Source organism: Herbiconiux sp. VKM Ac-1786, assembly GCF_015350805.1.
Classification (GTDB): Bacteria; Actinomycetota; Actinomycetes; order Actinomycetales; family Microbacteriaceae; genus Herbiconiux.
In genome coordinates this window covers 1,240,207-1,294,196 of sequence record NZ_JADKSG010000002.1, presented here as the reverse complement: position 1 = coordinate 1,294,196, position 53,990 = coordinate 1,240,207, and the positions used below count along the sequence as shown (strand labels likewise).

General features: G+C 72.6%; 60 protein-coding genes (2 of these 60 only partly in view). 21 read left to right on the top strand and 39 right to left on the bottom strand.

The window, feature by feature from the left end; translation table 11 throughout:
- Both ITJ64_RS17130 and ITJ64_RS17125 read right to left on the bottom strand, forming a co-directional pair.
- Positions 1 to 362: the beginning of an alpha/beta hydrolase gene (locus ITJ64_RS17130; protein WP_194681883.1), read on the bottom strand. 619 nt of this gene lie to the left of the window's left edge; 362 of the gene's 981 nt are visible here — the first part of the coding sequence; the start codon lies at positions 360 to 362; its stop codon lies beyond the left edge, outside the window.
- Complete coding sequence (locus tag ITJ64_RS17125; protein ID WP_194681882.1) at positions 355 to 1,842, bottom strand: MFS transporter; 1,488 nt, start codon at positions 1,840 to 1,842, stop codon at positions 355 to 357. The genes ITJ64_RS17130 and ITJ64_RS17125 overlap by 8 nt, the downstream gene beginning before the upstream one ends.
- A gap of 205 nt (positions 1,843 to 2,047) precedes the next feature.
- Here ITJ64_RS17125 and ITJ64_RS17120 point away from each other — a divergent pair, with 205 nt between their 5' ends.
- Positions 2,048 to 2,587: an RNA polymerase sigma factor gene (locus tag ITJ64_RS17120; protein ID WP_194681881.1), complete on the top strand. Its 540-nt coding sequence runs from the start codon at positions 2,048 to 2,050 to the stop codon at positions 2,585 to 2,587.
- A 127-nt stretch (positions 2,588 to 2,714) separates the two neighbouring features.
- Positions 2,715 to 3,629 (top strand): hypothetical protein, encoded by a 915-nt coding sequence (locus ITJ64_RS17115; protein ID WP_194681880.1) that lies wholly within the window; start codon positions 2,715 to 2,717, stop codon positions 3,627 to 3,629.
- A 27-nt stretch (positions 3,630 to 3,656) separates the two neighbouring features.
- Here ITJ64_RS17115 and ITJ64_RS17110 read toward each other — a convergent pair whose 3' ends face one another.
- From ITJ64_RS17110 to ITJ64_RS17100, 3 genes are all read right to left on the bottom strand, one after another.
- A complete protein-coding gene (locus tag ITJ64_RS17110) occupies positions 3,657 to 3,935 on the bottom strand; it encodes a hypothetical protein (RefSeq protein ID WP_194681879.1) in 279 nt (92 codons plus the stop codon).
- Positions 3,936 to 4,001: 66 nt separating this feature from the next.
- The gene (locus tag ITJ64_RS17105; protein WP_194681878.1) at positions 4,002 to 4,163 is read right to left on the bottom strand and encodes a hypothetical protein; all 162 of its coding nucleotides are present in this window, start codon (positions 4,161 to 4,163) and stop codon (positions 4,002 to 4,004) included.
- A 108-nt stretch (positions 4,164 to 4,271) separates the two neighbouring features.
- Complete coding sequence (locus tag ITJ64_RS17100) at positions 4,272 to 5,615, bottom strand: hypothetical protein (protein WP_194681877.1); 1,344 nt, start codon at positions 5,613 to 5,615, stop codon at positions 4,272 to 4,274.
- Positions 5,616 to 5,786: 171 nt separating this feature from the next.
- On the opposite strand from ITJ64_RS17100, the gene ITJ64_RS17095 reads away from it, so the two are divergent.
- The gene (locus ITJ64_RS17095; protein WP_194681876.1) at positions 5,787 to 6,383 is read left to right on the top strand and encodes a type II toxin-antitoxin system PemK/MazF family toxin; all 597 of its coding nucleotides are present in this window, start codon (positions 5,787 to 5,789) and stop codon (positions 6,381 to 6,383) included.
- A gap of 7 nt (positions 6,384 to 6,390) precedes the next feature.
- Here the strand turns inward: ITJ64_RS17095 and ITJ64_RS17090 are convergent, their stop codons facing one another.
- From ITJ64_RS17090 to ITJ64_RS17075, 4 genes are all read right to left on the bottom strand, one after another.
- On the bottom strand, positions 6,391 to 6,990 hold the full coding sequence (locus ITJ64_RS17090; RefSeq protein ID WP_194681875.1) for a cyanamide hydratase: 600 nt from the start codon (positions 6,988 to 6,990) through the stop codon (positions 6,391 to 6,393).
- A gap of 138 nt (positions 6,991 to 7,128) precedes the next feature.
- Positions 7,129 to 7,473, bottom strand: coding sequence for an SHOCT domain-containing protein (locus tag ITJ64_RS17085; RefSeq protein WP_194681874.1), 345 nt, complete (start codon positions 7,471 to 7,473; stop codon positions 7,129 to 7,131).
- Positions 7,474 to 7,603: 130 nt separating this feature from the next.
- Positions 7,604 to 8,296, bottom strand: a complete 693-nt coding sequence (locus ITJ64_RS17080) for a response regulator transcription factor (protein WP_194681873.1) — start codon at positions 8,294 to 8,296, stop codon at positions 7,604 to 7,606.
- Positions 8,293 to 9,522 carry a sensor histidine kinase gene (locus ITJ64_RS17075; protein ID WP_194681872.1) on the bottom strand — a complete coding sequence of 410 codons (1,230 nt, stop codon included), beginning with the start codon at positions 9,520 to 9,522 and terminating at the stop codon, positions 8,293 to 8,295. The genes ITJ64_RS17080 and ITJ64_RS17075 overlap by 4 nt, the downstream gene beginning before the upstream one ends.
- Positions 9,523 to 9,610: 88 nt before the next feature.
- Here ITJ64_RS17075 and ITJ64_RS17070 point away from each other — a divergent pair, with 88 nt between their 5' ends.
- Together ITJ64_RS17070 and ITJ64_RS17065 are read left to right on the top strand one after the other, a co-directional pair.
- Complete coding sequence (locus ITJ64_RS17070; protein ID WP_194681871.1) at positions 9,611 to 10,318, top strand: Pr6Pr family membrane protein; 708 nt, start codon at positions 9,611 to 9,613, stop codon at positions 10,316 to 10,318.
- A gap of 24 nt (positions 10,319 to 10,342) precedes the next feature.
- Positions 10,343 to 10,804: a hypothetical protein gene (locus ITJ64_RS17065; protein ID WP_194681870.1), complete on the top strand. Its 462-nt coding sequence runs from the start codon at positions 10,343 to 10,345 to the stop codon at positions 10,802 to 10,804.
- A 30-nt stretch (positions 10,805 to 10,834) separates the two neighbouring features.
- Here the strand turns inward: ITJ64_RS17065 and ITJ64_RS17060 are convergent, their stop codons facing one another.
- From ITJ64_RS17060 to ITJ64_RS17045, 4 genes are all read right to left on the bottom strand, one after another.
- Positions 10,835 to 11,818, bottom strand: a complete 984-nt coding sequence (locus ITJ64_RS17060; RefSeq protein ID WP_194681869.1) for a D-alanyl-D-alanine carboxypeptidase family protein — start codon at positions 11,816 to 11,818, stop codon at positions 10,835 to 10,837.
- Between the two features lie 46 nt (positions 11,819 to 11,864).
- Positions 11,865 to 12,452 (bottom strand): hypothetical protein, encoded by a 588-nt coding sequence (locus tag ITJ64_RS17055; RefSeq protein ID WP_194681868.1) that lies wholly within the window; start codon positions 12,450 to 12,452, stop codon positions 11,865 to 11,867.
- Between the two features lie 69 nt (positions 12,453 to 12,521).
- Positions 12,522 to 13,433: a hypothetical protein gene (locus ITJ64_RS17050; RefSeq protein ID WP_194681867.1), complete on the bottom strand. Its 912-nt coding sequence runs from the start codon at positions 13,431 to 13,433 to the stop codon at positions 12,522 to 12,524.
- 104 nt (positions 13,434 to 13,537) lie between these two features.
- Positions 13,538 to 15,628, bottom strand: coding sequence for a DUF262 domain-containing protein (locus ITJ64_RS17045; protein WP_194681866.1), 2,091 nt, complete (start codon positions 15,626 to 15,628; stop codon positions 13,538 to 13,540).
- A 117-nt stretch (positions 15,629 to 15,745) separates the two neighbouring features.
- Here ITJ64_RS17045 and ITJ64_RS17040 point away from each other — a divergent pair, with 117 nt between their 5' ends.
- Positions 15,746 to 16,249 carry a TetR/AcrR family transcriptional regulator gene (locus ITJ64_RS17040; protein WP_194681865.1) on the top strand — a complete coding sequence of 168 codons (504 nt, stop codon included), beginning with the start codon at positions 15,746 to 15,748 and terminating at the stop codon, positions 16,247 to 16,249.
- Between the two features lie 27 nt (positions 16,250 to 16,276).
- On the opposite strand, the gene ITJ64_RS17035 is transcribed toward ITJ64_RS17040, so the two are convergent.
- Entirely contained in the window at positions 16,277 to 18,127 is a 1,851-nt protein-coding gene (locus ITJ64_RS17035; RefSeq protein ID WP_194681864.1) for a S9 family peptidase, read from the bottom strand.
- A gap of 188 nt (positions 18,128 to 18,315) precedes the next feature.
- Between ITJ64_RS17035 and ITJ64_RS17030 the strand changes: the two genes are divergently transcribed.
- Entirely contained in the window at positions 18,316 to 19,089 is a 774-nt protein-coding gene (locus ITJ64_RS17030) for a hypothetical protein (RefSeq protein ID WP_173181635.1), read from the top strand.
- 119 nt (positions 19,090 to 19,208) lie between these two features.
- Here ITJ64_RS17030 and ITJ64_RS17025 read toward each other — a convergent pair whose 3' ends face one another.
- The 5 genes from ITJ64_RS17025 to ITJ64_RS17005 form a co-directional block, all read right to left on the bottom strand.
- Positions 19,209 to 20,366 (bottom strand): NYN domain-containing protein, encoded by a 1,158-nt coding sequence (locus ITJ64_RS17025; RefSeq protein ID WP_194681863.1) that lies wholly within the window; start codon positions 20,364 to 20,366, stop codon positions 19,209 to 19,211.
- Positions 20,367 to 20,416: 50 nt separating this feature from the next.
- Complete coding sequence (locus ITJ64_RS17020; protein WP_194681862.1) at positions 20,417 to 21,370, bottom strand: M23 family metallopeptidase; 954 nt, start codon at positions 21,368 to 21,370, stop codon at positions 20,417 to 20,419.
- Between the two features lie 131 nt (positions 21,371 to 21,501).
- Entirely contained in the window at positions 21,502 to 22,692 is a 1,191-nt protein-coding gene (locus ITJ64_RS17015) for a serine hydrolase (RefSeq protein ID WP_194681861.1), read from the bottom strand.
- On the bottom strand, positions 22,689 to 23,132 hold the full coding sequence (locus ITJ64_RS17010; protein ID WP_194681860.1) for a DUF1801 domain-containing protein: 444 nt from the start codon (positions 23,130 to 23,132) through the stop codon (positions 22,689 to 22,691). The genes ITJ64_RS17015 and ITJ64_RS17010 overlap by 4 nt, the downstream gene beginning before the upstream one ends.
- A 49-nt stretch (positions 23,133 to 23,181) precedes the next feature.
- Positions 23,182 to 24,015, bottom strand: a complete 834-nt coding sequence (locus ITJ64_RS17005) for an aquaporin (RefSeq protein WP_194681859.1) — start codon at positions 24,013 to 24,015, stop codon at positions 23,182 to 23,184.
- Between the two features lie 142 nt (positions 24,016 to 24,157).
- On the opposite strand from ITJ64_RS17005, the gene ITJ64_RS17000 reads away from it, so the two are divergent.
- Both ITJ64_RS17000 and ITJ64_RS16995 read left to right on the top strand, forming a co-directional pair.
- Positions 24,158 to 24,688, top strand: coding sequence for a GNAT family N-acetyltransferase (locus ITJ64_RS17000; protein ID WP_194681858.1), 531 nt, complete (start codon positions 24,158 to 24,160; stop codon positions 24,686 to 24,688).
- 99 nt (positions 24,689 to 24,787) lie between these two features.
- Complete coding sequence (locus ITJ64_RS16995) at positions 24,788 to 25,798, top strand: helix-turn-helix transcriptional regulator (protein ID WP_194681857.1); 1,011 nt, start codon at positions 24,788 to 24,790, stop codon at positions 25,796 to 25,798.
- Between the two features lie 40 nt (positions 25,799 to 25,838).
- Here ITJ64_RS16995 and ITJ64_RS16990 read toward each other — a convergent pair whose 3' ends face one another.
- From ITJ64_RS16990 to ITJ64_RS16965, 6 genes are all read right to left on the bottom strand, one after another.
- A complete protein-coding gene (locus ITJ64_RS16990; RefSeq protein WP_194681856.1) occupies positions 25,839 to 26,720 on the bottom strand; it encodes an alpha/beta hydrolase in 882 nt (293 codons plus the stop codon).
- Between the two features lie 123 nt (positions 26,721 to 26,843).
- Positions 26,844 to 27,287, bottom strand: a complete 444-nt coding sequence (locus ITJ64_RS16985) for a PIN domain-containing protein (protein WP_228508721.1) — start codon at positions 27,285 to 27,287, stop codon at positions 26,844 to 26,846.
- Entirely contained in the window at positions 27,284 to 27,493 is a 210-nt protein-coding gene (locus tag ITJ64_RS16980; protein ID WP_194681855.1) for a type II toxin-antitoxin system VapB family antitoxin, read from the bottom strand. The genes ITJ64_RS16985 and ITJ64_RS16980 overlap by 4 nt, the downstream gene beginning before the upstream one ends.
- A 129-nt stretch (positions 27,494 to 27,622) precedes the next feature.
- On the bottom strand, positions 27,623 to 28,600 hold the full coding sequence (locus ITJ64_RS16975; RefSeq protein WP_194681854.1) for an NAD-dependent epimerase/dehydratase family protein: 978 nt from the start codon (positions 28,598 to 28,600) through the stop codon (positions 27,623 to 27,625).
- Positions 28,597 to 31,272 (bottom strand): alpha/beta fold hydrolase, encoded by a 2,676-nt coding sequence (locus ITJ64_RS16970; RefSeq protein ID WP_194681853.1) that lies wholly within the window; start codon positions 31,270 to 31,272, stop codon positions 28,597 to 28,599. Before ITJ64_RS16970 ends, ITJ64_RS16975 begins: the two co-directional genes overlap by 4 nt.
- Positions 31,269 to 32,291: a 3-oxoacyl-ACP synthase III gene (locus ITJ64_RS16965; RefSeq protein WP_194681852.1), complete on the bottom strand. Its 1,023-nt coding sequence runs from the start codon at positions 32,289 to 32,291 to the stop codon at positions 31,269 to 31,271. Before ITJ64_RS16965 ends, ITJ64_RS16970 begins: the two co-directional genes overlap by 4 nt.
- 211 nt (positions 32,292 to 32,502) lie before the next feature.
- On the opposite strand from ITJ64_RS16965, the gene ITJ64_RS16960 reads away from it, so the two are divergent.
- Positions 32,503 to 33,885: a magnesium chelatase gene (locus ITJ64_RS16960; RefSeq protein WP_194682218.1), complete on the top strand. Its 1,383-nt coding sequence runs from the start codon at positions 32,503 to 32,505 to the stop codon at positions 33,883 to 33,885.
- 80 nt (positions 33,886 to 33,965) lie between these two features.
- On the top strand, positions 33,966 to 36,008 hold the full coding sequence (locus ITJ64_RS16955; RefSeq protein ID WP_370545240.1) for a VWA domain-containing protein: 2,043 nt from the start codon (positions 33,966 to 33,968) through the stop codon (positions 36,006 to 36,008).
- Between the two features lie 109 nt (positions 36,009 to 36,117).
- Here ITJ64_RS16955 and ITJ64_RS16950 read toward each other — a convergent pair whose 3' ends face one another.
- From ITJ64_RS16950 to ITJ64_RS16915, 8 genes are all read right to left on the bottom strand, one after another.
- Positions 36,118 to 37,479 (bottom strand): HNH endonuclease signature motif containing protein, encoded by a 1,362-nt coding sequence (locus ITJ64_RS16950; RefSeq protein WP_194681851.1) that lies wholly within the window; start codon positions 37,477 to 37,479, stop codon positions 36,118 to 36,120.
- 70 nt (positions 37,480 to 37,549) lie between these two features.
- Complete coding sequence (locus tag ITJ64_RS16945) at positions 37,550 to 39,274, bottom strand: sodium:proton antiporter (protein ID WP_194681850.1); 1,725 nt, start codon at positions 39,272 to 39,274, stop codon at positions 37,550 to 37,552.
- 20 nt (positions 39,275 to 39,294) lie between these two features.
- The gene (locus ITJ64_RS16940; RefSeq protein ID WP_228509164.1) at positions 39,295 to 40,029 is read right to left on the bottom strand and encodes an SCO1664 family protein; all 735 of its coding nucleotides are present in this window, start codon (positions 40,027 to 40,029) and stop codon (positions 39,295 to 39,297) included.
- A gap of 92 nt (positions 40,030 to 40,121) precedes the next feature.
- The gene (locus tag ITJ64_RS16935; protein ID WP_194681848.1) at positions 40,122 to 40,697 is read right to left on the bottom strand and encodes a DUF3090 domain-containing protein; all 576 of its coding nucleotides are present in this window, start codon (positions 40,695 to 40,697) and stop codon (positions 40,122 to 40,124) included.
- Between the two features lie 86 nt (positions 40,698 to 40,783).
- Complete coding sequence (locus ITJ64_RS16930) at positions 40,784 to 41,500, bottom strand: MSMEG_4193 family putative phosphomutase (protein ID WP_194681847.1); 717 nt, start codon at positions 41,498 to 41,500, stop codon at positions 40,784 to 40,786.
- Positions 41,501 to 41,534: 34 nt separating this feature from the next.
- Positions 41,535 to 42,329, bottom strand: a complete 795-nt coding sequence (locus tag ITJ64_RS16925) for a GNAT family N-acetyltransferase (protein ID WP_194681846.1) — start codon at positions 42,327 to 42,329, stop codon at positions 41,535 to 41,537.
- A gap of 76 nt (positions 42,330 to 42,405) precedes the next feature.
- Entirely contained in the window at positions 42,406 to 43,449 is a 1,044-nt protein-coding gene (locus ITJ64_RS16920) for an NAD(P)-dependent alcohol dehydrogenase (RefSeq protein ID WP_194681845.1), read from the bottom strand.
- Between the two features lie 63 nt (positions 43,450 to 43,512).
- Positions 43,513 to 43,842, bottom strand: a complete 330-nt coding sequence (locus ITJ64_RS16915; protein WP_194681844.1) for a biopolymer transporter Tol — start codon at positions 43,840 to 43,842, stop codon at positions 43,513 to 43,515.
- Between the two features lie 90 nt (positions 43,843 to 43,932).
- Here ITJ64_RS16915 and ITJ64_RS16910 point away from each other — a divergent pair, with 90 nt between their 5' ends.
- The 6 genes from ITJ64_RS16910 to ITJ64_RS16885 all read left to right on the top strand — a co-directional run bounded on the left by ITJ64_RS16910 (position 43,933) and on the right by ITJ64_RS16885 (position 47,840).
- Positions 43,933 to 44,535, top strand: coding sequence for a uracil-DNA glycosylase family protein (locus ITJ64_RS16910; protein ID WP_194681843.1), 603 nt, complete (start codon positions 43,933 to 43,935; stop codon positions 44,533 to 44,535).
- A 57-nt stretch (positions 44,536 to 44,592) separates the two neighbouring features.
- Positions 44,593 to 44,952, top strand: a complete 360-nt coding sequence (locus ITJ64_RS16905) for an STAS/SEC14 domain-containing protein (RefSeq protein ID WP_194681842.1) — start codon at positions 44,593 to 44,595, stop codon at positions 44,950 to 44,952.
- A gap of 85 nt (positions 44,953 to 45,037) precedes the next feature.
- The gene (locus ITJ64_RS16900) at positions 45,038 to 46,636 is read left to right on the top strand and encodes an ABC-F family ATP-binding cassette domain-containing protein (RefSeq protein WP_194681841.1); all 1,599 of its coding nucleotides are present in this window, start codon (positions 45,038 to 45,040) and stop codon (positions 46,634 to 46,636) included.
- 91 nt (positions 46,637 to 46,727) lie between these two features.
- The gene (locus ITJ64_RS16895; RefSeq protein WP_194681840.1) at positions 46,728 to 46,961 is read left to right on the top strand and encodes a hypothetical protein; all 234 of its coding nucleotides are present in this window, start codon (positions 46,728 to 46,730) and stop codon (positions 46,959 to 46,961) included.
- A gap of 47 nt (positions 46,962 to 47,008) precedes the next feature.
- Positions 47,009 to 47,320: a helix-turn-helix domain-containing protein gene (locus tag ITJ64_RS16890; protein WP_194681839.1), complete on the top strand. Its 312-nt coding sequence runs from the start codon at positions 47,009 to 47,011 to the stop codon at positions 47,318 to 47,320.
- 109 nt (positions 47,321 to 47,429) lie between these two features.
- A complete protein-coding gene (locus ITJ64_RS16885) occupies positions 47,430 to 47,840 on the top strand; it encodes a hypothetical protein (protein ID WP_194681838.1) in 411 nt (136 codons plus the stop codon).
- 26 nt (positions 47,841 to 47,866) lie between these two features.
- Here the strand turns inward: ITJ64_RS16885 and ITJ64_RS16880 are convergent, their stop codons facing one another.
- Entirely contained in the window at positions 47,867 to 48,559 is a 693-nt protein-coding gene (locus ITJ64_RS16880) for an SDR family NAD(P)-dependent oxidoreductase (RefSeq protein ID WP_194681837.1), read from the bottom strand.
- Positions 48,560 to 48,660: 101 nt separating this feature from the next.
- On the opposite strand from ITJ64_RS16880, the gene ITJ64_RS16875 reads away from it, so the two are divergent.
- Positions 48,661 to 49,539 carry a helix-turn-helix transcriptional regulator gene (locus tag ITJ64_RS16875; RefSeq protein ID WP_194681836.1) on the top strand — a complete coding sequence of 293 codons (879 nt, stop codon included), beginning with the start codon at positions 48,661 to 48,663 and terminating at the stop codon, positions 49,537 to 49,539.
- A gap of 35 nt (positions 49,540 to 49,574) precedes the next feature.
- Positions 49,575 to 49,859, top strand: a complete 285-nt coding sequence (locus tag ITJ64_RS16870) for a hypothetical protein (RefSeq protein WP_228508719.1) — start codon at positions 49,575 to 49,577, stop codon at positions 49,857 to 49,859.
- A 162-nt stretch (positions 49,860 to 50,021) separates the two neighbouring features.
- Here the strand turns inward: ITJ64_RS16870 and ITJ64_RS16865 are convergent, their stop codons facing one another.
- Complete coding sequence (locus tag ITJ64_RS16865; RefSeq protein ID WP_194681835.1) at positions 50,022 to 50,570, bottom strand: ribonuclease H; 549 nt, start codon at positions 50,568 to 50,570, stop codon at positions 50,022 to 50,024.
- Positions 50,571 to 50,594: 24 nt separating this feature from the next.
- The gene (locus tag ITJ64_RS16860) at positions 50,595 to 51,431 is read right to left on the bottom strand and encodes a bifunctional 2-polyprenyl-6-hydroxyphenol methylase/3-demethylubiquinol 3-O-methyltransferase UbiG (RefSeq protein WP_194681834.1); all 837 of its coding nucleotides are present in this window, start codon (positions 51,429 to 51,431) and stop codon (positions 50,595 to 50,597) included.
- Between the two features lie 114 nt (positions 51,432 to 51,545).
- Between ITJ64_RS16860 and ITJ64_RS16855 the strand changes: the two genes are divergently transcribed.
- A complete protein-coding gene (locus ITJ64_RS16855; protein WP_194681833.1) occupies positions 51,546 to 52,484 on the top strand; it encodes a 5'-3' exonuclease in 939 nt (312 codons plus the stop codon).
- On the opposite strand, the gene ITJ64_RS16850 is transcribed toward ITJ64_RS16855, so the two are convergent.
- From ITJ64_RS16850 to ITJ64_RS16840, 3 genes are all read right to left on the bottom strand, one after another.
- Positions 52,481 to 52,657 (bottom strand): hypothetical protein, encoded by a 177-nt coding sequence (locus tag ITJ64_RS16850; protein WP_194681832.1) that lies wholly within the window; start codon positions 52,655 to 52,657, stop codon positions 52,481 to 52,483. The two genes, ITJ64_RS16855 and ITJ64_RS16850, sit on opposite strands and share 4 nt — an antisense overlap.
- Positions 52,658 to 52,764: 107 nt before the next feature.
- The gene (locus tag ITJ64_RS16845; RefSeq protein WP_228508717.1) at positions 52,765 to 53,409 is read right to left on the bottom strand and encodes a bifunctional 2-polyprenyl-6-hydroxyphenol methylase/3-demethylubiquinol 3-O-methyltransferase UbiG; all 645 of its coding nucleotides are present in this window, start codon (positions 53,407 to 53,409) and stop codon (positions 52,765 to 52,767) included.
- Positions 53,410 to 53,474: 65 nt separating this feature from the next.
- Positions 53,475 to 53,702: a MarR family winged helix-turn-helix transcriptional regulator gene (locus tag ITJ64_RS16840; protein ID WP_194681830.1), complete on the bottom strand. Its 228-nt coding sequence runs from the start codon at positions 53,700 to 53,702 to the stop codon at positions 53,475 to 53,477.
- Positions 53,703 to 53,916: 214 nt separating this feature from the next.
- On the opposite strand from ITJ64_RS16840, the gene ITJ64_RS16835 reads away from it, so the two are divergent.
- On the top strand, positions 53,917 to 53,990 hold the beginning of the coding sequence (locus tag ITJ64_RS16835; protein ID WP_194681829.1) for an SDR family oxidoreductase. It continues 706 nt past the right edge of the window; the window shows 74 of its 780 coding nt (coding positions 1-74); the start codon lies at positions 53,917 to 53,919; its stop codon lies beyond the right edge, outside the window.

Sequence of the window (53,990 nt, the reverse complement as noted above, 5' to 3'; positions counted from 1 at the left end):
ATGAGCACGACGTCGTGGTCGTCGAGCAGCCAGTCGTCGTAGGAGTCGAGGTTGCCGAGGTGGTGGCCGAACATCATCCCGCCGCCGTGGATCGTGTACACCGCGCTCGTGGCTCCGGTTCGCCCGATCTGCTGGATGACCGCGAGGGTGATCGGATGCCTGAGGTGGCCGGGCACCGTGAGGGTTCGCCGCTCGTACCCGCGAGACCGCAGCCGCTCGTCGAGGGCCTCCTCGGTGATGTCGAGGCCGCGCATCCGGGGCAGCATCTCGGTGGTCAGGGTGAACGGCCCGCGTGCCTCGAGGGCGGTGAGGAAGGTGGCGAGTTCGGGGTCGAACGGAGGGCGGGGAATGACGTCAGACATGGGAGGGCTCCTGGGTGGTGGGGTTGGCGGGGGTTCGGCGCGACCGCTGGATGCCGAGGCAGACGAGGGCGGCCGCGAGGGCGGTGATGGTCAGGCCGGCGACGAGCATTGCCTGCTGGAAGGACGCGAGCTGGGCTGAGGTGAAGGTCGTCGTCGCGATGTTGCAGCCGACGAGGGCGGCGAGGATCGTTCCGGTCGCGGCGATCCCGACGGCGGTCGCGATCTCGCTCGCCGTGTCGACCAGGGCCGCCCCGATGGAGGTGCGGTCCTCGGGGAGACCGCGGAGCACGTTGTTGCCGGCGACGACGCCGACCACCCGAATCCCGGCGGCGACGAGCACGAGGGCGACCAGCACGAAGGGGTAGCCGAACCGGCCGAGGAACGCGAACACGGCGAGTCCGGCGGCCACGGCGGCCGCGCTCGTCCAGGCCGCTCGATCGAGGCCCACCCGTTTCACGAACGGACCGACGAAGCGACCGCTCGCGAGGAGCACCACGACCTGCGGCAGCGTGCCCACGGCGGCGAGGGCCGGCGGCCACCCCCACGCGAACTGCAGCTGCAGCGTGATCAGGTACGACAGCCCGGCCATCGCGAGCCCGGCCGCCGCCTTGTAGGCCAGACCGCTGGCAACGAGCGGCTGTGTGACGAGGCTGAGATCCAGCAGCGGGTGGCGCGCGGTGCGCTCTCGGGCGATGAACCCGACCGCTGCCGCCACGGTGGCTGCCGCTGCACCCCAGGCCGGAGCGACGTCGGTGCCGGCGACGAACAGGGTCGGTGTGAGGAGGACTCCGACGACCGTCGCCGTACCCAGGACGGCACCGATCACGTCGACGGGGTCGCGGTGGAGATCGGCTCGCCGGTCGGCGGCGATCCCGGCTCGGATCCCGAGGAAGGCGATCACCGCGATGGGCGCGTTCGCCACGATGAGCACCTGCCACGGTGCCACGGCGAGCACGAACCCGCCGATGGTCGGTCCGACGGCCAGGCCGACCAGTCCCGCGGTCGAGATGACCGTCAGGGCGCGCACGCGCAGGTCGTCCTGGTCGAACAGGCGGAACGCCAACGCCATCGATCCCGGCGTCGTCATGGCCGCGGCGACCCCCAGCAGAGCCCGCACGGCGATCAGCTGCTCCACCGAGGTGACGAACAGGGTCAGGATGCTCACGACCGCGAGCAGAGTCAGGCCGACGAGCATCACCCGACGCCGGCCGACACGGTCTGCGACCGCGCCGAACAGCAGCATCAGGCCACCGAACGCGACCGAGTAGGCGCCCGAGATCCACTGCAGCGACGAGGTGGACGCGGCGAGCTCGCGCCCGATGGTCGGAAGCGCCACGTTCAGGACGGAGTTGTCGAGCATCTCGAACAGGAACACCGCCGAGAGGCCGGCCAGGGGGATCCACGCGTCGCGGAGACGCTGCGCTGGGGCCGCTGGGGCCGCTGGGGCCACTGTGGCCGGAGAGGTCGTGGGGTCATGCATGGGCACACTCCTTCGATGAAGAAGTGGCGACTCCCACGAGACGCTTGTGCGTTTCCGCCGGCCGGGGCCTGGCGGGATTTTTCCCTCTGCGAGGAGGGTACCGCATCCGTGGCACTCCCCGTCCGGCGCGACCGTCGGAGAATTTCTTTCCGGAGGTTCGTGATTATCGGCCCGGGTTCGACATTCCTATATTGAGGGGGTGCGTGTGGACGTGAATGAGACTTCGGACGCTGAGTTGTTGCGGAGGGCGGCGAACGGGGACAAGGGGGCGCTGGCGGACATTCTTCGCCGGCATTCGCCTGCGGTCACCCGGTATGCCTGGGCTCTGGTCGCGAACCAGCAGGACGTCGAGGAGGTCGTGCAGGACGCCTTTCTCACCTGTTGGCGGAAGGCGGACGGCATCGACGTGGTCGACCGTTCCCTGCTGCCGTGGCTTCTCGTGACGTGCCGACACCTCGCCTTGAACCTGAACAGGTCTCGAGCGCGGAACGCGACCGTCGAGCTCCCGGACGACATCCTGGTGCACGACGAGGACGAGGAGGCCCGCGATCGTCTGCGATGGGTCACCGGTGAGATAGAGCGGTTGTCTCCGCTCGACAGACACGTGTGCGAACTCTGTCTCGTCGAGGGCCGGACGTATGCCGAGGCGGCGGACATGACCGGAATCAGTGTGGGTGCGGTGCGGCAACGAGTCTCTCGCAGCCGCAGCAGGCTTCGAAAGGCGGCGATCGACGATGAGAACTGACCCTCCCACAGGAGACGAATTCCAGCTCCTGCTCGACCGGATCACCCGGAACGTCCTCCTCCACGCGGACACGCCGCTGCCGGCACCCGCAGCGGTACCCCGCCATCGCTTCCGGCTGGGCGCCGTCGTGGTCGCCGCGCTCGTCGTGCTCGGGCTGGGCACGGCAGGTGGCGCCCTGGCTCTCAGTCTCGGCGTTCTCGGATCCGGAGGGTCCGACGAAGCGCCGGTTGCTCCGCCGGCCGTGACCTCGTCGCCGACGCCGTCCGCGTCCCCGACGCCGACCGCTCCGGCACCGATTCCGGCTGCACCGACGCTCGTCCTCGGCAGTGCCGCCTTCAGCCCTCCCGACTGGGGTGCGGGAGTCACCGCGAACGTCTCGGGGTTCGCGCCCGACACGGAGTACTCCCTGTCGATCGATTCGCGCTATCGCGGGGAGTCGCGCGAGCCCGACGGGTACTTCTCGGTCTTCAGCAGCCCGACCACTGTGATGACCGACGAGGACGGTGCGGCGACAGTCACCTGGACGCCCGACGTCTTCCCCGAGAACTTCACCGGAAGCGGCGAGAGCGGCTATCTCCTGAGCAGTCAGGTGCGGGTGGACGGCAGTGACGGACCGCAACCCGAAGCCTCCGGTTCGGGTTTCACGGACCCGATCGCGCTGAGCCAGCCGCTGACCATCGAGTTCCTCCCGATCGAGGCGGTGACCGCGACGGCGCCGGCCTGTATCGAGCCGGATCAGCTCGTTGCCGGGCAGCCGGGGCTCCCGGTCGTCTTCACCGGCCTGCTGCCCGGCGAAACGCTGTTCGTGGCGAGTGTCCAGACCGGTGGGCCCGTGAGCTACAGCTTCCAAGGGTCGGGTGTGGCGGACAGCGAGGGGAACGCGACCATCATCGTCAGCGGCAGCAGTGCGGAGTACCCGGTATCCCCGTCGGCCGACATCGCCCCGGGCGTGTGGCAACTGAGCTGGTCGGCGAGTTTCCGACAGACGCCCACCGACGAGCATCCCGTCGGAACCATCCCGCTGACCGTCGGAGGATGTTGAGCCTAGGGCTGACTGCTCGAAGCTGAGTCAGAGGGCCGGGGTGCGAAGGAGCCCGGGGGAGGGAGCGGGGCTGAGGAGCGTCGACCAGGTTCCGTGGTGGCCGTCCCAGGCGGGGGACGCCGCGACGCCCCAGCGTTCCAGCAGCCGGGTGGCGAGGGAGAGCGCCCGGGGCTGGAAGGCCCCGTCGACGTGCAGCGGAGTCGAGGCCAGCACGTCGCCCGTGAGGCGTCGCACGTCGAGCCGCCAGCGACCGTCGTCACGCACGACGACGGCGACGTCGGCGAGAGCGGGGTCGAAGGTCACCATGAGGCGGGCAGCAGGGCAGCAGGGCAGCAGGGCACCAGAGCGGCAGCGGGCGGCGGGCGTAGAGCGTCAGGCCGCGTCGGGAGCGTCGTCGAAGCGGGCGGCGTGCTCGGGGTCGAGGAAGCGGAAGTGGCGCTTGACGTAGCCGACGAGGTCGGGGTGCACGAGCTGCTCGGGGCGCACGAAGGGAAGGACGTTGTCGATGCCGGCGGTGGCGGTGGTCTCGTTCATGGTGGTCTCCTCGAAAGCTAGATGTGCAACTAGTTAGTCACTCTAGCAATTAGAGAACCACGCGCAACACCCATTGACATGAACATCCGGGGCGACTAGCGAGCGGGATCAGAAGTCGTCGATGTGCAGGTGGTTGCAGGTGTCGGGGAAGTCGGTGAAGTTGGCGAACGAGGGCTCGTTGCCGGCGGCGTAGCGGCAGTTCGACTGGCCCACGCGGGAGCCGTTCGGCATGATCGGGTCGAGCACCGCGATCAGCGCGAGCGAGGCGTCGTTGGCGCCGAGGGTCGGCACGCCGCCCACCGAGGTGAAGTCCACCGCGTGTCCGCCGCCCTGCCGGTAGTGCGCCGACTGGGTGCCGGCTCCCTCGATCTGGCCGGTGCAGCGTCGGCTGATGTCGCTCACCCCGGCGCTCCCGAAGGCGCGCACGGCGGCGACCATCGCCTGCAGGATGACGACGTCGATGCCGCAGTTCTCGACGCTCTGGCCCTGGGCGATCCAGGCGATCTCGAAGATGTGGTCGGGGCTCGAGCCGTGGAACTGCCCCGCGGCGACGTACCCCATCAGCTCCTCCGCCAGCGCCTGCGCGTCACCCGAGACGGGGCCGATCACGGCGCCGCCCTGGTGCGCGGCGGCGGCCGCGGCAGCGGCTGCGGCGGCTGCGGCGGCCGCGCGGGCGTCGACCCCCGCCTGGTACTGCTGCTCGGTGGTGGCGACGTCGCTCTGCAGGCTCGTCAGCTGGGCCTGCAGCTCGCCCTGGTGCGCGTTCTGCTCCTGCAGCGCCGCGACCATGGCCTGCTGGGCGGCGGCCGCCTCCTGCAGCGCGTCCTCCGCCGCCTGCGCGAGGCCGGTGAGCTCCTGCTTCGCCACCTCGGCCTGGGCGCTCAGCGTGGTCGACGTGTTCGCGTCCTGCTGGGCGGCGGTGTAGACGGCGTTCACGGCCTGGGTCAGCTGACTGGCCGAGCTGAGCTGGGCGAGCAGCTGGTCGGCGTCCTGCGACGAACTGGTCAAGAGCAGCGAGGTGACGTCGTTGCCGCCCGTGCGCACGAACTGGGCCGCGATCATCGCCGCCCGCTTCTTCGACTCCTCGGCCTTGGTCGCGGCTGCCGCAGCGCTGGCGGCGAGGGCATCGGCCTTGGCCTGTCCCGAGGCGAGGGCGGCCTCGGCGGCGTCGTTCTCGTCGGTGCGCTGCGTCACGAGCGCCTGCGCGGCGCGGGCCTTCTCCTGCAGATCGGCGATGATCCCCTGGATGCGCGTGATCTCGTCCTGCTTCGCGCTCTCCGAGGCGCGGGCCGCGATCACGTCGTCCCAGCTCGGGTAGTCGTCGGCGAACGCCGGGCGGGGCGCGCCGGTGATGGTGGCGGTCACCGTGAGGGCGAGGGTGAGCAGCACCGTCAGGGCGAGCGGCAGGCGAGCGGATGCGCGGCGGCGGGCTGAGCGGGGGGAGCGGGTCATGGGTCCTCGGGCATCGGAACGGGCCGCCGAGGCGCGGCGGCTCGGCCATTCAACCGCCGGGGCGCGGCGTCGGCGGGATCCGTCCCCGGCGGTTCGCGAATCGTTCATCCCGGTGAACGATCGCCGCGCGGGCCTCGCGCAGGCCACGGGGCGGCGGTGTAGGGTCGCGGCGTGGACGGTGCGAGCGCAGGACGGTACGGCGAGACGGCGACGATCGAGGTCGACCCGCGGAGCGTGGGCCGCATTCGGCTCGCCTACAGCCCGCACACCGACGGCGCCGCCGACCCGGGGGAGATCGTCTGGACCTGGGTGCCCTACGAGGAGCGCGACGGCCGCGGCAAGGACCGCCCGGTGCTCGTGGTCGCCTCCGAACCCGGCGGCGGCCTGCTGGGCGTGGCCCTCACCTCGAAGCCGCACGACGACCGCTGGGACGTCGCGATCGGCAGCGGTCCGTGGGACTCGGCGGGCCGCCCGAGCTGGGTGCGCCTCGAGCGGGTGTTCCGGCTGCAGCAGGGAGGCGTGCGCCGGGCCGGCGTCGGGCTCGACGAGGCCCGGTACGGCACCGTGGCGGCGGCCCTCGCCGCCCGCTACGGCTGGCCGGCCCCCACCGGCCCTGCGGGGTCGGGCAAGCCGGCCGCAACGCGCAAGCCCGCCGCGACGCGCCGACCGGCCCCGACCCGCACCCCGGCCCCGTCCCGCACGCCCGCCCCGGCCCGCAGCGGCGTGGGCGCGACCGTGCTGCGCGCCCTCCGCCGTCTCTTCCGCTGACCCCGCCTCAGTCGCGCCCGAGCGGATTGGCCGCGAGCCGCGCCGGCAGCCCCGAGGCGACGGCAGTAGCCGCCGTCGACCCGGGCTTCCGCGCCGCCTGCTCGAGAATGCACCCGGTGAACTCCCCGGCCAGGTCCAGCCGCGGATGCGCGGCCAGCACCTCGGCGCGCAGCTCCGCGTCCCAGCCCTCCGGGTTGCGCCCCGAGATGTCGAGCCCGGTCGCGATCTCCAGCAGGTAGCCCTCGGCGTCGACCGCCGGGTCGACCGCGTCGGCCATGTGGGCGACGATGATCGCCGCCGCCCGGTCGCGCCGCTTTTCGGTCCAGCCGGCTCCGGACGCGAAGACCCAGGCGACCAGGCCGCCGGCCTCCTCGAACGGCAGGGTGTGGCTGTCGAAGGCGGGTTCCAGCCCGAGGTCGTGCAGCACGGCCGCCACGAACAGCAGCTCGTCGTCGACCGCGAGCCCCTCCGTGCGGGCCGCGGCCGCCGCCCACAGGTAGGAGCGGAGGCCGTGGTTCACGAACGCCGGGGAGTGGAACCGCCGCGCCACCTCGAGGGCGGCACGGGCGGCGGGGGTGTCGGGCAGCGGCAGGTCGTCGAGATGCATGCGCCCAGTGTGCCGGTCGAGCGGATGCCCGGTGCCCCCTCCGCCCGCAGACGGCGGTTTCGGCACGAGAACTGACCGGAACGCGACGCCGCCCGCCGACGGCGGCCCCCGTTCGCCGCCCGGCGAGGGCCGCCCCGTTCAGCGCCCGGGGTACTGCGCGACCGGATTGTTCGCCCGCAGCACCTCGAGCCGCGCCCGGTACTCCACCTCGTCGATGTCGCCCTGCGCGAACCGCTCGGCGAGCACCGTCTCGGCGCGGCGTCCGGGCGCGCCTCCGGCGGCCCTGGCCTCCCAGGCGCGGCGCCGCCAGCGCCGCCCGACCGTGGCGAAGAGCACCGCGAACAGCGCGATCCAGAACAGGGGGATGAGCACGACGAGCCACCCCGGCCCGCCGCCCCAGCCGTAGTGCGGCCCGAAGCCCGAGTCGGGCCCGAAGGCGGTGACGGCGGCGAGGGCCGGGGTGGTGACGAGTGCGGTGAGCATGAGCTGTCCTTCCGAGACACGAGCGGCGTCGATCGGCGCCTGTGTCCAGCTTCGCGAGCCGGGCCGGCGGCCGAATCCGCCGGTCGGAGGCACTCCGCAGCCGCCCCTGCTCCCGCGGGACGAGCGGCGACTACTCCCCGGGGAGTACGTGCCGGGGCGCCGCGAGCCCAGCCTCGTAGGCGACGATCACCAGCTGCACCCGGTCCCGCGCGCCGAGCTTGGTCAGGATGCGCGACACGTGCGTCTTGGCGGTCAGCGGGCTCAGCACGAGCCGCCGCGCGATCTCCTCGTTCGTCAGCCCCTCGCCGACGAGCGCCAGCACCTCGCGCTCGCGGGCGGTGAGCGGGTCGAGCATCCGCGTGTCGGCCGCTGCCGGACGCCCGGCCGTCGTGCGCCGCCCGGCCGCCACCCGCTCGAGCAGCCGCTTCGTCACCCCCGGGCTGAGCAGCGCGTCGCCACCCGCGACCACCCGCACGGCGCGGATCAGCTCGACCGGCTCCGTGTCCTTCACGAGGAAGCCGCTCGCGCCGGCGCGGATCGCCCGCTCGACGTACTCGTCGAGCTCGAACGTCGTCACGACGACGACGCGCGTCGCGGCCAGGGCGGCGTCGGCGCTGATCTGCTCGGTGGCCCAGAGGCCGTCGCCGTCGGGCATCCGGATGTCCATCAGCACCACGTCGGGCCGAGTCGCCCGCACGACCCGCAGCACCTCCTCGCCCGAGCCGGCCGCGCCGACCACGTCGATGTCGTCCTCGGCGCCGAGCAGCGCGGCGAACCCGGCGCGGATCAGCTGCTGATCGTCCGCCACCACCACCCGGATCATCCGGACGCCTCCGCGCCCGCCCGCGCGACCGGCGCGAGCGGCAGCTCGGCCCGCACACCGAATCCGCCGCCCGTCCGCGGCCCCGCCCCGAAGCGGCCCCCGAGCAGCTCGGCCCGCTCGCGCATGCCCTCGAGACCGCGTCCACCGCCGGCGCCACGACCCTGCGGGGGAGTCGTGGGCGCACTCCCGTCGTCGTCGATCGTCAGCACGAGCATCCGCCCCTCGACCCCCACGGCCACCCGCGCCGCCGCACCCCCGGAGTGCCGCAGCACGTTCGTCAGCGACTCCTGCACGATCCGGTAGGCCGCGAGCTGCACCGCCCGCGCGGGCTCGGCACCCTCGGGAACGCGCAGCTCGAGCGCCACCGCGACCCCCTGGTCCCGCACCCCGTCGACGAGCGCCGGCAGCTGCGCGAGCCCCGGCTCCGGAACGAGCGGCGCGGCCCCCGCCGCCTCGTCGCGCAGCACGCCGAGCACCGAGCGCACCTCGTCGAGCGCGGTCTTCGACGCCGCCTTGATGTTCGCGAGGGCCGCCCGCCCCTGCTCGGGGTCGCGGTCGATCAGGTGCAGCCCCACCCCGGCCTGCACGTTGATCTGGCTGAGCGAGTGGGCGAGCACGTCGTGCAGCTCCCGCGCGATCCGCACCCGCTCGGCCTGGGCGGCGCCGAGCCGCCGCTCCGCCGCCCGCCGCCGCAGCTCGTCGTAGCGGGCCCGCCGGCTGCGGATGCTCTCGCCCACCACCACGAGCAGCACCAGCGCCAGCGTCGCCGCCGTCACCGGTGCCGGCTGCCAGGCCACCCCGACGACGAGCCCCAGCCCGATCGTCAGGAGCCACGCCCCGGCGACCGACGCGATCGCCCAGCGCCGCGCCCCGCGCACCACGGCGCCGACGATCGCGAAGGCCAGCGCCACGTACGGGGGAGCCGCCCCGCCCGCCACCACCATCGTGTACGCCCCGGCGGCCGCCGCGACCACCGCCACGACCGGCCCCGGGAAGCGCCGCGCGAACACCAGCGCCACCGGCCCGGCGACCGCGAGCCCGAGTCGCGCGGCGAGGAGCCACGGCTCGTCGCCGAGCGAGCCCTCGAACGCCCGGCCGAGGCGAGCGAGCCAGACGGTGGCGGGCACCTGCACCACGAACGACACGATCACGGGCAGCCAGAGCGCGGCCCGGCCCGAGAAGCGGAACCGCGGCTCCCACTCGCTCGCGCGGTCCGGCTCGGTCATGGCCCGATCGTAGCCGCGGGCCGAACGGCGCGCGTCCTCCCGGGGGAGTATCCCGGCGGCGGGGGCGCTCCGGCCCTACGATCGCTCCATGAGCAGTCCCACGGGCGAGGCGCACCGAATGACCAGGGTGAGCAGCACTCTTCTTCCCGCCCGCCGCGCAGCCGGCGTCATCCGTCTCGTCGTGGGCCTCGGCCTCGCGGTCACCATCGGCATCCAGATCGGCGACCGCGTCGCCAACGACGCCTTCGACCCGTGGGAGTACTTCAGCTACTTCACGATCCAGACCAGCCTGATGAACATCGTCGTGCTCGTCGTGGGCGGGATGCTCGCCCTGCGGCTCACCCGCGACACGCAGCTCTTCACCACGGTGCGCATGGCGACCCTCAGTTACGCCATCGTCACCGGGCTCGTCTACAACCTGCTGCTCCGCGGCATCCCGCGGGAGGGATTCCAGGGCCTGTCCTGGCCGAACGAGATCGTGCACGTCTGGGTGCCGATCGTCCTGGTGCTCGACTGGCTGCTCACCCCGGGCCGGCCGGCGCTGCCGTGGCGCTCGCTCTGGCTCGTGCCGGTGTACCCCGTGGCCTGGGCGGTGTACACCTTCATCAGGGCCGCCGCGAGCGGGGGAGTGATCTACCCGTACCCCTTCCTCGACCCGGCGACGGGCGGGTGGGGGAGCGTGATCGCCTACGTCGTCGGCCTGACGGGCTTCCTCGTGGGCCTCGGCGCGCTCGCCGTGCTGTGGTCGCGGAGACGGGTTCGGAAGAATGGCGGCCCCCGGGAAGTTGTCGCATAGTAAATAGTGGATGAAGGAGAAGTGATGACTCGCACCGAGATCATGTCGAGCCGCTCCGGCGGCGAGGGAAGCGCACCCGAGGGCACCGGCTCCGGCTCGCCCGCCACGGGTGCCGCGCCCATCGCGGTCGCCCCGGCGCTGCACGAACTGATGTCGCCCGAGCAGAACGTGCAGCGCATCATGCGCACCGGCACCGTCTGGTTCGGGGTCGCGGTCGGCGCGACCGCGGTCATGCTCGGCCTCCTGCTCTCGGCCGGTTGGCGCCCCAGCATGCTGAACCCCAGCGAAGGCGTGCTCTGGTGGGTCGGGTCGTTCCTCGTCGTGCTCAGCATCGGCCTGATCGGCTGGTCGGGATGCCCGATCCTCGAGGTCGACGTGCCGACGGCCGATCGCAACAAGACCCGCACGATGCAGCTCGGCACGATGCTCTTCATCGTGGGCGGCGCCTTCGCGATGTTCGCGGTGCTGATGGGCCCTGCGCTGTAGCCACCCGCTCCCCGTTGCAGCCGCCTGCGGCTACGGAGCCAGCGCCGCCTCGGTGCTCGCGAGCAGTGCCCGGGTGTCCGCGAAGCGGGCGTCGAGCGACGGGGTGCCCAGCACCACCGCCACCAGCGTGACCGGCGTCGCGCCGATCGTGCGCTGCGCCGAGGTGAGCAGGGTGAAGCCGGCGTAGCTCGTCGAGCCCGTCTTCAGGCCGTCCACCCCGTTCTCGCCCAGCAGCACGTTCTGGTTCACGATCGTGCCCAGGTCGGCCTGCTCCAACGAGGCCGTGCCGGCGATGGCGGCGAGGGCCGGATCGGCGTGCGCGAGCGCCGCCACCCGGAGCAGCTCGGCCGGGGTCGAAGCGCTCCCCGGGTTCAGTCCGCTCGCGTCGGCGAGCGTGGTGCTCGTGAGTCCCTGCCCGTCGAGCCACTCCCGCGCCGCCGCCAGGAACGCCTCCTGCGACCCGTAGGCCCACCTCGCCGCCGACTCGGCGTAGTTGTTGGCGCTCGTCAGCAGCGTGATCGCGAGAGCGTCCCGCAGGCTGACCTGCTGGCCGTCGGCCATCGACTCGGTGAACTGCTGCTCGGCCTCCACCGCGGCGGTGATGTCGAGGTCGGCCTGGCCGAGCGTGATCGTGGGCCCGGGGTCGGCGGCGTCGACGAGCGGATGCGCGTCCAGCACCACGAGGGCCGTGACGACCTTCGTGATGCTCGCGATCGGCACCGGCGTCGTGGCGGCGTTCGGGCTCTGGCCGAGCACCTGCACCGTGCCGTCGGCAGCTGCGAGACCCACGGCGCCCTGGCCCTCCGCGGGCCAGACGAGGGCGGCCGGATCGACGGCGAGGGGCGCAGGAGTCGTCGGCGGTGCCGTCGGCTCGGCCGTGGGGGTGGTTGCGCCGGCGGGTGCGGTCGTCGTCGCCGGGGCGGCCGATGGGGCGGGCTCGGGCGTGCATCCGCTGAGGACGGTCAGGCCGACCAGCATCGCTGCTCCGAGGGTCACAGAACGCACGGATCGCATCAGTCGATCCTAGGCGGCGCGGCTCGCCGGCCCGTCGCGTCGGCGGTCAGGGGACTGCCGGGGTGTAGTGCAGTGCGACGTCGATCGGGTCGCCGGTGGCGGTGAAGCGGAACTCGGTGCCGCCCTCGGCCGCCGTGAAGTCGCCCGAGGTGAGCTCGCCCGTGCAGGGGCCCTCGATCACGGGCGAGGTCGTGCCGCCGCTCGTGATCGCGAGTTCGAGCGACCCGCCACCGCGGCAGGCGAGGTGGTAGGAGTAGTCGCCGGCGGCGAGGCTCTTCAGGGTGACGAGGTGGTTCTGGCTGGTCTCCGCGTCGAGGTGCACGGTCATCCCGGGCGGCGTGGAATCGAGGCCGAGCTGCGTGGTGACCTCCTCGGCGACGCCGTCGAACCAGCGCGCCGCCTCGTCCCCGTCGAAGGGCGCGGTCGGGTCGGTCGCCGAGAGCGCGCGGGCCGTCGGCGTCGGCGTGGGCGCCGCGGTGGACGTGGCCGTCGTCGTGCCCGGGGCGGCGGAGCTCGGCGCCGCCGCGTCCGGGCCGCCGGCCGTGCAGCCGGCGAGGAGCGCGACGGCGAGCCCGGTGGCGGCGAGCCCCGTGGTGATGGTGATCGTGCGGGTGGGCCTGCTGAGGTGTGCCATCGATCCAGCCAACCGCACCCGTCGGCGCCGGCGGGCAGCTTTCAGGACTCTTTGCGGTTCGCGCGCCGACTACCGGTCGAACAGGTTGCCGAGCCCGCCGAGACCCGGGATCTCGAAGTTCGAGCCGAACTCCGACAGCTGCTCCCCGAAGCCCGTGGCCTGCTCGCCGACGCCCGCGACGGCGTCGCCGGCCCCGGCAGCGAGGTCCTCCGCGCCGGTGCCGAACTCGCCGAGGCCGCTGGCGGCGAACTCGCCCAGGCCGCCGCTGAGGGCCTCGAAGTCGGTGCCGAGGCTCGCCGCCTGCTCCAGCAGGGGAGCGGCGACGCTGCTCACGATCGCGCCGCCCGCGACCGCGGCCAGCAGGCCGCCGGCCACGCCGAGGCCCGCGCCCGCGACGGCTCCGGCGCCCGCGGCACCGAGGGCCGCACCGGCACCGGTTCTGGCACCCTGGCTCGTCCCACGACCCGCTCCGGGCGCGGCCTTCGCGAAGATCCCGCGCAGGAAGCCCGGCTTGTGCGCCTCGCCCCGGGTCGCCGCCCGGGCCAGGTCGTCGGCCGACGACGACGCCGGCTGCTCATAGGCGGGCAGTTCGGCGCGCAGCCGGTTCTCGACCTCGACGCGTTGCGCCGGGGTCAGGCGCGCGAACGCCTCGCGGTGCACCTGCTCGAGCTGCGCCGGGTCGGCGGTCTTCAGCAGGTAGTCGTAGCGCGCGATGGCGCCGCGGTCCTCGGCGCTGAGCGCCGCTCCGGCCGGCGTCGCGGGAGCGCGGTACGACGGTGCGGGCGTGGGGTGCGACGGCGCGGGCGAGGGTGCCGGAGCCGCCGGTGCCGCCGGCGTGCCCGTCACCTTGTCCGCCGCAGTGCGCACGAGGTCACGCCAGTCGGTCGAGCCCGAGCGGGCGCCCGACCCGCCGGAGTGCGACGACCCCTTCTTGTCGAGGGCCTTCGATGCCAGGTTCAGGATGCGCTGCAGGTTGCTCACGGGGGCCTTCCGGTTCGGGTGAGATCGGGCGGTGACTTGTTCTCATCCTGACCGTCGTTCATGTGGAGAAGCCCGGCAGAGCATCCGCAAACCCCGTGACGCCCCTACATCACCGCGCCGAAGTAGGAGTACTTCACGAACACCTCGGAGGCGATCCCCGCCTCCTCCAGCACGCCCTGCACCGCAGTCAGCATGTACTTCGAGTCCCACCCCATGTAGAGGAAGTGCGTCTCGTCGAGCTCGTCCCAGTGCCCGGTCCATGCGCGGGCGTCGTAGATCGGGCCGCCACGGCGGTCGCTGAATGCGACGACCGCCGGCCGCGCATCCGCCCACAGCCGTTTGAAGACCCGGTTGAAGAGGTACTTGACGTCGTAGACCTCCCAGTGCTCGCCGCGGTACTCGACGTACTCGAACTCGCGCTCCCAGCCCCGGGGCCAGCCGCGGCGGCGCACCGCGTCGAGCACGGGCGTGAGGTTGTCGTCGTCGATCAGCGCCGTGCCGGGACGCTTCCAGACGGCGAGGAAGCGCTCTGTCAGCTCGACCGTGCGCGCCGCGATCGCCGCCGTGCCCCACGACTCCACCGACGCCAGTCGCTCGGTCAGCGGCACCTCCGAGCGCGCGAAGAGCGGGCGCTTCGCCGGGAACGACTGGTCGAAGGCGCGCTCGGCGAGCTCGTGCTCGAGCAGGGCCAGGTTGCCGAGCGTCTCCGCCAGGGCGCGGTGGCTGTTCTGCTCGTCGTCGCTGTAGTCGGCCCACTCGCGCACGCCGTCGCCGCTCCAGCTGTCGCCGGGGGCGAGGGGCACGATGTGCTCGATCTCGAGCCCGGCGAGCGCGGCGCCCCCGGTCGACGCGGGCACCCCGGCGAGGCGGCCGAGCACGTACGCGGCGTGCGGCAGCTCGGTGTACTTCAGGCCCACCTTGACGCGCTCATCCGACGGGGTGATGCGCGACAGCGCGCGCACGAGGTCGTCGGGGCCCTCGGCGCGGGCCCGGCAGAGCCGCGCCACCAGCCGGTCGTTCGTCAGGCCGACGACGATGCGGCGCAGCTGAAGCGACTGAAGCATCTCGGAGAGGCCCACGAACGCGGCCGCCTCCAGCCGCCCCTGCACGAGGTCGCGGTAGGCGCGCATCACGAGCGGGTACATGCCGCGGCCGAAGGTGGTCAGCCAGTGCAGCTGCTCGGCGACGATCGGGTCGCTCTCCTGCGACGGGTCGAGCAGCACCCGGTAGGCCGCCGAGTACTCGCGCCACTCGGCGGCGTGCCGGCGCAGCGTCGCGAGGTCGAGCCGCGGGAACTCCTGCCGGAACGCGTCGTAGACCCCGCGCTCGCCGGCGACCACGACCTCGCGGCCGGTCGTCATCACGAGGTAGTGCCGCCAGAAGCTCGCGATCGACTCGCCGGTGTTCTGCTCGATCGGCAGCCAGTACTCGTCCTCGATCTCGCTCTGCTCGGCGTGCGAGAGCCCCATCAGCACGTAGTTGTGGATCAATTCGTGGTCGCGCAGCGGCTCGCCCGTGGAGTTCAGGCTCTCGAAGATCTGCTGCGCGTTCGCCTCGGCGCCGAGGGTGATGGCCACGTGCTCGAGCTTCTGCAGCCCACGCCAGATCGCCGGAACCTCCTCGGCCCGCACCTGGCTGCGGAAGAAGGCGTAGTTGTCGTCGAACCGCGACTCCCGCAGCTCCTCGCCGGGCTCCCGGCGGTCGAGCACGACGCTCTCGAACACCTCGGCCCACGCCCGGTGCGGCCGCAGCTTGGTGCGAAGGCGCGGGGTTCCGGATGCGCGGTCCGCCGTCTCCCGCACGAGCACCCGCTCGAACTCGGCCGCCAGGGCCGGATCGTCGTGCTTCACGGTGTGGTGCAGGGCGGCGATCAGCAGCATCAGCGTGGTGATGCGCTGCTGCCCGTCGATCAGCACGAGCGCGGCGTCGTCGCTGCTGCTGCTGCCGCCGCTGCTGGCGTCGTCGCCGGCACTGGCCGCAGCGGTGTTCGCCGTGCTGAGGATGGAGCCGATGAAGTGCGTCTGCCCGTCGTCGCTCCGGGCCACGGAGCGGATGTCGCCGAGCAGCTGCTCGCAGCCCCCGATGTCCCACCGGTACTGCCGCTGATACACCGGTACCACGATCGTCGTCCCGGGATCCGACAGCCAGGCGATGGTGTTGACCGCGGTCGCGTCGACGTTCGTAGCAGTGACCATGTGTATTCGCTTCGCCTCTCGGATCGCCGTGGTGCGCAGCAATCGAGCTTACGTGATGCACCCGGTTGCGACAGCGGGAAGGGGCGGGCCCCAGGCTGCGTGCGTTACGGTCGCATCATGAGAAGCACGGCCGGGGTGCGGCGCGCGGAGGCGGCCCGCGAGGCCATGACGCAGTTCGCCCGCGGCGGCTACGACGGCACGCCAGTGGGCGTGGTGGCCGAGGCGCTCGGCGTCTCCCAGCCCTACCTGTTCAAGCTGTTCGGCAGCAAGGCCGGCCTCTTCATCGCCTGCGTCGACCTCTGCTACGACCTGATCGAGGAGAACGCGCGCGCCCGCCTGGCCGAGAGCGAGGCGGCCGGCCGTCCCGGCACCCTCGACGACATCGGGCACGCCTTCCGGCACACCATCGCCGAGGCCGACCTGCTGCGCTTCCAGCTGCAGGCCTGGGCGGCGTCGGCCACCCATCCCGAGATCCGGGAGGTGGTGGCCGCCCGCTTCAGCCGCTCGCTCGAGCTGAGCCGCGAGCTCACCGGGGCGAGCGCCGACGAGGTGAACGAGATGTTCGCCCGCGGCGCCCGCCTGGTGGTCTCGACGGCCCTCGGCATCCAGCTGCTGTCCTAGCCTGCGGCTGACGGATGCCCGGCGGCGCTAGCCCGTGACGGTGAGCGTGTTGGTCACCGAGACCAGGCTCACGGTCGCGGCCATGATGAACCCGCCGAGGTAGGGGTTGCCCGTCGCCCGGTAGAGCTTCCGCGACACGACGGCCGCGACCGCGAGGATGACGATCACCGGGAACAGCCAGATGCTGTAGATGCCGCCGAACCCGGGCACGAGCTCGCCGCTGGTGAAGAACGTCGTGTACTGCACGACGACCAGCACGATCGGCGCGAGCGCGTTGAACAGCGCCAGCACGGCCGTGTTGATCCACTCGCGCCCGCCGAGGGTGAAGCGGTTGAAGACGTTCACGGCGAGCGAGTTGGCGAAGAAGTACAGCAGGAAGAACGGCAGCACCAGCAGCGCCAGCGGGATCTTGTCGGGCGTGAACCACTTCACCGCGAGCACCCAGATGCGGAAGTCGGTGGTGAAGAAGTAGTCGACCACGGCGACGATGCCGAACGCGGCGACCACCACGACGAGCCCGAGCAGGATGGCCTGGAAGAACTTCTTCCAACCCGGCAGCATGCCGCCGGCGCGCAGGTCGAGGCCCGACTTCCGGCCGATCGCGAACCACGAGACGGCCATGATCAGCAGGGCGGCGCCGCCGTTGATCGCGGCCCACAGGGCGATGAAGAACACCGCGCCCTGGGGGAACAGCGAGGGCACGGAGTTGAAGGCGAGCGAGCCGATCGCCTCGTTCTGCGACAGGGCGACGTAGGTCACGCCCGAGATCAGGGCCGACACGACCATGGACGCCCAGAACCAGACGAGACCGGTGCGGGTCTGCGGCGTCGCCGCCGGCAGCTCGGTGCGGCGGAGTCCGGCGAAGGCGCGGGTGGCGAGCAGCGCCCGGGCGAAGGCCACGAGGAAGATGCCGAAGCCGACGAGGCCGAGGGCGTTGAAGAACTCCTTCCACTGCCAGACCTGCGCGGCCGGGTCGATGGCCTCCGGCGCTCCGAGGGTGGCGTCGAAGTAGGCGATGACGTCGCTCGTGGTCTGCTTCGAGAACGGGCCCCAGGGGTGGGTCTGGGCCGGCGTGTAGAGGATGCGCCGAGCATCCGTGCCGTCGACCGACTCGGTGTAGAACTGCCCCGCCTCGCGGGTCTCGCCGGCGGTGGCCGGGTCGGCGCCGAAGTTCAGGAAGGACTGGGCGTTCGGCGTGCCGACGAAGTCGCGGGGAGCGGTGAGGGCGACCCCGTTCTCGTCGTAGCTGCGGAAGAAGAACTCGTCGTACTGGTCGGCGACGAGACCGACGTCGCGGCTGCCGTAGATGTTCGTGTACGCGCCGTCGGCGTCGGCGTAGAAGGCCTCGTTGTCGACCAGCAGCACCGAGGAGATCAGCGGGGTGGGCGCCTCGTTGTCGGCGACGACGCTGTAGTTCGCGGCGCGGGCGCCGTTGGAGTGGCCGGTGACGCCGATGCGGTCGGTGTCGACGTAGGGGAGGTCGGCGACGAGCTTCACGGCGTCGTACATGCCGGTGCCGTTGACCGGGATGTCGGCGTTGGCGAGCGGCTCGGAGTTGCCGTGCCCGTACATGTCGATCGAGACGACGACGTAGCCGCGGCGGGCGAGCTCGACGTAGTTGGCGTCCTGCATCTCGCGGTTGTTCCACCAGCCGTGGCTGACGACGATGGCGGGGGCCTTGTCTTCGGCGGTGGCGGTGTCGGGCTTGAAGAGCAGGGCGCTCAGGGTCTCGCCGGAGGAGGTCTCCCACCTCAGGTCCTTCACGGCGACGTGGCCGCCGGCGGTCTGGACGAGGGAGGCTCCGACGGCGGAGATCAGGCAGAGGGCGAGGGCGATCGCCAGCCAGAGCGCGTTGCGGCGCGGTGTGATGTGCTTCATTGCTGTTCCTTCACGGTAGTGACTGGTCGCTAACCTAACTCGCGCGGCGGGTCGCCCATCGACGGATCGGCCGGATCTGCACATCTGTGCAGAGTCGTCGGGCCGTCCTCGGGGCCGGATGTTAGCCTTGCCTAAGTTGGGCCTGTTAAAACGTGCTGGCCCTCCGACGAAAGGACATGATTCGCGTCATGGGTTACATCAAGTCCGCCGCTCTCGAAGAGACCGGCTACGTGGTTCTCGACCGCTACAACAAGGAGATCGACCCCAAGGAGTGGCTCGACATCGAGTACGTCGACTGGAAGTCCTCCGGTGACACCCGGTTCGCGCCGCTCGCGAGCGCCAAGGGCGAGATCGAGTGCAACGGGTTCTGGAACCACAAGCCGCCGCGCACCGACAAGGACGGCGTCTGGATCGACTCGCAGACCGCGATCGCTCCCACCCTCACCGAGCGTGCCCAGGAGCCCGGCTCCAACGTCGGCCGCTGCCGCGTGATCGAGCTGCAGCCGAACACCTACGCCGACGCCCTGTACAACCTGCACCAGGACGACAACAACCGCCTGAACCCCGACGGCACCGGCTGGGTCGTGCGCGGCTTCTTCAACCTCACCGACGACAAGGACAGCTACTTCGTGCTGCGGCACAACCGCACCGACCCCGAGGGCGAGGTGCGCATCGCGCTCCCCGCCGGCGCGCAGCTGATCGTCGACACGCAGCGCCTCTGGCACGCGGCCGCCCACTACGGCACCGAGCCCCGCTACTGCCTGATCACCTCGTGGGAGTCGGGCCCCCAGCTCGACGAGTACATCGCGAAGTACAACGGCCAGGAGCACGTGCCGAGCGTCGAGGTCGAGCAGGACGTGCTCGACGCCGGCCAGGCCGAGCAGACCCGTCGCATCGCCGCCCGCGCCGCCGCCCTCGCGGCCCGCGGCCAGGCCGAGAAGGCGGTGATGAGCGAGGCGTAAGCCCCCTCATCCGGCACGAAGGGCCCCGACGTCTCGACGTCGGGGCCCTTCTGCGTGTGGTGCGCGGCTGCGGCGCGCGGCGCCGGCGCGCGGTTGCGCGGTTGCGCGGTTGCGCGCGATCAGGCGTCGGCGAGGGCCGGGGTGAGGCGCACCAGGTTCGCCGTCGAGGAGTCGTCGAGCTCGGCGATCGCGTCGCGGGACTTCAGGAAGTCGGAGAACGAGCGGAATCCCAGGGCCTTCTCGCTGAACGACGGGTCCATGCGCTTCATCTGCGTCTTCACGAGCGAGCTGTGCAGCCACTCGTCGTCGTCCTTCTCGTGGCCGAGGCGGAGGGCGCGCTCGAGCAGGCTCGAGGCGAGGGCCTGCGGGTCCTCGGGCTCCGGTTCGGGCTCCGCCTCCGGCTCGTCCTCGATGATCTCGGGCGGGAACTTCGCACGGCGCGGGCCCCGCTTCTTGGCGGCCGGGGGAGCGACCTGCTCGAGCGCATCCTGGAGCAGGCGCTCGGCGGCGGCGACGTCGGCGGCCACCGCATCGGTGGTGGCGTCGGCCGTCGCCTCGGTCGAGGGCGCGCCGTCGGCGGCGCTCGATGTCGCCGCCTCGGTCGGGGCGGAGGTGTCGGCCTCGGCGGGGGCCGGGCTCTTGCGGCCCCGACGCGAGCCGCCCGAGGAACGCGGAGCGGACTCGGTGGCGGCCACCGGCTCGAGCTCGGGCACCGGCTTCACACCCGGCAGGGCGTCGTAGGTGGCGAACTCGTCGCAGGCCGCGGCGAGCGAGCGGCTGGTCGAGCCGGCGACGCCGATGCCCACGACGTAGCGGCCGAGCCGCTTGCAGCGCTGCGCCAGCGCGATGTAGTCGGAGTCGCCCGCGACGATCACCACGTGGGTGAGGTCGGGCAGGCGGAACATGTCCTCGATCGCGTCGACGGCGAGACGGATGTCGGCGCCGTTCTTCGCGTAGGCCGCCGCCGGGAACAGCTGCACCAGGTCGACCGCCCGCCCCACGAGCTGGCCCCGGTAGTCGGCGTTCACCGAGGCCGACCAGTCGGCGTAGGCGCGGGTCAGCACGAGGGTGCCGAACGAGGAGGCGAAGTCGATGACGGCGCCGATGTCGACGGTGGCGCGGCGCAGCTTCTCGGTGTTCTCGGCGTCGCCGCCGCCGAAGCCGCGGGCCTTGTCGCGCATGAACTGGCTGCGGCCGTGCACCTGGTCGTAGCGCGAGATGATGATGTTGTCGAAGTCGATGTAGACGGCCACGCGGGCGTCGGCGGATTCGGTCATGGACGTGCTCATTCCGATCGGGGGTGACCCCCAGTCTGACGCCTCGGGCGCTAGTTGTGCGCGGTCAGCCAGGCGATGGGGTCGACAGGGGTGTTGTCGAGGTGGATCTCGAGGTGCAGGTGGGCGCCGGTGGAGGTACCCGTGTTGCCGACCGAGCCGAGCTGCTGGCCGACGACGACCGCCTGGCCCTCGGTCACGACGGGCGAGCCGGAGAGCATGTGCCCGTACCAGCTGCTGACGTTCTGGCCGTCGATCACGTGGTCGACGACGACGTAGACACCGAGGCCGCCGTTGTCGGAGCCGTTGACGAGACGCACGACACCCGAGGCGACGGCCGAGATCGGCTTGCCCTGACCGGGGGTGAAGTCGACGCCCTTGTGGTTGGTGCTGCCGATGCCGCCGGGGGAGGAGCGGGGCCCGAAGCCGTCGCTGATCGGCACGCCGACGGGGAAGGGCCACTGCACGGCGCTGTCGGGGTTGTTCGTGTAGGTCGAGGCGGTGCGGAAGCCGATCGAGGCGACCTTGGCGGCGACCTCGGCGGCGCGGGCGGCCGCCTTGGCGGCGGCGAGCTCCTCGGGAGTGGTGGCCTGGTAGCCGTCGCGCAGCACCGAGGCGCCGGTTCCGGATGCGGTCAGCAGCTCCTGTGCGGCGGGTGCGGCCTGCACCTCGGGGGCGTAGGCGAAGGAGTCGGAGGTCTCGATGGCCGAGAGCGAGGTGGCGGCGGCGAGCAGCGCGGCGAACGACAGCGCCACGGCGGCCTTCCAGCGCGGGGCGCGGGCGGGGCGGGTCGCAGCGGCGGGAGCCGCGGCGGTCAAGACGGGGGCGGCGGCGCGCACGACGGGAGCCGCGGCCGTCACGACGGGAGCCGCAGCGGTCACGTCGGGGTCGGCGGCGCGCACGACGGACCGGCGGCTCGAGGCCGCCTCGGCAGCCCGCTCCTGCTCGCGCAGGGCACGGCGCGTCAGGGGCGCCGACGGGGTGTCGGAGGGGGGAGTCAGGGTCACTCGGATTTCGCTTTCGTCTCGCGCCGCGGGGGCGGGCGGCGCAGGTGCAGCCTTCGACTGCATCGATCGTCGAGCACTACTCTACAAACGACTCATAGGTAACACCTGAAAATGCCCCGACGAGTCGTCGATCAGCCCGCCGACGTGCCCTGCGACGGGTCGATCTCGTCGATCAGCGCCACCGCGATCGACAGCGTCGGCGTGGTCGAGTTCGTCGAGGTGTTGCCCACCAGCGCGATCTGCGTGCCCGTCTCGGGCCGCGTCAGCACGACCGAGCTGAAGCCGAAGATCGCCCCGTCGTGCCCCAGGTACTCGTTGAAGTTCGTGATGCCGAGCCCGTAGCCGAAGTCGAGCGTCTGCCCCTCGAAGCGCTGGGTCTGCAGTCGGCGGGCCTGCGTGAACGGCCCGAGCAGCCGGCCGTCTGCGAGCACGTCGCCCCAGGCCGCGACGTCGTCGAGCGTCGAGATCAGGGCCCCGGCGCCCGCCGGAACCGCCGGGTTCACCTCGTTCACGACGGCCGGCGGCACCGCGGGGTCGATCGCGCCCGCGCTCGTGACCGTGGGCACGTAGCCCTGCGGATGGGGTGACCGGATCCCGTCATCCGCCGGGTAGTAGGTCTCGTGCAGCCCGGCCGGCTCGATCACGCGCCGGGTGATCACCTCGGCGAGCGACGCCCCGTCGACGCGCGCGGCGATCGCCCCGAGCAGCGCGTAGTTCGAGTCGCAGTACTGCACCTCGGCCCCGGGCGCGAACTCGGGCGGGTTCCGCAGGATGACCTGCAGCGTCTGCTCCAGGCTCCACGGCATCGCCGGGTCGGCGGCGAACCGGTCGTCGAAGCGGGCGTCGGCGGTGAAGTCGGCGATGCCCGAGCGCATCCCGAGCATCTGCTCCAGCGTGATCTCGGCCGCGTTCGGCACCTGCGGGTACCAGCGGTCGAGTGTGTCGTCGAGGGCGAGCAGCCGGTCGTCGACCATCCGCAGCACGGCGGTCGCAGTGAACGTCTTGGTGATGCTCGCGATGCGCACGAAGTCGCCGGCGCGGTACGGCTCCTCGGTGTCGAGGTCGGCGACTCCGGCCGTGCTCCGCCAGAGGGCTCCGTTCGGCAGCCGCACCCGCGCCGCGCAGCCGGCGAGCCCCGAGGCGGTGAAGGCCGCGTCGAAGGCGGCTTCGAGACCGGATGCGCGCTGCGCCGTCGGGGCGGGCGACTCCGTCGGGGCGCCCATCCCCTCCCCGCCCCGCGGACTGCACGCCGCGAGGGCGGACAGCGTCAGGGCGCCGCCGGCGGCGCCGAACAGCGTGCGGCGGGTCAGGTGGCCGGTCATGAGCCGGCGGGCTCTGACGGCTCGGTGGGCTTGGCTGTCTTGGGCGTCTTGGGCGTCTTGGCCTTCGCCGCTTTCGCGGGCTTCGCCCGGTTGCGCTCGATCGCTCTGCGCACGAGGTCCTTGAAGGCCTCCTCGTCGACCGAGTGGCCCTCGGCGAACTCGACGCTGCGTCGTTGGTTGCCGCCGAGCTCCCCGTTGAAGAGCCCGTGCGGGTCGTCGAGCGAGGCGCCGTAGAGGAAGCCGAGCTTCACCTTCGTCTTGAAGATGTCGCCCACGATCAGGATTCCGTCGAGCTCCCAGACAGGCGAACCCATCCACTTCCACTCCTCGACGATGCCGGGATCGACCTCGAGGATGATCCGGCGCATCTCGGCGAGCTTCGCCCCGCGCCAGTCGGGGTGCTTCGCGATCAGCTGGTCGATCTCGTCGCTCGCGGTCATGGCGGGTCCTTCCGGTGCGGGTCGGCCCACAGTACCGCCGCGACCGCCGTCAGGACAGGGCGCCGCCCTGAGTCGTGTCGGAGGCCGCGGAGGCCGGGGAGGCCGGAGAGGCCGGGGCCGCCGAGGCCCGGCCCGCGGTCGCCACGCGGTACAGCCCCGCCGCGACCGCTGCGCCGAGCACCGGGAACACGACGAACGCCCACAGCTGCGCCAGCCAGTCCCCGCCGCCGAACACCGCCGTGGCGAGCGAGCGGGCGGGATTCAGCGAGGCGTTGTCGATCGGCAGGGCGACGAAGAGCATCAGGGTCAGTGTGCCGCCGATCACGAGCGGCGCGAGCGGCGTGCCCGTCGTGGGGTGGGTGGTCGTCAGCACCACGACGACCAGCACGGCGGTCGCGACCAGCTCCACCGCCGCGACGGGGAGCAGTCCGAAATGGCCGGGGGAGAGCATCCCGTACCCCGTCGACGCGAAGCCCGCCCCGACCGCGGCCGACCCGCCGTCGGAGCTGCCGAGCAGGAGCGCCCGCACGAGCGCCGCGCCCGCGACCCCGCCCACCACCTGGGCCGCGAGGTACACCGGCACGAGCCCCCAGCGCAGGCGGCCCGCCACCGCGACGCCGATCGTGACCGCGGGGTTGAAGTGCCCGCCCGAGATCGGCCCGACGACCGCCGCACCGATCGCGACGGTGAGCCCGAGCGCCACGGCCACGCCGAGCAGGCCGGTGCCGGGCTGCGCGGCGACGCCGTTGGAGTCGGGGGAGGTGAGCAGGGCCGCCCCGATCAGCCCGAACACGAGCAGGAAGGTGCCGCCCGCCTCGGCGGCGGCCCTCCGCAGCGGGCTCGCTCCGGACGGGACGTGGGCGGGGTTCTTCTGGCTCGGCATGCAGTGAGGCTACGCAGACGGATGCTCGTGCCGGCACGACCCGCGTCGCAACCTCGTGCCACGTCTGTCGAGCCCCTGCGGTCGAGCGGTCGTCGAGCCGTCGCTCTCCGGCAGCCGTGGAGCCGGATGGAAGACTGGGCACGTGCTCGCCTCCCTCACGCTCCCCGTGTCGCTCCCGACCCCGGGCGGCTCCGTCACCCTCCGCCGCGCCGACACGGCCGACCTGGACGCGCTGATGCGGCTCCTCGCCGACGACGCCGTCAGTGCCTCGCGCGGCGATCGGGCCGACGAGTCCGACGTCCCGGCCTACCGGGCGGGGCTCGTCGACACGCTCGCCGACCCGTCGAACGACCTCGTCGTGGCGGTCGGACCCGATGGGGCGGTGCTCGCGATGATGCAGCTGACGCGCATCCCGGGCCTCGCCCGCCGCGGTGCCACGCGACTGCTGATCGAGGCGGTGCGGGTGAGCAGCGCGCGACGGTCGTCGGGCATCGGCGCGGCGATGATGCGGTGGTGCACCGACGTCGCGGCCCCGGCGCTCGGAGCGGGCCTCGTGCAGCTGACCTCGGACGAGGCACGCACCGACGCGCACCGGTTCTACGAGCGGCTGGGCTTCGTGGGGTCGCACCGCGGCTTCAAGTTCGCAGTGGGGGCGCCCGGCAGCACGCGCTGAGCGCCGTTCGAGAGCGCTCTCCACCCGGTCCTGCGCTGGAGCACAAAATCCAATAGGATTCGAGCACCGCTACTCCGGATGCGATCCCGAAGGAACGACATGCGTGCAGCTCCCGCTCTCCCGCCGGCCCACCGCCGCCCCGAGCCCGCCTCGGCGGCGCCCACGCTGGGCCAGTACCTGCGCGGCCGCCGCGCCCAGCTGCAGCCCGCCGACGTCGGCCTCGTCGCCGACCCGGGCCGCCGCGTCACCGGCCTCCGCCGCGAGGAGGTGGCCGACCTCGCGGGCATCAGCCGCGAGTACTACATCCGCCTCGAGCAGGGGCGCCACCACCAGGTCTCCGAGCAGGTGCTCGCGTCCCTCACCCGCGCCCTCTGCCTCGACGCCGACGCGGCCGCCTACTTCTACCGCCTCGCCCTGCCAGCCCCGCCGAACGCCCGCGAGCGCCCGGTCGCGCCGGTGAGCGAGCTCGTGCACCGCCTGGTCGAGCAGTGGTCGGATGCTCCGGTCTACGTCCTCGACCGCAACCAGGACATCCTCGTCGCCAACGAGCTCGCCCACGCCCTGCAGCCGAGCTTTGCGGTCGCGGGCGGCAACTGCGTCGCGGCCGCGTTCCTCGCCCCGCCGGAGGGACGCGGACTGGAGAGCTGGCGCCGCACCGCCCGCGCGGCCGTCGCGGCCCTCCGATTCCACGGCGACCCGAGCGACCCGCGCCTGCAGGAGATCGTCGGCGACCTCTCGGTGCGCGACGCCGACTTCCGCGAGATGTGGGCGAGTCTCGAGGCGCGGCCGCTGACCTTCGGCGAGTCCCCGGCGTTCGTCGACGGCTTCGGCTTCGGCGAGATGCCCTGGCAGTGCCTCGACGTGCCCGGCGGGCACTTCCTGCTCGTCTGGCTCGACCCGCCCGGCACCTTCGCCGCGGGGGCCATCGCGCACCTGCGCCGCACCCTCCACGCCCGGCGCAACCCCGGCCCCGCCCTCGTGCGCCCGGGCGAGGCCCCGACCACGCCGTCCCGGCTGGTGCGCGCCGACGAGTTCGACGACTACCTCACCCGCGCGGCCGCGGCGGGCACGAGCGCCGCCTCGGCCGCCGCCTTCCAAGCCGCGTCCTGACGGGCGGGCTGTCGCGCGTCGGCCCATCCGAAGTCGGCGGTCAGAGCATCCGCTCGAAGAATTCGGCTGCCAGGGAACCGAAGCTGGGCGCCTCCTCGTCGAGGCCCGCCGCCGGGGTGTCGGGCCAGCTGTGCCGACCGCCCTCGATCGCGTGCCACTCGGCCACGCCGCCCGCGGCGCGCAGGGCGTCCCGCAGCGCGGCCCCCTGCCAGACCGGCACGACCTCGTCGGCCGTGCCGTGCACGATCGAGAACGGCACCGCCGGCCCCGCCACGTGCATCACCGGGCTCAGCGCGGCCAGGCGCTCGGGTGTCGCGGGCACGCCCAGCAGCCGGGTCACCTCGTTGTCGGTCGAGGTGTCGGCGTCGCGGAGGTCGGCCGGGCAGGCCGCGACGGCCGCCGCCCGCACCCCGCTCGCCGGGTCGAGCGCGACCAGCGCGGCCAGCTGCGCCCCCGCCGAGAACCCCCACACGCCGACCCGCGCGGGGTCGCCACCGAACTCCTCGGCGTGCTCGATCGTCCAGGCGACGGCGGCCAGCGCGTCCTCGAGCGCGGCCGGCCAGACGGCGGTGCCGCTCAGGCGGTAGGTCGGCGCGACGGCCACGAACCCGCGCGCCGCCAGCAGCGGGTTCAGCCACGGATGCAGCGCCGCCCCCCGATCGCCCTCGTGCCACCCGCCGCCGTGCAGGAACACCACCACCGGCGCGAGCGTCCCACCGGCTGCCCCGGGCACCCTCGTCCCCCCGGATGCCCCGGGCACCCTCGTCCCCCCGGATGCCCCGACCACCCGCGTCCCCCCGCTCCCCGCCCCGCCGCGCGCTCCCGCCGGCGCCAGCACATCGAGCCGCAACGCCCCCTCGGGGCGCTCCCCGTACACCAGCCCCGGCCAGAACCGCACGGCCACCACGTCTTCGGACACCATCCCCCGAATCTACGACCCCCGCGCCCGCCGCCGCAGCCCCGCCGCCCGCGCACCTGCGGCCGCACCGCACCCGCCCCGGCCTCAACCGCAACGGGTTCCTCGCCCGCTCCCTTCCCGCGCCCGCTACTCGGCCACGTACTCCTGCCGGAGGACGACGGCCGGCGCCAGTGCCCGCTGGATGTGCTCGAAGTCGTGATCCGAGTGCAGCACCGTGAGGTCGTTCGCGATGGCGTACGCCGTGATCAGCACGTCGGTGTTCCCGGCGCCGCGCACGAGGCCGGCACCCCACAGGGCCTGCTGCACGTCGAGCACGGCGCCGGTCGACGGCACGACGACGGCCGGCGTGTACAGCTCCATGTCCGTGCGCAGCTCGGCGTACTCCGCCGGGTCGCGCGCCGACCAGCAGTACTCGAGCACCTGCGGGGGACAGCTGAAGATCGGGTACGTCGCCGTCACCTCCCGGAACCGCCGCAGGATCGGCGCACTCCGCGACAGCTTCTGAAGGACGCTGTTGTCGACGAGGTAGCCCCGTCGCTCGGTCAAAGCGGGAACAGCGCGCTCGCTCACGAGCCGGAGTAGTCGACCTTCACCGCGTTCACCTGCGCGTCGCTGAACGAGCGCCGCGAGATGCGATCGAGGGCGAGCTGCTGACGCTGCATGGTGACGGTGTACTCGAGGGCTCGCTGCACCGCCTCCCGGTTCGACGACGCCCCGAGGAGTTCCCGGGCGTCGTGCAGGAGCTGCTTGTCGATGTCGATGGACGTGATCGCCACTGGGCACCGCCTCTCGTCTGTATAAGAACCCTATATAGGGCGGAAGGGCGTGTCCAACCCGCGGTCGACCGTTCATGAAGAAAAGTCAACACCGAGCCACCGACATCGGCGGTCGGGGCGGCGGCGGGGTCAGGGGGCCGCGTAGTGGGCCGCGAGGCGGCGGAAGCCCTCGTCGAGGGAGACGGCGGGGGCCCAGGCCAGGGCGTGGCGGGTGGCGCGCTGGTCGAACCAGTGCGCCGTCGAGAGCTGCTCGGCGAGGAAGCGGGTCATCGGCGGCTCGTCGGAGCCGGGGCGCACGGCCCACCAGCGCTCCACCGCGCCGCCGGCGGCGCGGGCGAGGCCGGCCGGCACGCTCCAGCGCGGCGGCTGCACGCCCGCCGCGAGGCAGATGCCCGCGAGCAGCTCGGCGACGGGGCGCGGCTCGCCGTTGGTGACGACGAAGGGGCGGCCGTGGGCATCCGGATGCGCGGCCCGCTCCAGCGCCGACGCGATCGCCGTGGCGGCGTTGTCGACGTAGGTGCTGTCGATCAGGGCGGTGCCGTCGCCGAGCAGCGGCAGACGGCCGTGCCGCGCGCGGTCGACGATGCGCTCCACGAGCTGCGTGTCGCCCGGGCCCCAGACGAGGTGCGGACGCACGGCGACCACGGCGAAGCCCGCCCGGTCGCGGTCGAGCGCGAGCAGCTCGCCCTCCGCCTTCGTGCGGGCGTAGAGGCCGCGCGCCCGCCCGGGGTCGGCCGGGTCGGCACCGGCCCCCACCAGCGAGCTGCCGGCGTGGGCGACCGAGGGCGACGAGACCTGCACGAAGCGCTCGACGCCCGCGCGCTCGGCGGCCTCCAGAAGCAGCCGGGTGCCCTCGACGTTGACCGCCGTGAACTCCTCCGGATCGCCCGCGAGCGAGACCTTGGCCGCCAGGTGCACGACGGCGTCCACGCCCTCGACCGCCCGCGCCACCGTGGCGGCATCGGTCACCGACCCGGAGACGTCGGTCACGTCGCCCAGCCCCGACGGCCGCCGCTGCAGCGTGCGCACGCTCTGCCCGCGCGCCGCGATCTCCGCGGCGACGGCCCGCCCGAGCAGCCCGCTCGCGCCGGTGACGAGAACGGTCACGGCGCGCTCAGCCGCCGGCCCTCGAGCGCGGCCTCGGCCCAGAGCGACAGCCCCGCCCGGTCGATCTTGGAGTTGTGCCGGATGTCCGTCGGCAGCTGCGCCACCGAGAACACCGCGACGAGCGGGTGCCCGGTCGACTCCCGCACGTCCCGCGCCAGCTCGGGCGCGGCGAGGGCGGCCCGGCGAGCCCGCGGCTCCGCCTCCACGACCGCGACGAACTGCCGGAGGCCCTGCGGACCCACCCCGACCACCGCGGCCCGGCGCACCGCGTCGACCGTCTCGATGGCCTGCTCGGCACCGACCGGGGCGACCGGCCCGTCCGAGGTCGCGATCACGTGCGGCAGCCGCCCCTCGATCCACAACCGCCCATCGGTGTCGAGGTGCCCGACGTCGCCGGTGCGGTGCCAGCGTCCACCCGAAGGGGTGTCGCGCACGGCCTCACGGTCGGTCAGCCACAGCCGGTCGTAGCCGCTCTTCAGGTGCGGTGCCGAGATGAGCACCTCACCGAGCACGCCGGCCGCGGCCGAGGGCGAGCCGGTCGCACGGCCGAGGTCGTCGAGCGCGCTGATCCGCACCTCGACCCCGGCGATCGGATGCCCGACGCACACCCCCTCGTCACGAGCTCCCGAGGCGCGAACGCCCCTCACGTCCTCGAGCGTGATGTCCGACACCAGCAGGCATTCGGTCATCCCGTAGATGGCATGCGCCGCGGCGTTCGGCATGACGGCGACGAGCTCGGAGAGCATCCGCTCGCTCACCGGCGCCCCGGTCGACAGCACCGTGCGCACACCGGCGAGCACCGAGCGCTCGGCGGCACCGAGCTCGCCCGCGGTCGCCACCACGTTCAGGATGGCCGCGGGCGAGAGGAACACGATGTCGGCCGAGGCCGCCGCGACGGCCGCCGCCACCGCGCGGGCGGTGAGGGTGCGGGGCGCCGAGACGTCCATCTCGGGGGTCGACGACCGCGCGCCGAGGGCCGGCCCGAGCAGGGCGAACGGCGCGAATCCGGTGACCAGGCCCGACTCGGGAGTGACGGCGAAGTGCTCGCCCAGGGCGTCGCGCACCGCGGAGAGCTGGGCGTGGGTGTAGACGACGCCCTTCGCGGGGCCGGTCGACCCGGAGGTGTACAGGATGGCCGCCGGGTCGGACGGGCCGGGCGCGGCGGGCAGCGCGACGGGAGCGCCGTCGAGCAGCTCGCGCAGGCTCACGGTCACCCCGAGCGCCCGGGCCGAGGCACGCGGCAGGCGAGCGGTCGAGATGCGGACGCCCGGCCAGCCCAGTGCCCGCGCCGCCGCCAGCCCGCGGGTCTCGCCGATGACGTAGTCGGGGTAGGCGCCGCGGAGCGCCCGGCCGAGCCCCTGCACGCCGAGTCCGGCGTCGGCCACCACCACGACGACGCCGAGCCGCAGGCAGGCGTAGACCACGGCGGTCAGCGTCGCGCCGGGGGTCGTCAGCAGCGAGACGCGGTCGCCCTTCCGCACGCCCAGGCGGTGCAGCCCGGCGGCCAGGCGCGAGACGCGGTCGTTCAGCGTGCGCCACGACACCCGCCGCACCCCGTCGCCCCGCAGCTCGATCACGGCGTCGGTGGGGTCGTCGCGCCGCTCCTCGAGCCGCGCCCACAGCGGTGTGAAGTCGACGGATGCGCGATCCGCGCCATCGGCGTCGACCGACACAGCGCCGTCCGACCTCGACCCCGCTACCGGGTCGATGTCCGCCACATGCTCACCCAGCCACGTCAGCACCGACTCCGCGACCGGAGCGTCCTCGGCCACGAGATGCCCCGCGCCCTCGAAGCGGTGCACCTGCGCGTGCGGCAGCCGCCCCACGAGGTCGTCGAGGTACCGGTCGCTGAAGATCGGATCGCGCGGCCCCCAGAGCATCAGCGCCGGCACCCGCAGGGCGGCGACGTCGGCGGCGAGCCGGGTCAGCCGCGCGTGGCTCGGGTGCGAGGCGTCGACGGGGATGTCGGCGACGAACGCCCCGATCCCGCGCCGGCGCGTGGGCGTCGGGTAGGGCGCCCGATAGCCCGCACGCACCGAAGGGGACAGCGGTGGAGCGGCCAGCGACAGCGTCACGTCGAGGAACCCGGTGGTCTGCACGGAGCCCGCCCCGAGCATCCCGCGGGCCCGGGCCAGCCGGAGCGGCGCCGGGATCGGCACGTCGGCGGGCTGGTGCACGGCGGTGTTCAGCAGCATCACACCGGCCAGTGAGTCGAGGTGCGTCGTCGCCCAGCCGAGCGAGATCACCCCGCCCCAGTCGTGCCCGAGGGTGACGACCGGGCCGGTGAGGCCGAGGGCGTCGGTGAAGGCGGAGAGGTCGTCGACCCGCTCGGGCAGCGTGCGGGACCGGCCGCTCCGCGAGGAGTACCCCATCTCGAGCTGGTCGACGGCGACCACGCGCCAGGCCGGACCGCCGGAGCGGGCGGCCTCGAGGGTCGCGGCGACGACGTGCCGCCAGAGATACGACCACGTCGGGTTGCCGTGCACCGCCAGCACGGTGCCGACCGGCTGAGCGCCGAGGGCGGCCAGGGCATCCGCCGTGTCGACGTAGTGCCAGGAGTCGTCGCCGACGGTCAGCAGCCGCGAGTGGGCGGTGTCGAACCCGTCGAGCCCCGCGGGGGGCAGGGCGGCGGGAGCGACGGCGGAACGGGCGGGCGACGGCGAGGCCGTCACCAGGCGATCTCCATCAGGGCCGTGTTCAGCCCCGATCCCACGCCCATCAGCAGCACGCGATCGCCGTTCTTCAGCGTCTTCTGCTCCTCGGCGAGCGTGATCGGGATCGACGCCGGCCCCACGTTGCCGAGGTGCGGGTAGGTCACCGGCACGCGGCTCTTGTCCAGCGTCGCGGCGCGCACCATCGAGTCGGTGTGCACGGAGGAGACCTGGTGGGTGATGTAGCGGTCCATCTTGCCCCAGCGCCACTCGGTCTGCGCCTCCTTCCAGGCGGACAGCACGAGGTCGAGCCCGCCCTTCAGGAGCGCCCGCGCATCCGTGAACATGCCGTCGACGCTGCCGACGCAGAGCTCGTGGAACTGGGTGGCGGCCCGTGTGACCCCGCCCAGGATGCGGTGGCCCGACGGATGCGCGTCGGCCGGCCCGATCACGGCGGCCGCCGCGCCCGAGCCGAGGGTGAGCGAGGCGAACTCGCTCATGAAGCCCTCGCGGTCGATGTCGTCGCGGAGCAGCCGCTCGATGGTGTTGACCTGGATCTCGTCGGCGTCCTCGCCGTTCACGATCAGTGCGTACTTGACCTGGCCCGACTCGATCATCGCGGCGGCGAGCGTCATGCCCGTCACGAAGCCGAGGCAGGCGTTGGCGACGTCGAAGTTGATGGCCGAGCTCGGCAGCCCGAGCCCGTCGTGGATGCGCACGGCCACCGAGGGCTCGAGGTGCTGGCGGGTCACCGAGGTGTTGATCATCAGCCCGATCTCGGAGGCGTCGATGCCGGCCTCGGCCAGCGCACGGCGGCCGGCCGAGATCGTCGCCGCGTCCGAGCTCTCGCCCGGGCCCCAGTTGCGTCGCTCGAGCACGCCGGCCACGCGGCGCAGCAGACCGCTCCGCAGCTTGAGACGCTTGAGCGCCACGGCGAGCTTCTGCTCGATCTCGTCGGAGGTGGTCACCCTCGACGGGATCGTGCTCGCCACGGACAGCAATGCCACGTTGCGGAATCGGGTAGTCGAATTGCCGGTCACGAATCCTCCGCGGCTCTCCAGAACGCGCGTGATCGCACGCGCGAGACCAGTAATCTACAGGGAGTGCGCTGGGCGGACGCTGAACTGGTCATCCTCGCATCCTAGGCACGCCCGGGTCATGTCGGCACACGGGGGCTCGGATGAACCGCTCGTCGCGCATCCTGAGACCCTGACATCGGCCCCGGAAAGCGGGCGTAGCATTGCCCGCGTGATGCGCCCAACCCTGACGACGGTCGGCGAACTGCGTGCTTCCGGGCACGTTCAGAAGACCCTCCGCACCGAGATCCGCGACAACCTCCTCGACGCCCTGCGGGAGGGCCGCGACCCGTGGCCGGGCCTGCACGGCTTCGAGTCCACGGTCATCCCGCAGCTCGAGCGAGCGCTCATCGCGGGGCACGACATCGTGCTGCTCGGCGAGCGCGGCCAGGGCAAGACCCGGCTGCTCCGCACCCTCTCCGGCCTGCTCGACGAGTGGTCGCCGGTGATCGAGGGATCCGAGCTGGGCGAGCACCCGTACGAGCCGATCACCAGCGTGAGCCTCCGCCGTGCGGCCGAGCTCGGCGACGAGCTGCCGATTTCCTGGCGGCGTCGCGAGGAGCGCTACGTCGAGAAGCTCGCCACCCCCGACACGAGCGTGGCCGACCTGATCGGTGACGTCGACCCGATGAAGGTGGCCGAGGGCCGGTCGCTCGGCGACCCGGAGACCATCCACTTCGGCCTCATCCCGCGCAGTCACCGCGGCATCGTCGCGATCAACGAGCTGCCCGACCTCGCCGAGCGCATCCAGGTGGCGATGCTCAACGTGATGGAGGAGCGCGACATCCAGATCCGCGGCTACGTGCTGCGCCTGCCGCTCGACGTGCTCGTCGTCGCCAGCGCGAACCCCGAGGACTACACCAACCGCGGCCGCATCATCACGCCGCTGAAGGACCGCTTCGGCGCCGAGATCCGCACCCACTACCCGACCGAGCTGGCCGACGAGATCGCCGTCATCCGCCAGGAGGCCGAGCTCGTCGCCGACGTGCCCGACTACCTGATCGAGATCCTCGCCCGCTTCACCCGCAACCTCCGCGAGTCGGCGTCGGTCGACCAGCGCAGCGGTGTCAGCGCCCGCTTCTCGATCGCCGGCGCCGAGACGATCGCAGCGGCCGCGCTCCACCGGGCGACCCGTCAGGGCGAGCCGGATGCGGTGGCCCGGCCGGTCGATCTCGAGACGGCGGTCGACGTGCTCGGCGGCAAGATCGAGTTCGAGTCGGGCGAGGAGGGCCGTGAGGACGAGATCCTCGACCACCTGCTCCGCACCGCCACCGCCGAGACGGTGCGCGCGCACTTCCGCGGGCTCGATTTCGCGCTGCTGGTCGACGCGCTCGAGAGCGGCTCGCTCGTCACCACCGGCGAGCAGGTGGCCGCGCGCGACTTCCTGGCCGGGCTGCCCTCGCTCGGCGAGTCCGAGCTCTACGACGAGATCGGCGACCGCCTCGGCGTCACGAACGACGGCCAGCGGGCCGGCGCCGTCGAGCTCGCCCTCGAGGGCCTGTACCTCGCCCGACGGGTGAGTAAGGAGTCGGGCGGCGGCGAGACGATCTATGGCTGAGCGAGCGGGGGCCGGTCGGGCGGTGGCCGGGCGAGCGGCTGCCGTCTGCGCATCCGTTCACGACGAGCGGATGCGCGACCGTGCCTAGGGCGAACCGCCGCCTCACCCGGGCCGCACGCTACGGGCGGTACGTCGACGGGCCCGACCCGCTGGCGCCGCCGGTCGACCTCACCGAGGCGCTCGACGCCATCGGCGAGGAGGTCATGGCGGGCTACTCGCCCGAGCAGGCGTTGCGCGAGTTCCTCCGCCGCGGTGGACGCGACCAGAACGGCCTCGACGACCTGGCCCGCCGGGTCGCGGAGCGCCGGCGCGACCTGACTCGCGAGCACAACCTCGACGGCACCCTCCAGGAGATCAAGGACCTCCTCGACAAGGCGGTGCTGGCCGAGCGCAAGCAGCTGGCCCGCGACGCGCTGATGGACGAGGGCGACCGCGCGCTCGCCCAGATGCAGCTCGACAACCTGCCGTCCTCGGCGGCGGCTGCGGTGAGCGAGCTGAACGGCTACGACTGGAAGAGCTCGGAGGCCCGCGCGGACTTCGACAAGATCAAGGACCTGCTCGGCCGCGAGATGCTCGACCAGCGTTTCGCCGGCATGAAGAACGCCCTCGAGAACGCGAGCGACGCCGACCGCGAGGCGATCACCGCGATGCTCGGCGACCTCAACGAGCTGCTCGAGGCGCACGCCCGCGGCGAGGACACCCCGGAGCAGTTCGAGGACTTCATGGCGAAGCACGGGGAGTTCTTCCCCGAGCATCCGGAGACCATCGACGAGCTGCTCGACGCGCTCGCCGCCCGGGCCGCCGCGGCGCAGCGGATGCGCAACTCGATGAGCCAGGAGCAGCGTGACGAGCTCGACGCCCTGGCCCAGCAGGCTTTCGGCTCGCCCGAGCTGATGCAGGGTCTCGGTCGGCTCGACGAGACGCTGCGCTCGCTCCGCCCCGGTGAGGACTGGGGCGGCTCGGAGCGGATGGACGGCGAGCAGGGCCTCGGCCTCGGTGACGGCACCGGCGTCTTCCAGGACCTGGCCGACCTCGACGAGCTGAGCGAGCAGCTGGCCCAGTCCTACAACGGGTCGCGCCTCGACGATCTCGACCTCGATGCGCTCTCGCGTCAGCTCGGGGCGGATGCGGTGGTCGACGCGCGCACGCTGCAGGAGCTCGAGAAGGCCCTGCGCGACACCGGCACGATGAAGCGCGGCTCGGACGGGCAGCTGCGGATGACCCCGAAGGCGATGCGCCAGCTCGGCAAGGCGCTGCTGCGGGACGTCGCCCAGCGCCTCTCGGGGCGCCAGGGCGCCCGCGACGTGCGGCAGGCCGGCGCGGCGGGGGAGCGGTCGGGCTCGACCCGCGAGTGGGCGTTCGGCGACACGGAGCCGTGGGACGTGACCCGCACGATCACGAACGCGGTGACTCGCGTCGCGGGCTCCGGCGGTTCGACCGCCTCCGGCGTCAGGATCGAGATCGGTGACGTCGAGGTGCAGGAGACCGAGGCGCGCACGCAGGCCGCCGTCGCGCTGCTCGTCGACACCTCGTTCTCGATGGCGATGGACGGCCGCTGGGTGCCCATGAAGCGCACCGCGCTCGCGCTGCACACTCTCATCACCAGTCGCTTCCGCGGGGACGACCTGCAGCTGATCGCCTTCGGCCGCTCAGCCCAGGTGATGCCGATCGAGGAGCTCACCGGCCTCGAGGCGGAGTGGGACAAGGGCACGAACCTGCACCACGCGCTGCTGCTGGCGAATCGGCACTTCCGCAAGCATCCGAACGCCCAGCCCGTGCTGCTGATCGTCACCGACGGCGAGCCCACCTCCCACCTCGAGGCGAACGGGGAGGTGTTCTTCAGCTACCCGCCGCATCCGCTCACCATCGCGTACGCCGTGCGGGAGCTCGACAACTCGCTGCGGCTCGGCGCCCGCACGACCTTCTTCCGCCTCGGCGACGACCCGGGGCTGGCGCGCTTCATCGACTCGATGGCGCGGAGGGTCGACGGCTCGGTGGTGGCACCGGAAGCCGACGACCTCGGCGCGGCTGTCGTCGGCTCCTACCTCGGATCACGCGGCAGCACTCCCGGTGCATCCGACGACTTCGGCGGAGGAGCCCGGCGTCAGGGCGGCCTCTGGTGACCTGTCCCATCTCGTGAACCCAGCCATGTCCATCGTGGGCAAGCGCGTCAGCGCGCGGCAGCCCTGTACTGCCGCGCGCTTCGCGCTTGCCTCCGGATGCGGTGTCTGGCTAAGCAGCGGGTCGCTGGATGGTGCGTCGCCGGGTGGTCGGGATCGGCTTCTGTTCCGTGTCGACCCACCTCGGTGGAATGAGATGTGGCACCCCGTCTTGCATGGTGAGTTTCCATGGCGTTTTGTGCAGGTGGGAGTGGTGGAAGTGGCAGAGGAGCACGCCGTTGTCGATGTCGGTTCTGCCGGGCGGATGATCGTCCGAAACCCACTCGTTCGCGTGATGTGTCTCGCAGAACGAGGGCGGGCGGTCGCAGCTGGGCCACACGCACCCGCCGTCCCGGGCAGCGAGGGCCCGGTTCTGCGCCGCGGTGAAGAGCCGCTTCGCCTTGCCGTGGTACAGAACCTCGCCCTTGTCGCCGAAGAGGGTTGCCGCGACGGGTGATGAGCAGCGCAGTTGCGCCACGGTGGAGGCGGGAATGGGCTGGTCGATACCGTCGATCCACCCGACGCCGCGGCCCTTTTCGAGATCGTCGAGGGTCATGTGCACGTTGACGGTGGCGATGGCGCCGTTGATGCGGGGCATGTCGTCGGCGCCGGCAGCGCGGGCGATGAGTTCGGTGATGGTGTCGGCGTTCTTCTGTGCCTGGGTGCGGCCGTCGGCGGTCGTGTATTCGTCGCCGTCGACGAACCGCGGCCCGGCCACGCGCGGGCTCTGCATCGCCCGGATGCTCGACAGCCACACCCCGCCCTGCTCGGGCGGGAGCGCGAACTTCCCCCGGTACATCCCATCCGGTGCCAGCGCGATGGTCAGCGACCGCTGCATCTGCAGCACCTCATCACGCGGTTCCGCACCATCGGGGTCGAGCACCTCGCGCAGATGGATCGCGGCCCGGAAGGTCTCGTCGGCGGTCAGCCGGCAGGAGAGGGTCTGGTCGACGAGGGTCTCCTCGGCGAGGCTCACGACGTCGGGCGAGCATCCACGGTCGGCGAGCACAGTGCACTGCTTCACGATGGTCGCCGCTGCCTCGACCCCGAGCACGCCCGCATCGAGAACGCGGGCGACCGCCGGAAACGGCGCCGGCCCTTCGCCCCCACCCAGCAGCACCGCACCCCGGAGTTTCCGCCCGAGCTCGAGCCGCGCCTTGCACGCCCGCGCCGACGCCCCGGTGACCTTCGCGACGAGCGCGACCGGGGTCGTAAAGTTCTGCGACCGACTCAGGCCCTCGTCGCGCAGCTCGCTGCGAGACCGCACCCCGACCTCCCCGGCGAGCTGGACCTGCTGCGCCGACACCGCGCGCCCGAGTGCCTCGTAGGCGGCCACCATTTCGAGCAACTCGTCGTCGCCGAGACCAGCCAGACCCGCGCCCGAACGGCCGCAGAGCACGGCGGCCATCTCGTGGATGCGGGCAACTGGAGTCATACTGAGATTCTATCAGAAACAGCTGATGAATGCTCGTTTATCGACGAAATTGGAGGGCAGATTTCGCCGCCTAATGGGCCCCGCCCGGCCGCCGCTGCAACCGCGTCTCCTCCTGGTCCAGCAGCGCCTGCGCCTCGGCCAGGATGCGCGAGGGATACGTGCCGACCGCCCGCAGCTCGAGCATCTTCTCGCGCTCGGCCGCCACGATCGCCAGCCGCAGCTCGCGGTACAGCCGGTGCGGCGTCTCGTCGGGCTGTTCGCGTCGTCCGGCCCGCTCCCAGGCGGCCTCCGTGCGGAGGAACGTCGCCTGGCGAGCCCGCTCCACGACCTCGGGGTCGATGATGTCGCTGCGCTCCGCCACCTGCTCGTCGAGCTTCTCGAGCCCGGCGCTGCTGATCGTCTCCAGCAGCTGTGCGAGCTCCTTCCGGTCCTCCTTGGCGTCGATGCCCTCGACGCCGAGCAGCCGGATCAGCCAGGGCAGGGTTCCGCCCTGCAGCACGATGCTCGTCACCGCGACCGTGAAGGCGATCAGGATCAGCTGGGGGCGGTAGGGCGTGTCCTCGGGCAGCGACTGCGCGGCCGCGAGCGTCACCACGCCGCGCATGCCCGACCAGCCCAGCACGACGCCGCCGCGCCAGTCGATCCGCTCCTGTCGCTGCTGCTCGAGGTCGGCGCGGCGGCGCTCGTAGTCGCGCTCGAGCCGGTTGCGGGTGCGGGCCTGCCGCTTGGTCGAGACCGGATTGCTGCGGTAGTAGTACAGCGCCAGGAGTGCGCGATAGGTGCGGCGCTCATTGCGCTTCTCGCGTTGCGCCAGTCCGAACACGAGCGGCCCGATCCAGAGGTAGCGAATCAGCACCAGCGCGACGGTGGCCAGCAGCCCGATGCCGAACGAGGCCTCGACCGTCAGGATCTCGGGCTTCACGTCCTCGATCAGGGTGCGGATCTCGAGCCCGATCAGCAGGAACACGCCGTTCTCGAGCAGGAACTGGATCGTGCGCCAGTTGATCCGGTCGCTGATCCGCGACTGCGGCGAGAACTTCGTGGGGGAGGCGTGCCCGGTGTACAGCCCGGCGACGACCACGGCGAGAACACCGGATGCTCCGAGCTGCTCCGCCGGCACGAAGGCGACGAAGGGCACCGCGAGCGACAGGGCCGTGTCGAGCACGGGGTCGGACAGCTTCGAGCGCACGAATACCGTGATCGCGCCGGCCGCCAGGCCGACGAGCACCGCGACGGCGGCGGCGAAGAGGAAGTCGGTGACGCCCGCCCAGGGCGTGGTCATCGCTCCGGCCGCCGCGGCCACGGCCGAGCGGAGCAGCACCAGGGCGGTCGCGTCGTTCACGAGGCCCTCGCCCTCGAGCAGCGTGAGCAGACGTGGTGGCAGACCGAGGCGACGTCCGATGGAGGTGGCGGCCACTGCATCCGGAGGGCTGATGATCGCGCCGAGGGCGACGGCCGCCGCGAAGTTGAGATCGGGCAGCAGGGCGTAGAGCAGGAACCCGGTGGCGAAGGCCGTCACGATGACGAGCACAACCGAGAGGCTCGCGATCGGCGCGAGGTTGCGCCGGAAGTCGACCACGGGCACGGCCACCGCCGCGGCGTAGAGGATCGGCGGCAGCAGGCCGTCGAGGATGATCTCGTGCGGCACCTCGATCTCGGGCACCCCGGGAAGGTACGAGAGGCCGACTCCGACCACGACCAGGATGATCGGCGCGGCGATTCCGAGGCGCTTCGAGAAGGCGGCCACCGCGACGATCACCGCGACGGCGATGATCCCGTAGATGCCCAGCTCCATCTAGTCGACCCTAATCCGAGTCAGAAGATCGGCCAGGGCACGGCCGGCATGTAGCCGTCGGGCCCGGGGAACCGCGCGTCGCCGATCAGGCGGTCGCAGCGGTCGGCGAGCGCCACGATCTCGTCGTCGGTGAGCAGCGGCGAGAGCGTGTCGACCAGGCCTCCGTCGGTGAGCGCCGCCAGCACCCGCTCGACCCCGGCCAGCTCGTCGTCGGTGAGAGGCTCGTCGATCCAGCCCCAGAGCACGGTGCGCAGCTTGTGCTCGGCGTGGAAGGTGAGGCCGTGGTCGACACCGTGGCGGTGGCCGTCGGCCAACGGCAGCACGTGGCCGCCCTTGCGGTCGGCGTTGTTCGCGATGACGTCGAAGACCGCCATGCGGCGCAGGGCGGGGGTGTCCTCGTGGATGAGCGCGACCGGCCGGTCCTCGTCGTCGTGGCCGTCGAAGACCCGGCGCCAGCCCGTCGCGGGCACGGCGTTCGAGGCCACGAGGTCGACGGCGTCCTGCGACGGGTCGATGGTCTGCCAGAGCTGCACCATGCCCGGCCCGAGCGGGCCGTCGCGGAGCCAGGTGCGGGGCACGACCCCGCCGCCGAGCACCTCGGAGACGATGAACGCCGCGGCCTCCCGGTCGGCGAGGGTGCCGTCGGGGAAGTCCCAGAGCGGCTTCTCGCCCGAGACGGGCTTGTAGACGACCTCGACGTCGCCGAGGCGCGCGAGGAAGGTCGCGTTGGAGGCGGTGGTGATGCGCCCGATCAGCTCGAGCTCGAGCGAGCTGTCGCCCGCGCTGTCAGTCGGGCCGCCGGGCGCGCCGACGGGGGTGTCGTCGGGTGCCGGCTGCGAGGTCACGGTCAGACGTCGTCGCCGACGGGGCAGACGTGCCCCTCCGGGTCCATGGGGGTGCCGCAGAGCGGGCAGAGGGGTCGGCCCGCTCCGACGATCTCCCGGGTGCGCTTGGCGAACGCGCGGGCGGTGCCCACGGGCATCCGCACCACCAGCAGCTCGGCGGGCTCGATCATCGGCTCGCCGGTCTCCCACCCGAGCTCGGCGGAGGGGTCGTCGGGGGCGGCCTCGGCCTCGATCAGCGGGTACGCCTCGACCACGAGCTGGGCCGTCGTCGGGTCCCACCCGAGCCCCATCGCCCCCGCGCGGAACTGCTCGAACACGGGCTCGAGCGGCTCGTTGTCGACCAGCTCGACCGGGATGCTGCTCGGCACGCTGAACCGGTTGCCGTCGTTCACCATCAGCTCGTCGAGGATCTCGTCGATCTTCTCGGCGAGCACCGCCGACTGCTCCTTCTCGAGGGCGACGCTCACGAGCTGCGCGCCGGTGCGGGCCTGCAGGTAGAAGGTGCGCGACCCCGGGTGACCGACGGTGCCGACCACGACGCGATCGGGCCAGGCGAAGTCGTGAACGATTGTGGGCATGGTCCTATTTTATTGACCGGATGCCCGCACCGCTCGGATCCCGCCGGACTCCCTGCTTCCCGCCGACCCCGCGCCGCGCCACCGGGTCAGGCCGCTGCGTTGCCGGCACCGCCGCCGACCGGCGCGTCGGCCGCGGGCGGTGCGGCCGCGAGCCAGCCCAGGTCGCCCGCCTCGGTGTTGGTCGCCACCACGTCGGGCCGGTCGGCGCCGTAGCGCACGATCGAGACGGATGCGGGGCTCACGCTGATCCGCTGGAAGAGGTCCAGGTGCATCCCGAGCGCGTCGGCCAGGATGCCCTTGATGATGTCGCCGTGGCTGACCGCCACCCACACCGCGCCGGGGCCGTGCTCGGCCTCGAACGCCGCGTCGAGGCGGCGCACCGCGGACGCCCCGCGGAGCTGCATCGTCGCCATCGACTCCCCGCCCGGGAACGTGACCGCGGAGGGCTGGCGCTGCACGACCGACCAGAGCGGCTCGCTCGCGAGCTCCTTCAGGGTGCGGCCCTGCCAGTCGCCGTAGTCGCACTCGGTGAGGTCGTCCTCGATCCGCAGCTCGCCCGGCTGCGCGCCGAGCCCGGCTGCTCCGCCGCGCTGGTGCTCCAGGATGCTCGCCGCCGTCTGCCGGCACCGCTCCAGCGGACTCGACACGACGGCGACCAGCGGCACGACGGCGAGCCGCTCGGCCGTGCGGGCCACCTGCTCCTGCCCGACCTCGTCGAGCCGAACGCCCGGGGTGCGCCCCGCGAGCAGTCCGGAGGCGTTCGCGGTGGTGCGTCCGTGCCGGACGAGGATGACTGTGGCCATCGGGCCAGCCTAGACAGTCCGGCTGCCGGTCAGGTCAGCGCGTCCACTGGTAGGGCGTCGTGGTGGACACCTTCACGAGGCCCGAGCGCTCCAGGATGGGCCGGGAGAACTCGGTGCTGTCGCTGTGCACGAGCCGCGCACCCCGGGCGAGGGCCGAGCGCGCGCGGGCGGCGGTGAGCGCCCGGTAGATGCCCCGGCCGCGGTACTCGGACTGCACCGCACCGCCCCAGATGCCGACGAACTCGGTGCCGGCCACCGGCTCGAGGCGACCGCCGCCGACCATGCGCCCGTCGGTCTCGGCGACCCAGAGCTCCATGCCGTCGCCGCGCGCCAGGCGGGCCACCAGCGCGTCGGCGATGGCCGTGTCGACCGCCTCGCCGAAGGCCTCGTCGACCGCGGCGCTCATGGCGCGCACCTCGGCCTCCTCGGTCACCCGGCGCACCGTGACTCCCGCCGGCGGCTCGGGCGAGAGCGCCGCGAGGGCCTCGAGCGGGCCGACCATGATCGACTCGGGCTCCTCGGCCTCGAAGCCGGCGGCGAGCAGCGCCTCGTGCAGGCCGGGGGCGTCGTCGTGGCCGCGGGTCTTCCACTCCACCCGCCGGATCGCGGGGTCGGCGGTGAGGCGCTGCAGCGCATCCGGAACCAGGGCCCGGATCGCCGACTCGTCGGCCCCGCCGAGATCGCGGTAGCTGATGAAGCCGCGGCCGCCCGCGAAGGTGACGAGCCGCAGCGGGCCGAGCCGCTCGACGCGCACCGCGCTCGGCGTCTCGGCGTCACCGCGCAACTGCTCGTCGTAGGCCCGGAGGTACAGCGCGATGGTGTCGGTCATCGCACCAGCCTCGCACGGCGGCCGCCGCGGCGGCGGCCCGGGGTCGCCCGGCGGCCGCCGCGTGGGCGGCCCGGGGTCACGGGACGATGACGGCCCGGCCGCGCACCGTGCCCGCCGCCAGCGCCTCGTAGGCCTTCGGCCCGTCGTCGAGCGAGTAGCGCTGCACCTCGACGCCGACCTGCCCCGAGCGGGCCAGCTCGAGCACCTCGATCAGCTCGGCGCGGGTGCCCCAGTAGGGGATGCGCAGGGCGGCGTCGTAGGCGATCGAGCCGAAGCCCACGTGGGCGGTGCCGCCGCCGATGCCGACGATGGTGACGTCGGCCTCCGTCGCGGCCGACGCGACCGCGGTGGCGATGGTGGGCTCGGCGCCGACGAAGTCGAACACCGCGTTCGCACCCCGGCCGCCGGTGAGACGGCGGATCTCGTCGGCCGCCGCGGCGTCGCTGATCACCGTGTGGTGGGCGCCGACCTCCTTCGCCAGTGCGAGCTTCTCGTCGTTGACGTCGAGCGCGATCACCGTGGCGCCGCTGAGGGCCCGCAGGATCTGGATGGCCACGTGGCCGAGCCCGCCCGTGCCGATGACGACGGCGTAGGTGCCCGCGCCGAGCTTCGGCAGCGAGGTCTTGATGGCGTGGTACGGGGTGAGGCCGGCGTCGGTGAGCGAGACGTTCTGCACCGGGTCGAGGTCGCCGAGCGGCACGAGGTGCCGGGCATCGTCGACGAGCATGTACTCGGCCATGGAGCCCGGTGCGCCCAGCCCGGGCGGCTTGATGCCCTCGGCGGCGGCGTTCACGCAGTAGTTCTCTTTTCCTTCGGCGCACTTCTGGCAGCGCCCGCAGCCCCAGGGGCCGTAGACCGCCACGGCGTCACCGACCGCGAGGTGCTCGACGCCCTCGCCGAGCTCCTCGACGATGCCGGCGCCCTCGTGCCCGAGCGTGAGGGGCAGCGGGTAGCCGCCGCCCGTGTACTCCTCCTCCGACAGGCCCATCACGAACTCGTCGGAGTGGCACACCCCCGCCGCGGTGACCTTGAGCAGCACCTGGCCGGGGCCGGGCGAGGGTTTCGGGATCTCGACGATCTCGGGATGGGAGCCGATGCGGGTGTACTGGAGTGCCTTCATGCCCTCGACGCTACGCCCGGCCTCCGACAGCCGCCTGCCCCCTTGACCTCGCGCCGGGGCTGGTCAATCATCGGAGCCGTCCGAGCCGTCAGCGTCGTCCAGCGCGTCGAGCTCCCGCAGCGACTCCCGCGCTCGCTCGATCCGCTCCGCCTCCGGCTCCTCCCACCAGCGCGGCCCGCGCTCGCCGAGACCGTGCTTCGCGAGCCCCACGCGCCGCCGCGCATCCGTCACCCGCTCGTCGTCGCCACTGCGCGTGCCGGCCCCGACCGCGCTGCGCCCCCGGCCGAGGTGCGAGCGCAGGGCCGCCGCCACGTCCTCGGGCAGGCACGGGTCGGTGCGCCGCCACCGCCGCCCGTTCACCACCAGCCAGCGCTCGTCGTCGGTCACGCGCATCCTCTCGTCGAGCCCCCCCGACACGCACACGCGCACGAAGCAGGGCCGGATGCTCGACGCTACCCCGCCCGGCCGGTGCACACTGGGGGAGTGACCGTACTGGACGAGCTGCGCGCCGAGGTCGCCGCGCATCCGTCGAACGCCTGGGCCACCGCAGCCGGATGGCAGCCCCTCGTCGTGGGTTCCTCCGAGTCGCGCGTGCTGATCATCAGCCAGGCCCCGGGCCGCAAGGCGCAGGAGACGGGCATCCCGTGGAACGACGCCAGCGGCGTGCGCCTGCGCTCCTGGCTCGGCATGACCGACGCCGAGTTCTACGACCCCGCGAACCTCGCGATCGTGCCGATGGACTTCTACTACCCGGGCAAGGCGGCCTCGGGCGATCAGCCGCCCCGGCGCGGCTTCGCCGAGGAGTGGCACCCGCGCATCCTGCCGGCCCTGACCGAGGTGCGGCTGACGATCCTGATCGGCGCCCACGCGCAGCGCCTCTACCTCGGCCCGCGCCGCGGCCGCACCCTCACCGACACCGTGCGCGCCGCGCCCACCTACCTGCCGCTCTTCCCGATCGTGCACCCCTCCCCGCTCACCCAGGGCTGGCGGATGCGCAACCCCTGGTTCGAGGCCGAGACCACCCCGCGCCTCGCCGCCCTGGTGCGCGACGCCCTGGACCGCCCCCGGAGCGACCCGCCCGCCTGATCCGCAACCACCCCGATTCACAACCGCTTCGCGGCGAAGCAGCGGCAGGATGGCCCCATGCTCACCGGAAACCAGCTCCCCGACACCCACATCTTCGAGATCACTTACTCAGGCGCCCTCACCGCCGGCGAGTTCGAGGCCCTGCGCGATCGGCTCGAGGCCTTCCTCGACGCCAACGACCCGGCCGACCTGCTGGCCGTCTACGGCGACATCGACCTCGGCGACATCGAGCCGAAGGCGCTCTGGGAGGACCTGCGGTCGGCCGGACTGGAGAAGAAGGTGCGCCGCGCCGCCCTGCTCACCGACCAGGGCTGGCTGCGCACGCTCGCGAAGACAGCGCGCCACTTCATCCACGCCGACGTCGAGGTGTTCGGCACCGACGAGCGCGCGGAAGCGCTCGCCTGGCTGCAGCGCTGACCGCCCTCGATCGGGTGTCGGCGGCAGCACGTAGGCTGGGGCGTCGGCCACGAGGCCGGCCCCGACCCCGACAGAACGAGCCTTCGTGAGCCTGATCCGCCTGAACGACGTGAGCATCGAGTTCGACGGGCGCACGGTGCTGCGCGAGGCGTTCCTGAAGCTCCGCGGCGGCGACCGGGTCGGCCTGATCGGCAAGAACGGTACGGGCAAGACCACCTTCCTCGAGCTTGTGCTGGGGCGCATCGAGCCCACCGCGGGCAGCGTCGACGTCACGCTCGGCACCACGATCGGGTACTTCTCTCAGTTCTCGGAGCTCGACGGCGACCGGAGCATCCGGAGCATTCTCGGCGACCACTTCGCCGCGGTGCACGAGACGCAGGCCCGGCTCGACGCCATCGGCGAGCAGCTCGCCCAGCCGATGGACGATGAGCGGATGACCGCCCTGCTCACCGAGCAGGGGGAGCTGTTCGAGCGCATGGACGCGATCGACGGCTGGTCGTTCGAGAACACCGTCGACACGGTGCTGACGAGCCTCGGCTTCGACGAGTCGCGCCGCGAGCTGCCCGTCGACCGCCTCTCGGGAGGCTGGCGCAACCGGGCGGCGCTCGCGCAGATCCTCGTGCAGGCGCCCGACGTGCTGCTGCTGGACGAGCCCACCAACTTCCTCGACCTCGACGGCGTGCGCTGGGTCGAGACCTGGCTCGGCCGCTACCAGGGCGCGGTGCTCGTGGTCTCGCACGACCGGCAGTTCCTCGACGGGGTCGTCACCCGCATCGTCGAGATCGAGAACCACCGCCTGCAGGAGTACGAGGGCGACTACTCGGCCTACGTGCACGCCAAGCAGTCCCGGCTCCGGATGCTCGAGCGGCAGTTCGCCCACGAGGAGGAGCTGCTCGCCTACGAGCAGGCCGCCTCCGCTGCCCGTCGCGAGGCGGCGCGCAACCGCTCGGATGACTCGTTCGTCGCCCGGCGGCTCGCCGACATCAAGAAGAAGCAGGCGCCGCGGCCGATCGACCAGATCATCACCGACATCTACAGCGGACTGCGCGTGAGCAACGACCTGCTCGAGGTGGTGCGGCTGAGCAAGGGGTTCGGCGGGCATCCGCTCTTCACCGACGTCACGTTCAGCCTGCACCGCGGCGACCGTGTGGCCGTCGTGGGCTCGAACGGCTCGGGCAAGTCGACGCTGCTCGACGTGCTGACGGGCGAGACCGAGGCCGACAGCGGGCAGGTGCGGTGGGCGAAGGGGGCTCGGTTCGTCTCGTACAACCACGTGTACGCCGAGCTCGACCTCACCGACACGGTGGGGCACGCGGTCAACGCCTACCCCGACTCGCTGGCGTTCTCGGCGACGAAGAAGAGCGTGGGGCGGTTCCTCGCGATGCTGCAGTTCTCGGAGGCGGAGCTGAAGCAGAAGATCGGCACCCTCTCGGGCGGCCAGCGGGCCCGCGTCGCCATCGCGCAGTGCCTGCTCTCGGGGGCCGCCGTGATCGTGCTCGACGAGCCGACGAACCACCTCGACATCACGAGCACTCAGGTGATGGAGCGGGCTCTGACGCACTTCCCGGGGGCAGTGCTCGTGGTCTCGCACGACCGCTTCTTCGTCGACAAGCTGGCCGACCGCCTCCTCGTCTTCGACGGCACCCCCGCGGTCACCCTCCGCGCCGCCTCCGGCGCCCTCTGACCCTTCGCCACTCCTGCACATCTCCTCGCTCATCGAGATCTGCTCGGGGGAGTGGGGCAGACCGCTCGGGGGCGGGTTGTACGAGTTCCGGGTGCGCAAGTCGTTGCGGGCCATCCTCGGCTCGGCCGGGCTGCCGGTCTCGCGAGCGGGGGCTGACCGGCGCGTGCTGCTCCGCGTGTTCTGCACCTTCTACGGCGATCGGATCGTGCTGCTCCACCACGGCTACGACAAAGGTGCCGACCCGTCGGAGCGGCGCCAGAACCGCGAGATCGCTCGGGCGAGGCGACTTCATGAGGAGTGGAGACGATCGCGCGTCCACCGTTGACTTCCTATGTGTTTTACCACATAATCGGATCGACCGAGGAGGAGACCATGAGCCGGAATTTCGATGACCTGGTCCGTCGCGCGAAGGCCGGCTGGTCCGATGAGGCCGTCCGCGTCCACGATGCGGCGACGCGCGAGTTCGCTGCGGAGGTGCGCGACCGGGCCGAGCTCGGAGCCGCCCTCGCAGCGGCCCGGCGCTCCCGCTCGCTGAGCCAGCCTGCCCTCTCGGCCCTCACCGGCATCCAGCAGGCCGAGATCAGCCGCATCGAGGGCGGTTCGGCGAACCCGACGGCGGCGACCATCCTGCGCCTCGTCGACGCCCTCGGCCAGCGCCTCGCACTCGTCCCGGCCCGCGACTGACCCGGCGAACTCTGCTCCCGGCGATCCCCGGTGATGGGGAGTCGCGCCGCCGCCGGGGCGTTGCGGGATCGTGATGGAGCGGGCGGCGGTGGGCTGGGATACTGGCGCCATGAGACTGAGCAGGAACCTCGCCGCCGTCGTGATCACCGTCGTCGCGGCGGCCGCCGGCCTCGGGCTGAGCGGATGCGCGGCGAGCCCCGCCGAGGCGCCGAGCACGCCGATCGGCGGCGACATCGTCGCGCCGGTGACGATCGCGGCGAACGACCTGCAGGGCGGCACCGTCGACCTCGTGGTGGGGCAGGTGCTGAACATCACCACGGGCGACCTGGCCACCGACAGCTACACCGGCGAGGTCGCCGACAGCGCGGTCGCGAGCTTCGTGCAGGGCACGACCGGCGGCAGCGCCGAGACCAACCCCGGCGTCACCGCGGTCGGCCCCGGCGAGACCGAGGTCACCATGACCAACGAAGCCGGTGGCATCCAGCCGCTGACGTTCACCGTGGTCGTCACGGCGAAGTAGCGCGCGAACCCTTCGGCCGACGCGGCCTAGAAGGGGGCGACGCCCGAGCGGTCGATGAAGGTCCCCGTCGGGCCCGAAGCGCCGCGGGTCGCGAGCTCGACCACGGCGTCCGTCCCCTCCTGCACCGTCTGGTGCCCGCTGTTCCCGTTGAAGTCGGTCGCCGTGTAGCCCGGGTCGGCAGCGTTGATGCGGATCGACGGGTACGCCTTGGCGAACTGCACCGTCAGCATCGTCACCGCCGACTTCGACGAGGTATAGAGCGGCGCGACCACCTGCGACTCGACCCGCGAGGAGTCGTGCACGGCCGCGAACGAGCCGAGCCCGCTCGTGACGTTCACGATCGTCGGCGCGTCCGACCGCTCGAGCAGGGGCACGAATGCCTGGATCATCCGCACGATCCCCACGACGTTCGTCGCGAACACGGCGGTGGCGTCATCGGCGGTCAGCTCGGGAATCGCGACCATCGGCCCCGAGATCCCCGCGTTGTTGATCAGCACGTCGAGCCCGCCGTCGCCCGCGATCGTGCTGACGGCAGCGGCGACGGACGAGTCGGACGTGACGTCGAGCTGCACGAATCGCGCTCCCAGCGCATCCGCTGCTCTCTGCCCGCGCTCGGGGTCTCGGGCACCGACCCAGACGGTGTGGCCCGCCTCGATGAGTCGGCGGGCGGTTTCGTAGCCGAGGCCCTTGTTGGCCCCGGTGATGAGTGTCGTTGTCATGCCCCGAGTCTGCGCGCGGCCGCCGAACCCGACCAGGTGCCCGTCGGCAGAAGGAACGGCAGTACCACCCTGGTGTCGTCGGCCGATGCGAGACTTGCAGAATGGATGCCCGCCCCACCTCAGCCGGAGAGCTCGGCGAGCTCCTCCGAACCTGGCGCGACCGCCTCTCGCCAATCGACGTCGGCCTGCCCGCCGGTGACGCGCGCCGCGCGGCCGGCCTCCGCCGCGAGGAGCTGGCCATGCTCGCCGGCCTCAGCGTCGACTACGTCGTGCGCCTCGAGCAAGGTCGCGCCCGCCACCCCTCGGCGCAGGTCGCGGCCTCCGTCGCCCGGGCCCTGCAGCTGAGCGACGCCGAGCGCGACCACCTCTTCACCGTGGCGGGGCTCCTGCCACCGACCCGCCGGGAGGTGCCGACGCACATCCCGCCGGGGGTGCAGCGGCTGATCGCCCGACTGGGGGAGACACCGCTCGGGGTCTTCACCGCATCCTGGGACCTGCTCAGCTACAGCCCGCTCTGGGGCGCCCTCTTCGGCGAGCCGTCCCGGCCGGCGACGGGGCGCGTCAACCTGCTGCGCTCGCACTTCCTCGGCGCCGACCCGATCATGCACGAGCGCCGCATCGTCAGCCGGTCCAACGGCGTCGACGCGTTCGAGTGCTCGCTCGTCGGCGACCTCCGGCGGGTGCACGGGCAGTATCCGGATGATCGCGGCGTGAACACCCTGGTCGCGGAACTGCTCGCCGGCAGCCCGCGCTTCGCCGGGCTCTGGGCCTGCGGGGCCGTCGGCGAGCACCAGTCCGAGCGCAAGGTCGTCGAGAACGACATCGTCGGCGACGTCGAGCTCGACTGCGACGTCTTCACCGTCGCGGGCACCGACCTCCGCATCGTCGTCTACACGGCCGCAGCGGGCACCCCCGCGGCGGCCGCCCTCGACTTCCTCCGCGTCCCCGCGGTCACGTCCCCCACCCCGGCTGCGACCTGATAGATTCTCACTCTTCGCGAACGAGGAGTGACTCCGTGGCCACCTTTCCGACCGGCGCCCGCGTCTTCGTCGACGAATGCAAGGCACGTGGGTACTGGATCGCCGCGGCGGCGGTGATGCCACAGGATGCTGCCTCCGCCGAGCGGGCACTGCGTCGGTTGACGCGCTCGGGTCAGTCGCGGATCCACTTCCGCAAGGAGTCCGATTCGAGCCGCCGGCGGCTGCTGTCGGCGGTCTGCGCGCTGGAGGTCCAGGTGCCAGGAGAGCCACCTGCTCTGGGTGAGCGACATGGCGGCCTGGTGCGCCCACCGCGGCGGTGACTGGCGACGGCGGGCTGCGCCGTTGATACGCGAGGTCGTCGAGGTCGAGCGTTAAATGCGCGAGCCTCGCTCGTCGAACCGTCCGGATGACTGCGAGGCCTACTTCAGGCCGCTAGAGCAACCTGCGGTGAAACATTATCATTTCTGCGCAGGAAGGGGAAGTCAGAAGAGGGGGTCGGGGGCGGTGCGCGGGGGTGCGGCGGACGCGGGAGGCGCGGCGGCGGCCGCGGCGGGGCGGGTGGGGGCGGCGCCCGGGAAGCCCGGGCCCGTGTCGGGGGCGCGGCCGGCCGCGAAGGCCTCGGCGGCGCCACGGGCGCGCACGTCGGCCGCCTCGTTGAGGACGTGCCCGACGTGCCCCTTGACCCACTCGAACCGGTACCGCCGCCCGGCGACGGCCTCGTCGATCTCCTTGATCAGCTCGAGGTTCATGACGGGCTTGCCGTCGCCCTTCCGCCAGCCCTTGCGCTTCCAGCCGGGCATCCACTTCGTGATCGTGTTGATCACGTACTGGCTGTCGCAGAGCACGTGCAGGTCGTCGTCGACGTGCGCAGTCGCCCGGAAGAGCTCCAGCACCGCCTTCAGCTCGCCCATGTTGTTCGTGCCGTGCGGCCAGCCGCCGGCCGCCCAGACGTCGTCGGAGATGTACCAGGCCCAGCCCGCCGGGCCGGGGTTGCCGAGCGCGGAGCCGTCGGCGGATGCGGTGATGGTCATAGCCCGTCAAGGCTACCGGCCCGCTCAGCCGGGCTTGACCGCCTGCAGTGTGTAGCTCAGCGGCGCGACCCCGGCGCGGGCACCCAACGCGTATTCGCCGTCGGCCCGCTCGATCATCTGCCCGGGCAGCGCCTCCCAGGGCACGCTGTCGTGCTCCACGAGCATCCGCAGTTCGAGCCCGGCGTCGAGCAGCGCCGTCACGATCTCGCCGAGCCCGTGGTTCCACTCGTACGTCTTCGTGGCCGTGAGGGGCCGCTCGGTCGGCACGTAGCTCGACGCGTCGTCCCACTCGAGCGGCTCGGACTGCTCGAAGTAGGGGAACGGCAGCGCCAGGTCGTCGCCCACGGTCTCGTCCATGGCCCAGAGAATCGGATGCCCCTCCCGGATGAACAGCCGCCCACCGGGCTTCAGCAGCCCGGCCACGACCGCCGCCCAGCGGGAGATGCTCGGCAGCCAGCAGAGCGCCCCGATCCCGGTGTACACGAGGTCGAAACCACCGGCCGGCAGCACGTCCCGCGCGTGGTCGACGTCGGACTCCACGAAGTCCACGAGCGCGTCGTCCCCCGTCTCGGCCACCAGCGCCCGCGCCTCGGCGAGGGCGACGGGCGAGAAGTCGAGCCCGGTGACGCGGGCGCCGAGCCGCGCGAGCGAGAGGGTGTCGGTGCCGATGTGGCACTGCAGATGCACGGCCCGCAACCCCGCGATGTCGCCCAGCCGCGGGAGGTCGAAGGCCACGACGTCCGACAGAAGCGCCCGGTCGTCGACGTACCGCTGCACCCCGTAGCCCAAGCCGGTGCGGGCGGCGTGAACGGATGCGCGGTCGTCCCAGTTGGCGCGGTTGGCGTCGAGGTGGCTGTCCATGGGGCGATCCGATCTGCTGTCCGACGCCCCGGGCGCGCAGCCGGCGGGGCCGCCGCACGGCGTGGGCAGCCGATCAGGATACCGGGCGGGCCCCCATCCGTGCCACCATCGATCATGCCTCCGCGCCTGATGCTGCTCGACACCGCCTCGCTCTACTTCCGCGCCTTCCACGGCGTGCCCGACACCATCCGGCGCAGCGACGGCACCCCGGTGAACGCCGTGCGGGGCCTGATGGACATGATCGCGCGCCTCGTGACCGAGTTCGAGGCGACCTCGCTGATCGCCTGCTGGGACGACGACTGGCGGCCGTCCTGGCGCGTCGAGCTGGTCCCCGGCTACAAGGCGCACCGCGTCGAGCGGGAGGTGGCGGGCGGGCCCGACATCGAGACGGTGCCGCCGGGGCTGACGAAGCAGATCCCGCTGATCCGCGAGGTGCTCGGGCTCGCCGGCATCGCCGTGGTCGGAGCGCCCGAGCACGAGGCCGACGACGTCATCGGCACCTACGCGGCGACCGCCGACGGGCCGGTGGACGTCGTGACCGGAGACCGCGACCTCTTCCAGCTCGTCGACGACGATCGCGGCATCCGGGTGATCTATACCGCGCGGGGCATGAAGAACCTCGAGCTCGTGACCGATGCGGTCGTGGTCGGCAAGTACCGTGTGCTGCCCGACCAGTACGCCGACTACGCGACCCTGCGTGGCGACACCTCCGACGGGCTGCCGGGCGTCGCCGGCATCGGCGAGAAGACGGCGGCGGGGCTGCTCGGCGAGTACGGCACGCTCGAGGGCCTGCTGGCCGCGGCGACGCGGGGCGAGCCGTCGCCGTCGGTGCACGCGAAGCTCGAGGCGGCGGCCGACTACCTCGCCGTGGCGCCCACCGTCGTGGAGGTCGTGCGCGATCTCGACGTGCCGGCGCCCGACGAGGCCGGAGCGCTCCTGCACCCCGTGACCGGCGCCGACCGCGAGCGGCTCGAGGAGCTCGCCGAGGAGTGGAACCTCGGCGGCGCGGTGAAGCGCCTGCTGACCGCCCTCGACGCGAAGACGGCCGGCTAGGACTCCTCCGCGGCGGGCTCCGGGTCGGTGTCTTCCTCGGGGTTGAAGTGCGAGCCGTCGGGGTCGTGACCCGCGGCCAGGCCGTTCGGGTCGTTCGGGATCGTCTTGTCGTCGCCGAGGTTCTCGGCGTCGCCGTCCTGCTGACGGGTGCCTTCGGTGGGGGAGTCGGTCATGGTGCACGTCCTCGGGTCGATCCGGCTGATGGTGCGCACAACCCTATGCCGCTCGCGGCATGCCGGCCCGGGCCCCCATGCTCTTCCCAGCCGCCCGGCGCCGAGCGTCAGCGCCGCCTGACCAGCAGCACCGAATCGACGAGCACCGCCTCCTGGCCGTCGGGCCCGATGGCGTCGCGTGAGCGCGGCTCGGCGACCACGACCTCCCACTCGCCCGCCGGCAGCTCGAGCGAGTCGAACACCTCCTGGGCGGTGGGCAGCTCCGGATGCTCGTGCCCGCCCTCCCGCGTGCCCGACCAGTTCGGGAACTCCGCGTGCCCGACCACCAGCAGGTGCCCTCCGCTCGCGACGGGCAGCGCGGCCCGCTGCAGCACCTGCTCCCGGGGGAACGCCACGGGGGAGTGCAGGAAGCAGGCCGAGACGAGGTCGTACTCACCCGACGGTCGCCACTCCGACAGATCGGCCCGCACCCACTCGATGCGATCCGCGTCGACCGCGCGCGAGTCCGCGTGCGAGGCGGCCCGGGCTAGTGCCGTCGCGGAGATGTCGACCCCCGTCACCGTCCAGCCCTGCTCGGCGAGCCAGATGGAGTCGCCGCCCTCGCCGCAGCCGAGATCGAGTGCGCGCCCCGGCGCGAGCTCGCCGGCCACGGCGACGAGCGCCGCGTTGGCCCGGCCGCTCCAGACCCGCTCCCGCTGCTGGTACAGGTCCTCCCAGAACGCGGTCGGGTCGGTGTTCGGGTCGGGACTCATGTGCGCCATCCCCTCAGCCTGCCGCCCCCGGCCCCCGCTGCAAAACCCGTTGCCGGACCGGCACGCTACTCGTCGCGGGTGCGACGCAGCCGACGCGCGTACTGCTGAGAATCGCTCGCGAACCGCTCGAGCAGCCCGCTCAGCGCCTCGACGTCGGCCCCCGGCCACGACGCGAAGATCTCGGTGACCATCTCGTCGCCCACGTCGTACAGCCGCTGCGCCACAGCCCGCCCCGAGGCGGTGAGGTGGAGGGTGTGCGAGCGCTGGTCGCTCGGGCTCGGCTCCCTCGTCACGAGGGCCGGCGCGGTGCAGCTTGGCCGCGGCCTTGCTGACGCTCGGGGCGCTCGCCGAGAGGGCCTCGGCGAGTTCCGCGCCGCGGGAGGGGCCGCGCGAGCCGAGGGTCCAGAGCATCCGGATCTCGATGGTGCTGAGGTCGCGCCCGTCGTCGAGCCAGGTAGTTTCGGAGGAAGAGTAGAAGAGTAGTTCTGCGAACGAAGGAGTTCAGCCATGACCAGGACCATGATCGTGACCGGGGCCGCCTCGGGCATCGGCAAGGCGACCGCCGAGCTGCTGCGGGGGCG

Bases quoted from the DNA above. Each gene is read 5' to 3' on its own strand.
- ITJ64_RS17055 (WP_194681868.1), bottom strand. From the start codon at position 12,452: ATGGCACACCTCAGCAGGCCCACCCGCACGATCACCATCACCACGGGG.
- ITJ64_RS16915 (WP_194681844.1), bottom strand. From the start codon at position 43,842: ATGCGCGTGACCGACGACGAGCGCTGGCTGGTGGTGAACGGGCGGCGG.
- ITJ64_RS16990 (WP_194681856.1), bottom strand. From the start codon at position 26,720: ATGGTGTCCGAAGACGTGGTGGCCGTGCGGTTCTGGCCGGGGCTGGTG.
- ITJ64_RS17035 (WP_194681864.1), bottom strand. From the start codon at position 18,127: ATGAAGCACATCACACCGCGCCGCAACGCGCTCTGGCTGGCGATCGCC.
- ITJ64_RS16925 (WP_194681846.1), bottom strand. From the start codon at position 42,329: ATGACCGACACCATCGCGCTGTACCTCCGGGCCTACGACGAGCAGTTG.
- ITJ64_RS16930 (WP_194681847.1), bottom strand. From the start codon at position 41,500: ATGGCCACAGTCATCCTCGTCCGGCACGGACGCACCACCGCGAACGCC.
- ITJ64_RS17045 (WP_194681866.1), bottom strand. From the start codon at position 15,628: ATGGTCACTGCTACGAACGTCGACGCGACCGCGGTCAACACCATCGCC.
- ITJ64_RS17040 (WP_194681865.1), top strand. From the start codon at position 15,746: ATGAGAAGCACGGCCGGGGTGCGGCGCGCGGAGGCGGCCCGCGAGGCC.
- ITJ64_RS17070 (WP_194681871.1), top strand. From the start codon at position 9,611: ATGAGCAGTCCCACGGGCGAGGCGCACCGAATGACCAGGGTGAGCAGC.
- ITJ64_RS17125 (WP_194681882.1), bottom strand. From the start codon at position 1,842: ATGCATGACCCCACGACCTCTCCGGCCACAGTGGCCCCAGCGGCCCCA.
- ITJ64_RS17065 (WP_194681870.1), top strand. From the start codon at position 10,343: ATGACTCGCACCGAGATCATGTCGAGCCGCTCCGGCGGCGAGGGAAGC.
- ITJ64_RS17105 (WP_194681878.1), bottom strand. From the start codon at position 4,163: ATGAACGAGACCACCGCCACCGCCGGCATCGACAACGTCCTTCCCTTC.
- ITJ64_RS16885 (WP_194681838.1), top strand. From the start codon at position 47,430: ATGAGACTGAGCAGGAACCTCGCCGCCGTCGTGATCACCGTCGTCGCG.
- ITJ64_RS16960 (WP_194682218.1), top strand. From the start codon at position 32,503: ATGCGCCCAACCCTGACGACGGTCGGCGAACTGCGTGCTTCCGGGCAC.
- ITJ64_RS17030 (WP_173181635.1), top strand. From the start codon at position 18,316: ATGGGTTACATCAAGTCCGCCGCTCTCGAAGAGACCGGCTACGTGGTT.
- ITJ64_RS17015 (WP_194681861.1), bottom strand. From the start codon at position 22,692: ATGACCGGCCACCTGACCCGCCGCACGCTGTTCGGCGCCGCCGGCGGC.
- ITJ64_RS16905 (WP_194681842.1), top strand. From the start codon at position 44,593: ATGCTCACCGGAAACCAGCTCCCCGACACCCACATCTTCGAGATCACT.
- ITJ64_RS17005 (WP_194681859.1), bottom strand. From the start codon at position 24,015: ATGCCGAGCCAGAAGAACCCCGCCCACGTCCCGTCCGGAGCGAGCCCG.
- ITJ64_RS17075 (WP_194681872.1), bottom strand. From the start codon at position 9,522: ATGACCGAGCCGGACCGCGCGAGCGAGTGGGAGCCGCGGTTCCGCTTC.
- ITJ64_RS17010 (WP_194681860.1), bottom strand. From the start codon at position 23,132: ATGACCGCGAGCGACGAGATCGACCAGCTGATCGCGAAGCACCCCGAC.
- ITJ64_RS17080 (WP_194681873.1), bottom strand. From the start codon at position 8,296: ATGATCCGGGTGGTGGTGGCGGACGATCAGCAGCTGATCCGCGCCGGG.
- ITJ64_RS16890 (WP_194681839.1), top strand. From the start codon at position 47,009: ATGAGCCGGAATTTCGATGACCTGGTCCGTCGCGCGAAGGCCGGCTGG.
- ITJ64_RS16845 (WP_228508717.1), bottom strand. From the start codon at position 53,409: ATGAGTCCCGACCCGAACACCGACCCGACCGCGTTCTGGGAGGACCTG.
- ITJ64_RS16950 (WP_194681851.1), bottom strand. From the start codon at position 37,479: ATGACTCCAGTTGCCCGCATCCACGAGATGGCCGCCGTGCTCTGCGGC.
- ITJ64_RS17060 (WP_194681869.1), bottom strand. From the start codon at position 11,818: ATGCGATCCGTGCGTTCTGTGACCCTCGGAGCAGCGATGCTGGTCGGC.
- ITJ64_RS16995 (WP_194681857.1), top strand. From the start codon at position 24,788: ATGCGTGCAGCTCCCGCTCTCCCGCCGGCCCACCGCCGCCCCGAGCCC.
- ITJ64_RS16875 (WP_194681836.1), top strand. From the start codon at position 48,661: ATGGATGCCCGCCCCACCTCAGCCGGAGAGCTCGGCGAGCTCCTCCGA.
- ITJ64_RS17100 (WP_194681877.1), bottom strand. From the start codon at position 5,615: ATGACCCGCTCCCCCCGCTCAGCCCGCCGCCGCGCATCCGCTCGCCTG.
- ITJ64_RS17110 (WP_194681879.1), bottom strand. From the start codon at position 3,935: ATGGTGACCTTCGACCCCGCTCTCGCCGACGTCGCCGTCGTCGTGCGT.
- ITJ64_RS16850 (WP_194681832.1), bottom strand. From the start codon at position 52,657: ATGACCGACTCCCCCACCGAAGGCACCCGTCAGCAGGACGGCGACGCC.
- ITJ64_RS17025 (WP_194681863.1), bottom strand. From the start codon at position 20,366: ATGACCGAATCCGCCGACGCCCGCGTGGCCGTCTACATCGACTTCGAC.
- ITJ64_RS16865 (WP_194681835.1), bottom strand. From the start codon at position 50,570: ATGACCATCACCGCATCCGCCGACGGCTCCGCGCTCGGCAACCCCGGC.
- ITJ64_RS16855 (WP_194681833.1), top strand. From the start codon at position 51,546: ATGCCTCCGCGCCTGATGCTGCTCGACACCGCCTCGCTCTACTTCCGC.
- ITJ64_RS16935 (WP_194681848.1), bottom strand. From the start codon at position 40,697: ATGCCCACAATCGTTCACGACTTCGCCTGGCCCGATCGCGTCGTGGTC.
- ITJ64_RS17090 (WP_194681875.1), bottom strand. From the start codon at position 6,990: ATGCATCTCGACGACCTGCCGCTGCCCGACACCCCCGCCGCCCGTGCC.
- ITJ64_RS16945 (WP_194681850.1), bottom strand. From the start codon at position 39,274: ATGGAGCTGGGCATCTACGGGATCATCGCCGTCGCGGTGATCGTCGCG.
- ITJ64_RS17085 (WP_194681874.1), bottom strand. From the start codon at position 7,473: ATGCTCACCGCACTCGTCACCACCCCGGCCCTCGCCGCCGTCACCGCC.
- ITJ64_RS16920 (WP_194681845.1), bottom strand. From the start codon at position 43,449: ATGAAGGCACTCCAGTACACCCGCATCGGCTCCCATCCCGAGATCGTC.
- ITJ64_RS16860 (WP_194681834.1), bottom strand. From the start codon at position 51,431: ATGGACAGCCACCTCGACGCCAACCGCGCCAACTGGGACGACCGCGCA.
- ITJ64_RS16880 (WP_194681837.1), bottom strand. From the start codon at position 48,559: ATGACAACGACACTCATCACCGGGGCCAACAAGGGCCTCGGCTACGAA.